This is a genomic window from Mucilaginibacter sp. OK098 (assembly GCF_900142915.1).
GTDB lineage: Bacteria > Bacteroidota > Bacteroidia > Sphingobacteriales > Sphingobacteriaceae > Mucilaginibacter.
Genome location: NZ_FRCM01000002.1, coordinates 230,687 through 288,357 on the forward strand (window position 1 = coordinate 230,687; position 57,671 = coordinate 288,357).

The 57,671-nt window shown below is 39.8% G+C and carries 56 protein-coding genes (1 of these 56 cut by a window edge); 21 read left to right on the plus strand and 35 right to left on the minus strand.

All coding sequences use genetic code 11. From position 1 onward, the window contains the following. The 3 genes from BUE31_RS08045 to BUE31_RS08055 all read right to left on the minus strand — a co-directional run. On the minus strand, window positions 1-1,235 hold the 5' portion of the coding sequence (locus tag BUE31_RS08045; RefSeq protein WP_073402177.1) for an adenylosuccinate synthase. It extends 43 nt beyond the left edge of the window; the window shows 1,235 of its 1,278 coding nt (coding positions 1-1,235); the start codon lies at window positions 1,233-1,235; its stop codon lies beyond the left edge, outside the window. Between the two features lie 109 nt (window positions 1,236-1,344). Continuing rightward, complete coding sequence (locus BUE31_RS08050; RefSeq protein ID WP_073402180.1) at window positions 1,345-1,815, minus strand: Fur family transcriptional regulator; 471 nt, start codon at window positions 1,813-1,815, stop codon at window positions 1,345-1,347. 179 nt (window positions 1,816-1,994) lie between these two features. After that, complete coding sequence (locus BUE31_RS08055) at window positions 1,995-4,217, minus strand: RelA/SpoT family protein (protein ID WP_073402183.1); 2,223 nt, start codon at window positions 4,215-4,217, stop codon at window positions 1,995-1,997. A gap of 114 nt (window positions 4,218-4,331) precedes the next feature. On the opposite strand from BUE31_RS08055, the gene BUE31_RS08060 reads away from it, so the two are divergent. The 3 genes from BUE31_RS08060 to bshB1 are packed head-to-tail and all read left to right on the plus strand — an operon-like array spanning window position 4,332 to window position 6,184. After that, complete coding sequence (locus BUE31_RS08060; protein WP_073402186.1) at window positions 4,332-4,943, plus strand: DUF4294 domain-containing protein; 612 nt, start codon at window positions 4,332-4,334, stop codon at window positions 4,941-4,943. 2 nt (window positions 4,944-4,945) lie between these two features. Beyond that, complete coding sequence (locus BUE31_RS08065) at window positions 4,946-5,446, plus strand: glutathione peroxidase (RefSeq protein ID WP_073402189.1); 501 nt, start codon at window positions 4,946-4,948, stop codon at window positions 5,444-5,446. Between the two features lie 12 nt (window positions 5,447-5,458). After that, window positions 5,459-6,184 (plus strand): bacillithiol biosynthesis deacetylase BshB1, encoded by a 726-nt coding sequence (bshB1, locus tag BUE31_RS08070; protein WP_073402192.1) that lies wholly within the window; start codon window positions 5,459-5,461, stop codon window positions 6,182-6,184. Window positions 6,185-6,276: 92 nt separating this feature from the next. Here the strand turns inward: bshB1 and BUE31_RS08075 are convergent, their stop codons facing one another. The 12 genes from BUE31_RS08075 to nuoH form a co-directional block, all read right to left on the minus strand. Continuing rightward, window positions 6,277-6,720 carry a hypothetical protein gene (locus BUE31_RS08075; RefSeq protein WP_073402195.1) on the minus strand — a complete coding sequence of 148 codons (444 nt, stop codon included), beginning with the start codon at window positions 6,718-6,720 and terminating at the stop codon, window positions 6,277-6,279. A 210-nt stretch (window positions 6,721-6,930) separates the two neighbouring features. Next, window positions 6,931-8,262 carry an L-lysine 6-transaminase gene (gene lat, locus BUE31_RS08080; protein WP_073402198.1) on the minus strand — a complete coding sequence of 444 codons (1,332 nt, stop codon included), beginning with the start codon at window positions 8,260-8,262 and terminating at the stop codon, window positions 6,931-6,933. A gap of 203 nt (window positions 8,263-8,465) precedes the next feature. Continuing rightward, the gene (locus BUE31_RS08085; RefSeq protein WP_073403067.1) at window positions 8,466-9,773 is read right to left on the minus strand and encodes an ammonium transporter; all 1,308 of its coding nucleotides are present in this window, start codon (window positions 9,771-9,773) and stop codon (window positions 8,466-8,468) included. Between the two features lie 499 nt (window positions 9,774-10,272). After that, entirely contained in the window at window positions 10,273-11,784 is a 1,512-nt protein-coding gene (locus BUE31_RS08090; RefSeq protein ID WP_073402201.1) for an NADH-quinone oxidoreductase subunit N, read from the minus strand. Between the two features lie 4 nt (window positions 11,785-11,788). Next, the gene (locus tag BUE31_RS08095; protein ID WP_073402204.1) at window positions 11,789-13,387 is read right to left on the minus strand and encodes a DUF4139 domain-containing protein; all 1,599 of its coding nucleotides are present in this window, start codon (window positions 13,385-13,387) and stop codon (window positions 11,789-11,791) included. A gap of 107 nt (window positions 13,388-13,494) precedes the next feature. Then, window positions 13,495-15,099, minus strand: coding sequence for a complex I subunit 4 family protein (locus BUE31_RS08100; protein ID WP_073402208.1), 1,605 nt, complete (start codon window positions 15,097-15,099; stop codon window positions 13,495-13,497). A gap of 121 nt (window positions 15,100-15,220) precedes the next feature. Then, the gene (gene nuoL / locus BUE31_RS08105; RefSeq protein WP_073402210.1) at window positions 15,221-17,317 is read right to left on the minus strand and encodes an NADH-quinone oxidoreductase subunit L; all 2,097 of its coding nucleotides are present in this window, start codon (window positions 17,315-17,317) and stop codon (window positions 15,221-15,223) included. Window position 17,318: 1 nt separating this feature from the next. Beyond that, complete coding sequence (locus tag BUE31_RS08110; RefSeq protein WP_073402213.1) at window positions 17,319-17,870, minus strand: TonB-dependent receptor plug domain-containing protein; 552 nt, start codon at window positions 17,868-17,870, stop codon at window positions 17,319-17,321. 2 nt (window positions 17,871-17,872) lie between these two features. Continuing rightward, complete coding sequence (gene nuoK / locus BUE31_RS08115; RefSeq protein WP_073402216.1) at window positions 17,873-18,178, minus strand: NADH-quinone oxidoreductase subunit NuoK; 306 nt, start codon at window positions 18,176-18,178, stop codon at window positions 17,873-17,875. Next, window positions 18,175-18,723, minus strand: a complete 549-nt coding sequence (locus BUE31_RS08120) for an NADH-quinone oxidoreductase subunit J family protein (RefSeq protein WP_073402218.1) — start codon at window positions 18,721-18,723, stop codon at window positions 18,175-18,177. The genes nuoK and BUE31_RS08120 overlap by 4 nt, the downstream gene beginning before the upstream one ends. Further along, complete coding sequence (locus tag BUE31_RS08125) at window positions 18,720-19,304, minus strand: NuoI/complex I 23 kDa subunit family protein (protein ID WP_073403069.1); 585 nt, start codon at window positions 19,302-19,304, stop codon at window positions 18,720-18,722. The genes BUE31_RS08120 and BUE31_RS08125 overlap by 4 nt, the downstream gene beginning before the upstream one ends. Window positions 19,305-19,406: 102 nt before the next feature. After that, entirely contained in the window at window positions 19,407-20,477 is a 1,071-nt protein-coding gene (gene nuoH / locus BUE31_RS08130; RefSeq protein WP_200801891.1) for an NADH-quinone oxidoreductase subunit NuoH, read from the minus strand. A gap of 342 nt (window positions 20,478-20,819) precedes the next feature. Between nuoH and BUE31_RS08135 the strand changes: the two genes are divergently transcribed. Continuing rightward, the gene (locus BUE31_RS08135) at window positions 20,820-21,929 is read left to right on the plus strand and encodes a hypothetical protein (RefSeq protein WP_073402221.1); all 1,110 of its coding nucleotides are present in this window, start codon (window positions 20,820-20,822) and stop codon (window positions 21,927-21,929) included. A gap of 61 nt (window positions 21,930-21,990) precedes the next feature. Here BUE31_RS08135 and murI read toward each other — a convergent pair whose 3' ends face one another. From murI to ubiE, 14 genes are all read right to left on the minus strand, one after another. Further along, entirely contained in the window at window positions 21,991-22,824 is an 834-nt protein-coding gene (murI, locus tag BUE31_RS08140; protein WP_073402223.1) for a glutamate racemase, read from the minus strand. A 65-nt stretch (window positions 22,825-22,889) separates the two neighbouring features. Then, window positions 22,890-23,402: an OmpH/Skp family outer membrane protein gene (locus BUE31_RS08145; protein WP_073402225.1), complete on the minus strand. Its 513-nt coding sequence runs from the start codon at window positions 23,400-23,402 to the stop codon at window positions 22,890-22,892. A gap of 48 nt (window positions 23,403-23,450) precedes the next feature. After that, window positions 23,451-23,981 carry an OmpH/Skp family outer membrane protein gene (locus tag BUE31_RS08150; protein WP_073402228.1) on the minus strand — a complete coding sequence of 177 codons (531 nt, stop codon included), beginning with the start codon at window positions 23,979-23,981 and terminating at the stop codon, window positions 23,451-23,453. 17 nt (window positions 23,982-23,998) lie between these two features. Then, the gene (gene bamA, locus BUE31_RS08155; RefSeq protein ID WP_073402231.1) at window positions 23,999-26,557 is read right to left on the minus strand and encodes an outer membrane protein assembly factor BamA; all 2,559 of its coding nucleotides are present in this window, start codon (window positions 26,555-26,557) and stop codon (window positions 23,999-24,001) included. A 63-nt stretch (window positions 26,558-26,620) separates the two neighbouring features. Beyond that, the gene (locus BUE31_RS08160; RefSeq protein WP_073403073.1) at window positions 26,621-27,361 is read right to left on the minus strand and encodes an isoprenyl transferase; all 741 of its coding nucleotides are present in this window, start codon (window positions 27,359-27,361) and stop codon (window positions 26,621-26,623) included. Between the two features lie 357 nt (window positions 27,362-27,718). Then, a complete protein-coding gene (locus tag BUE31_RS08165; RefSeq protein ID WP_073403075.1) occupies window positions 27,719-28,234 on the minus strand; it encodes an ExbD/TolR family protein in 516 nt (171 codons plus the stop codon). A gap of 246 nt (window positions 28,235-28,480) precedes the next feature. After that, window positions 28,481-29,266 carry a type IX secretion system protein PorG gene (locus tag BUE31_RS08170; RefSeq protein WP_073402234.1) on the minus strand — a complete coding sequence of 262 codons (786 nt, stop codon included), beginning with the start codon at window positions 29,264-29,266 and terminating at the stop codon, window positions 28,481-28,483. Between the two features lie 9 nt (window positions 29,267-29,275). After that, entirely contained in the window at window positions 29,276-30,157 is an 882-nt protein-coding gene (locus tag BUE31_RS08175; protein ID WP_073402237.1) for an NAD kinase, read from the minus strand. 122 nt (window positions 30,158-30,279) lie between these two features. After that, window positions 30,280-30,942 (minus strand): CBS domain-containing protein, encoded by a 663-nt coding sequence (locus BUE31_RS08180; RefSeq protein ID WP_073402239.1) that lies wholly within the window; start codon window positions 30,940-30,942, stop codon window positions 30,280-30,282. A 4-nt stretch (window positions 30,943-30,946) separates the two neighbouring features. After that, window positions 30,947-31,711: an alpha/beta fold hydrolase gene (locus BUE31_RS08185; protein WP_073402242.1), complete on the minus strand. Its 765-nt coding sequence runs from the start codon at window positions 31,709-31,711 to the stop codon at window positions 30,947-30,949. Between the two features lie 196 nt (window positions 31,712-31,907). Next, complete coding sequence (locus tag BUE31_RS08190; RefSeq protein ID WP_073402245.1) at window positions 31,908-32,357, minus strand: GatB/YqeY domain-containing protein; 450 nt, start codon at window positions 32,355-32,357, stop codon at window positions 31,908-31,910. Between the two features lie 217 nt (window positions 32,358-32,574). Next, complete coding sequence (locus tag BUE31_RS08195; RefSeq protein WP_073402248.1) at window positions 32,575-33,333, minus strand: SDR family NAD(P)-dependent oxidoreductase; 759 nt, start codon at window positions 33,331-33,333, stop codon at window positions 32,575-32,577. A gap of 308 nt (window positions 33,334-33,641) precedes the next feature. Further along, the gene (locus BUE31_RS08200; RefSeq protein WP_073402252.1) at window positions 33,642-34,376 is read right to left on the minus strand and encodes a type IX secretion/gliding motility protein PorT/SprT; all 735 of its coding nucleotides are present in this window, start codon (window positions 34,374-34,376) and stop codon (window positions 33,642-33,644) included. Continuing rightward, on the minus strand, window positions 34,373-35,104 hold the full coding sequence (gene ubiE / locus BUE31_RS08205; RefSeq protein ID WP_073402255.1) for a bifunctional demethylmenaquinone methyltransferase/2-methoxy-6-polyprenyl-1,4-benzoquinol methylase UbiE: 732 nt from the start codon (window positions 35,102-35,104) through the stop codon (window positions 34,373-34,375). The genes BUE31_RS08200 and ubiE overlap by 4 nt, the downstream gene beginning before the upstream one ends. 1,012 nt (window positions 35,105-36,116) lie before the next feature. Between ubiE and BUE31_RS08210 the strand changes: the two genes are divergently transcribed. After that, a complete protein-coding gene (locus tag BUE31_RS08210) occupies window positions 36,117-37,487 on the plus strand; it encodes a Gfo/Idh/MocA family protein (RefSeq protein WP_073402257.1) in 1,371 nt (456 codons plus the stop codon). Between the two features lie 58 nt (window positions 37,488-37,545). Further along, window positions 37,546-38,268 (plus strand): 3-keto-disaccharide hydrolase, encoded by a 723-nt coding sequence (locus tag BUE31_RS08215; protein ID WP_073402260.1) that lies wholly within the window; start codon window positions 37,546-37,548, stop codon window positions 38,266-38,268. Window positions 38,269-38,424: 156 nt separating this feature from the next. Here BUE31_RS08215 and BUE31_RS08220 read toward each other — a convergent pair whose 3' ends face one another. Further along, window positions 38,425-38,910, minus strand: coding sequence for a VOC family protein (locus BUE31_RS08220; RefSeq protein WP_073402263.1), 486 nt, complete (start codon window positions 38,908-38,910; stop codon window positions 38,425-38,427). Window positions 38,911-39,058: 148 nt separating this feature from the next. Between BUE31_RS08220 and yihA the strand changes: the two genes are divergently transcribed. The 5 genes from yihA (at window position 39,059) to BUE31_RS08245 (ending at window position 42,416) form a co-directional block, all read left to right on the plus strand. Further along, complete coding sequence (gene yihA, locus BUE31_RS08225) at window positions 39,059-39,676, plus strand: ribosome biogenesis GTP-binding protein YihA/YsxC (protein ID WP_073402266.1); 618 nt, start codon at window positions 39,059-39,061, stop codon at window positions 39,674-39,676. A gap of 14 nt (window positions 39,677-39,690) precedes the next feature. Beyond that, window positions 39,691-40,110 (plus strand): OsmC family protein, encoded by a 420-nt coding sequence (locus BUE31_RS08230; RefSeq protein ID WP_073402270.1) that lies wholly within the window; start codon window positions 39,691-39,693, stop codon window positions 40,108-40,110. Window positions 40,111-40,347: 237 nt separating this feature from the next. Next, window positions 40,348-40,866, plus strand: coding sequence for a hypothetical protein (locus tag BUE31_RS08235; RefSeq protein WP_073402273.1), 519 nt, complete (start codon window positions 40,348-40,350; stop codon window positions 40,864-40,866). A gap of 229 nt (window positions 40,867-41,095) precedes the next feature. Then, window positions 41,096-41,686, plus strand: coding sequence for a DUF4230 domain-containing protein (locus BUE31_RS08240; RefSeq protein ID WP_073402276.1), 591 nt, complete (start codon window positions 41,096-41,098; stop codon window positions 41,684-41,686). Between the two features lie 211 nt (window positions 41,687-41,897). Next, complete coding sequence (locus tag BUE31_RS08245) at window positions 41,898-42,416, plus strand: hypothetical protein (protein ID WP_073402279.1); 519 nt, start codon at window positions 41,898-41,900, stop codon at window positions 42,414-42,416. Between the two features lie 72 nt (window positions 42,417-42,488). Here the strand turns inward: BUE31_RS08245 and BUE31_RS08250 are convergent, their stop codons facing one another. Further along, on the minus strand, window positions 42,489-43,130 hold the full coding sequence (locus BUE31_RS08250; protein WP_073402282.1) for an START domain-containing protein: 642 nt from the start codon (window positions 43,128-43,130) through the stop codon (window positions 42,489-42,491). Between the two features lie 163 nt (window positions 43,131-43,293). Here BUE31_RS08250 and BUE31_RS08255 point away from each other — a divergent pair, with 163 nt between their 5' ends. The 6 genes from BUE31_RS08255 (at window position 43,294) to BUE31_RS08280 (ending at window position 49,870) form a co-directional block, all read left to right on the plus strand. Further along, window positions 43,294-43,866, plus strand: a complete 573-nt coding sequence (locus BUE31_RS08255) for a hypothetical protein (RefSeq protein ID WP_073402285.1) — start codon at window positions 43,294-43,296, stop codon at window positions 43,864-43,866. Window positions 43,867-43,967: 101 nt separating this feature from the next. Further along, window positions 43,968-46,373, plus strand: coding sequence for a gliding motility-associated ABC transporter substrate-binding protein GldG (gene gldG / locus BUE31_RS08260; RefSeq protein WP_073402288.1), 2,406 nt, complete (start codon window positions 43,968-43,970; stop codon window positions 46,371-46,373). Window positions 46,374-46,406: 33 nt separating this feature from the next. Then, window positions 46,407-47,531, plus strand: coding sequence for a DNA polymerase III subunit beta (gene dnaN, locus BUE31_RS08265; RefSeq protein ID WP_073402291.1), 1,125 nt, complete (start codon window positions 46,407-46,409; stop codon window positions 47,529-47,531). Window positions 47,532-47,680: 149 nt separating this feature from the next. Beyond that, entirely contained in the window at window positions 47,681-48,355 is a 675-nt protein-coding gene (locus tag BUE31_RS08270; RefSeq protein ID WP_073402294.1) for a DUF4397 domain-containing protein, read from the plus strand. Window positions 48,356-48,374: 19 nt separating this feature from the next. Then, window positions 48,375-49,094 carry a DUF4397 domain-containing protein gene (locus tag BUE31_RS08275; RefSeq protein WP_159440646.1) on the plus strand — a complete coding sequence of 240 codons (720 nt, stop codon included), beginning with the start codon at window positions 48,375-48,377 and terminating at the stop codon, window positions 49,092-49,094. A 122-nt stretch (window positions 49,095-49,216) separates the two neighbouring features. Next, on the plus strand, window positions 49,217-49,870 hold the full coding sequence (locus BUE31_RS08280) for a VTT domain-containing protein (protein WP_073402298.1): 654 nt from the start codon (window positions 49,217-49,219) through the stop codon (window positions 49,868-49,870). Here BUE31_RS08280 and BUE31_RS08285 read toward each other — a convergent pair. Further along, on the minus strand, window positions 49,851-50,591 hold the full coding sequence (locus tag BUE31_RS08285) for a TMEM175 family protein (RefSeq protein ID WP_073402301.1): 741 nt from the start codon (window positions 50,589-50,591) through the stop codon (window positions 49,851-49,853). The genes BUE31_RS08280 and BUE31_RS08285 overlap by 20 nt on opposite strands. Window positions 50,592-50,597: 6 nt before the next feature. Continuing rightward, window positions 50,598-51,557 carry a zinc dependent phospholipase C family protein gene (locus tag BUE31_RS08290; protein ID WP_073402305.1) on the minus strand — a complete coding sequence of 320 codons (960 nt, stop codon included), beginning with the start codon at window positions 51,555-51,557 and terminating at the stop codon, window positions 50,598-50,600. A gap of 270 nt (window positions 51,558-51,827) precedes the next feature. On the opposite strand from BUE31_RS08290, the gene rpsT reads away from it, so the two are divergent. Together rpsT and BUE31_RS08300 are read left to right on the plus strand one after the other, a co-directional pair. Continuing rightward, window positions 51,828-52,082 (plus strand): 30S ribosomal protein S20, encoded by a 255-nt coding sequence (gene rpsT / locus BUE31_RS08295; RefSeq protein WP_073402309.1) that lies wholly within the window; start codon window positions 51,828-51,830, stop codon window positions 52,080-52,082. 203 nt (window positions 52,083-52,285) lie between these two features. Beyond that, window positions 52,286-54,496 (plus strand): tetratricopeptide repeat-containing sensor histidine kinase, encoded by a 2,211-nt coding sequence (locus BUE31_RS08300; RefSeq protein ID WP_073402312.1) that lies wholly within the window; start codon window positions 52,286-52,288, stop codon window positions 54,494-54,496. Between the two features lie 2 nt (window positions 54,497-54,498). Here the strand turns inward: BUE31_RS08300 and BUE31_RS08305 are convergent, their stop codons facing one another. Then, window positions 54,499-55,005, minus strand: coding sequence for an outer membrane beta-barrel protein (locus tag BUE31_RS08305; protein ID WP_143167058.1), 507 nt, complete (start codon window positions 55,003-55,005; stop codon window positions 54,499-54,501). 206 nt (window positions 55,006-55,211) lie between these two features. Continuing rightward, window positions 55,212-55,919 (minus strand): ATP-binding cassette domain-containing protein, encoded by a 708-nt coding sequence (locus BUE31_RS08310; RefSeq protein WP_073402318.1) that lies wholly within the window; start codon window positions 55,917-55,919, stop codon window positions 55,212-55,214. 294 nt (window positions 55,920-56,213) lie between these two features. On the opposite strand from BUE31_RS08310, the gene trxA reads away from it, so the two are divergent. After that, complete coding sequence (trxA, locus tag BUE31_RS08320; protein ID WP_073402323.1) at window positions 56,214-56,534, plus strand: thioredoxin; 321 nt, start codon at window positions 56,214-56,216, stop codon at window positions 56,532-56,534. Between the two features lie 155 nt (window positions 56,535-56,689). Further along, window positions 56,690-57,574 (plus strand): DUF58 domain-containing protein, encoded by an 885-nt coding sequence (locus tag BUE31_RS08325; RefSeq protein WP_317042438.1) that lies wholly within the window; start codon window positions 56,690-56,692, stop codon window positions 57,572-57,574. Window positions 57,575-57,671: the final 97 nt, after the last annotated feature.

Below are 57,671 nucleotides of genomic sequence, written 5' to 3' on the forward strand. Positions count from 1 at the left end.
AAATATTTAATCGGCACGCCTAATTCTTCTTCTAAGTAATCAATGTATGATTGCAGCTTAGCCGGAATTTGAGATAATTCAGTAATCCCTGTCAGATCTTCGTTCCATCCATCAATTTCCTTCAAAACCGGCGATGCTTCCACACAGCAAATATCATACGGCATGTAATCTATCTTTTCGCCTAAATAATTATAATGGGTGCAGGCATAGATCTTATCAAAACCACTTAAAACATCAGCTTTGGTCATTACCATTTGGGTAACGCCGTTAAGCATAATAGCATATTTCAAAGCGGGCAGGTCAATCCATCCTGTACGGCGCGGCCTGCCGGTAGTAGCGCCAAATTCATGGCCTATTCTACGCAGTTCTTCGCCCATTTCATTGTCAAGTTCAGTTGGGAAGGGACCACCGCCTACACGGGTGCAGTACGCTTTAAAAATCCCTATAACCTCGCCTATTTTGTTTGGAGCAATGCCAAGCCCGGTGCAAGCGCCGGCAGTAGTAGTGTTTGATGAGGTTACAAAAGGATATGAACCAAAATCAATATCAAGCATGGTGCCTTGTGCGCCTTCTGCCAAAACCTTTTTACCTTGTTTCAAATAATCATTCACCAAATGCTCTGAATCAACCAACTGGAATTTATTGATCAGTTCAACAGCTTCAAAAAATGCTTTTTCACGTTCAGAGAAATCAGCTACTTCGCCATATAACGAGGTTAGCATAGATACGTGCTTATCAACCAGCTTCTGGTAGCGCTCTTTAAAATCAGGCAAGGCAGTATCGCCAACCCGCAAGCCGTTGCGGCCTGTTTTATCCATATAAGTTGGCCCGATACCTTTTAAGGTCGATCCTATTTTGCCATCACCCATCTTCTTTTCAGAAGCAGCATCAAGCAGCTGGTGGGTAGGTAAAATCAGGTGCGCCTTTTTGGCAATCATCAGGTTCTTTTTGGCTAAAAGATCATGACCGGCATCTTTTAATTTATCAATTTCCTTTTTCAGGGTGATAGGATCAATAACAACCCCATTACCTATCAGGTTCATGGTATTTTCAAAAAATATGCCCGAAGGTATAGTGTTCAATACAAACTTTTTACCATCAAACTCAAGCGTATGGCCTGCATTGGGGCCACCCTGGAAACGTGCGATCAGGTCATAACCTGCGCTCAGTACATCAACAATTTTTCCTTTACCTTCATCGCCCCACTGGAGGCCTAATAATACGTCAACAGCCATTAATTCTATTTCTTTTTTATAACAATCGTCAAATGCTCAGCGGAATAAACAAACCCCGCAAAGGTATCATCATAAGTATATTATCATGATAAAATCTTAAAAGTTTTTTTTACTGGGCTTTTCTATCGCAAAAACCAGCGCGTAGTTTTTCGCAGTTACCATACAGGTTTAATGAGTGATGTTTTATTTCAAACTTCAGCAAGCCGCCCATCATGCTTTGGATCTGCTGGATCCTTGGATCGCAAAATTCAACTACTTTACCGCAGTCAATGCAAATAATATGGTCATGCTGTTTATAGCCGTATGATTTTTCGAACTGGGCCATGTTTTTCCCAAACTGATGTTTAGTCACCAGGTCGCATGATACCAGCAGCTCTAAAGTATTGTAAACCGTGGCCCGGCTAACACGGTATTTTTTATTTTTCATGTGGATGTATAATGATTCCACATCAAAGTGATCGCTCCGGGAATATATTTCTTCAAGTATTGCAAAACGCTCAGGGGTTTTCCTGAGATTTTTATTTTCAAGGTAAGCCTCGAAAATCTTTTTAACCATTGCTATGGTTTCCTGTTGAGACATGTTTATTTATTAAAGGACAAAGTTATTAATAATATATAGAATCAAGAAAGCAGGAGTCAAGAAATCAAGACACAAGAGTCAAGCGGTAAGAAACTTACTAAAAATAAATATTGGCTTAACAAGTCTTGAAACTCTTTCTTCGTTCTTAAATCCTGATTCTTGATTTCTTGCTTCTTTTCTCAAGATGCTTTTTCAATTACAGAGTCAAACCGGTTTACTCCGGTTATGCCTTTTACTGTTTTTAATTTCCTTACAAGGTTTTCCAGATGGTCGGTATCATTTACATAAACCATAATTGATCCTTCAAAAATACCATTATCACTATCAACCGTAATTGAGCGGATGTTTACCTTAAAATCATTTGATATTACAGTGGTTAATTGGTTTATTAGTCCTACTTCATCAATCCCTGTTATTCTCAGGCCTGTTAAAAACGCAAGCTCCTGCTGATTTGTCCACCTTGCTTTTACAATGCGGTAACCATAATTAGCCATCAGCTTAGCCGCATTAGGGCAATTGGTGCGATGGATCTTTATACCGTCGCTAACGGTAACAAAACCAAAAACATCATCGCCGGGGATAGGGTTACAACAGTTAGCCAGCTTATAATCTATTTTTTGCATATCCTCGCCAATCAGCAGCATATCGCTGTCTTTGGCTTTTATGCTTCGCAACAGGCTTTGTACCTGTTCGGTTTCTATCCTGTCTTGCGGCTTATTTTCAATTACTTTTTCCGATGCCTGGTATTCTTTCAGGTCCTTCATATCAATAGTGCCTTTGGCAATATTGTAAAAAAGGTCCTGTGTCGACGGCAGCTTAAAGAAATAGCTCAGCTTATGTATGTTCTCTGAATTGTAAGTGATCTTTAATGATTTCATCTTACGCTCCAGGATCTCTTTGCCGTCCTCGGCTATTTTGCGCTTTTCTTCTTTTAATGCCGATTTTATCTTCGCCTTGGCTTTAGCCGTAACAACAATATTCAGCCAATCCTCTTTAGGCGTTTGCTTACTTGATGTAATGACTTCTACCTGGTCGCCATTCTGCAGTTTGTGGCTTAAGGGTACCAATTTATGGTTAACCTTTGCCCCTATACAGCTCGCACCAACATCGGTATGGATCTCAAAAGCAAAGTCGAGTGCCGTTGCGCTTAACGGAAGCTGGATAAGAGCTCCCTTGGGTGTAAAAATGAAGATCTCGTCAGAGAATAAGTTCATTTTAAAGTCATCCAAAAAGTCAAGCGCGTTCGAGTCAGGATTTTTAAGCATATCCCGCACCTTCTGCACCCAAAGATCAAGTCCGCTATCTGTTGATGATTCCTTATATTTCCAATGCGCTGCAAACCCTTTCTCGGCAATTTCGTTCATCCGTTTGGTTCTTATCTGCACCTCAACCCATTGTCCGCGCGGCCCCATTACTGTAGTGTGTAACGATTCGTAACCATTTGCTTTGGGCGATGAGATCCAGTCGCGCAACCTGTCAGGGTTTGGCCGGTAAAGGTCAGTAACTATAGAATATGCTTTCCAGCAATCAGCTTTTTCATTCTCGGGGGTACTGTCCAATATTATCCTGATGGCAAAAAGGTCATATACCTCCTCAAAAGGGATAGACTTTTTCTTCATTTTATTCCAGATAGAATGGATAGACTTTGGCCTACCAAACAGATCGGCCTCCAAACCCTGGCCTTCCAATACTTTTTTTACCGGATCAATAAAATCCCTGATAAATTTTTCTCTTTCAGCCTTCTTCTCGTTCAGCTTGTTTTTAATAAACTGGTAGGTTTCTCTTTCCATGTATTTCATGGAGAGGTCTTCCAGCTCAGATTTCACGGCATATAACCCCAGGCGATGCGCCAGCGGGGCATACAAATAAACAGTTTCAGACGAAAGTTTAAGCTGCTTATCACGCGGCATAAACTCCATCGTACGCATATTGTGCAAACGGTCGGCCAGCTTTATCAATATCACCCTTACATCGTCTGCAAGGGTAAGCAGCATTTTACGGAAGTTTTCGGCCTGTAACGAACTGTTGGTATCAAATACGCCCGAGATCTTTGTTAAGCCATCAATTATCATGGCCACCTTTTTACCAAATTCCCTTTCAATATCATCAAGGGTCATGTTGGTATCTTCTACCACATCGTGCAATAAAGCACATACTATTGATGTTGTACCCAAGCCAATTTCTTCGGCGGCTATCTGGGCAACGGCAATGGGATGATAGATATAAGGCTCGCCGGATTTACGGCGCATATCCTTATGGCTCTCAAGCGCCATTTCAAATGCCTTGCGGATCATCCGCTTATCGCCCTTTTGCAAGGTTGATTTTGAGGCACGCAATAAAGCGCGGTATCTTTTTAAGATCTCATTCTTCTCGGCTTCCAGGTCTATCACTAAGTCTTTCATTTTAGCGCTTTCTTCTTTATCACTCTAAATATCATAAACTTGCAATAAAAATTATAATTGCAGGTTATATTAATTACCCAAAAAAATTGCATTAGTTTTGTACTACGTAAAATTATGAAATTTATTGGCTTATTGATGCTGTTTTGTTGCTTAATGGGTTTTACAGAAGCCCAAACGCAACCTATTGTACCAATACTTGGCAAAAATGATACCATCAAAACTTACGCAACGCTTGATAGCGGCAAAATGATCCCCTGGATTGTAATTGCTGACATAAAGATTACCGATACCCGCATTTTTAAAAGCCAGGCAGACCTGGATAACTACAGGCGTTTACGCTACAATGTACTGAAAGTATTGCCTTATGTACGCTTTGCTGGCAAAAGATACCGCCAGCTTCAGCGTGATCTTGCCTTAACAGGCGACAGGCACAAGCAAAAGGAACTGATTAGTACGTGCGAATCTGAAATAAAAGGTTTATTTAATAAAGAGATCAAAGACCTGACAATTAGTCAGGGCGAGGTTTTAATAAAGTTGATTGACCGCGAAACCGGGAATACCAGCTATGCAATGGTAAAAGAATTAAAGGGCGGTTTTAAAGCTTTCCTTTTTCAATCTGCCGCCCGCATTTTCGGCCATGATTTGAAGGAGACCTATGACCCTGACGAACAAAAAGATATTGAAGCCATCCTTAACCAGGCAGGGTACGTTTCATCGAACAATTAATAATGGTTGATAACAGCATTTACCAGTTTAATATCCAGCAACTAAACGGTGAGGAATTAAGCTTATCTGAATATAAAGATAAAGTTCTTTTGATAGTTAATACCGCTTCGCAATGTGGTTTTACACCACAGCTAAAAGAGCTTGCTGCATTAAAAAAAGATTTCCCCGGGAGTGATTTTGAGATCCTTGCCTTTCCTTCAAATGATTTCGGAGGCCAGGAACCTCTTGAAGGCCCTGCCATTTCTGCATTTTGCGAAGTTCAGGAAGTAAACTATCCTGTATTTGATAAAATAAGGGTAAGGGGGCCATACGCACATCCTTTATATAAGTTTTTTGCTGATAAAAAGGGCAATGGCAAACTTAGTTCTGTACCCCGTTGGAACTTCCATAAGTTTTTAATAAACAAGTCGGGCCGGGTTACCGATTTCTTTTATCCGTTTACCAAACCAACCTCTTCTAAGATCAGGAAGCAGATCACCCGCCTGTTGGCAGCCGGTAAATAATCAAATTTTGTTATGCTTAAATTAGATATTTTAGTTTTATCTGTTCATCCGGACGACGCCGAACTTGGCTGTGCCGGTACTATATTAAAACACAATGCACTGGGTAAAAAAACCGGCATAGTTGATCTTACCCGCGGTGAGCTGGGCACAAGAGGCTCTGCCGAAATAAGGGATCAGGAAGCTGCAGAATCAGGCCGTATCCTGGGTTTATCAGTAAGGGAAAACATTGGGATCCCCGATGGCTTTTTTGAGAATACAAAAGAATACCAGTTAAAAATAATTGAAGTTATCCGTAAGTATCAACCCGAAATATTGATTACCAATGCCTACCACGACAGGCACCCCGATCACGGGCGTGCAAATAAGCTGGTAGAAGACTCAGCATTTTTAGCCGGGCTGCGAAAAATAGAAAGCTATTTTAATGGTGAACAACAATCAGCCTGGCGTCCAAAACAGGTATTACACTTTATACAGGACAACTACATAAGGCCTGACATTTTGATTGATGTTACTGATTTTTGGGAGAAAAAGGTAGAAAGTATCCAGGCCTTTGGTTCACAATTCTTTAATCCCGATTGGGCGGCAGATGAGCCACAAACCTACATTTCATCGCCTGATTTTATACAGGTTGTTGAAGCCCGTGCCCGTGAATTCGGAAAAAGCATTAATGTAAAGTATGCCGAAGGCTTTACCTCGCGAAAAATTTTAGGCGTGGAGAGTTTGTTTGATTTGCGGTAGTCCGTAAGTCGGAAAAGTCCGAAAGATGATATTGCATAAAACATACAGCTTTCGGACTTTTCTTTTTTTCTTTCGGACTTTCGGACTCAAAGCTATGCTTTAACATACTCAAACCGGTTATTTTCTTCGCTTCTCTCTCTTCTTAGCTTGTGTTCGTTCGCAAGTTTTAAAAGGATCCCTGATAGTTCAGAAGTTTTAAAGTCTGAGTCAAAGTTTTCTTTGCAATAATCGGCTATGGATGATATGGAATGGCGTGTGCTAAAAAAATCCGTTGATAATAATTGATTTAAAACCTTGGTTGCTCCCGGCTTTTTAACTGCCCTTAAATGAGGGTAATTTTCTCCGTTCTCTCCCCTGGGCTTATAGTTTTTTTTACTAAAGATTTCAGTTGGCTCAGCCTCCGCCTTCTCAAACTCAATCATTACGTCTAATAAACGATCAACAATCCTTACTTGCACAGCCTCTGACTGGAATGAATTAACAACTTCGGAAATTTCCACAAGTTGTTTTTTTAGTTTTTCAATGTGTTTGCTCATGATAATATTAGCCTGTTACTTATTAACCGTGCATCTAAAAATTCACCGGGCATAATACTTTAAATATTGCCAATATTGGTAAAAAAATAGTAAATGTTAACCCGTTAATATTTAACTAACGTGAGTAATACATTTTATTGCAGTAATAAGTGGAAATATGGCTAATTTCCATTGAAAATGGGTTTCTGTATCAATTGTTTTACATTAAAGTTACAATTCAGAGCATATTTTTTCAAGTATTTCCAGGCCGGTATCAATATGTTTTTCTTCAATAATAAGTGCGGGCCTAAAACGAATACTTTGTTCACCACAACCCAGGAACATTACATTTTGTTCCATTCCCTTGCTAATGAACCCATCTCTCGTGGTTTTATCCGGAAAATCAAATGCGGTTAACAATCCTTTACCGCGCACATTACTTATAATTGGATACTTTTCGGCAATGCTTATCAAACTATTTTGCAAATAGTCGCCCATTTGAGCAGCATTTTCACAAAGGTTATCTTCAGCAATAATTTCCATGATTTTTGATGATCGTACCATATCCACCAAACTACCACCCCAGGTTGAATTTATGCGCGATGAAACATTAAATACATTAGTTTCAATTTCATCAACTTTTCTGCCTGCTAATATACCGCATACCTGCATCTTTTTACCAAAAGCCAATATATCCGGACGGGCATTCTCGCCGAAATGCTCATGGCACCAAAATTTTCCGGTAAGGCCCACGCCTGTTTGTACCTCGTCATATATCAGCATTGCTTCATTTTCATCAGCCAGTTGCCTTAGCTTTTCTAAAAACTCCTTACGTACATGATTATCGCCGCCTTCTGATTGAATAGGTTCAATAATTATCGCACATACATCATCCTTATTTTCTTCAAAAGCTTTTTTTATCTGGGCTATTGATAATTCTTCACGTCTTAGCAGATCCTCATGATTAGCATCACTATAAGGAAAATTAATTTTCGGAAATGAAACCCTTGGCCAGTCAAACCTGGCGAACCATTTTGTTTTAACCGGCTGTGTATTGGTAAGGCTTAGCGTATATCCCGACCGGCCATGAAAAGCATTTTCAAAATGGATCACTTTAAAGCCTATCTCTTTTGTGTAACCTTTGGCAAAGTTTTTCTGAACTTTCCAATCCATAGCAACTTTAAGCGCGTTCTCAATAGCCAGCGAGCCGCCTGCTATAAAAAAAGCATGCGGAAGGTATTCAGGGATCCCCACCCTATCAAATGTTTCAACAAACTCGGCGTATTGAGTGGTATATATATCAGAGTTTGACGGATTGGTTAATGCGGCCAGCATCAGATTTTTTTTAAACGCTTCATCGTTCACCATTTTAGGGTGATTATACCCTAAAGGTACCGATGCAAAGCAGGTAAAAAAGTCAAGCAGGGTACGATCATACTTAGCGTCGTAAATATAAACACCCTTACTTTTTTCCATATCAAAAGTCAGGTCGAAGCCATCGGCTAATACATGCTTCTGTAACGAAGCCTGTACATTTTGGGGAGAAACTAGCAGGTTGTACATACAATTGGGTTTGTACAAATTTACTAAAAACCGCTCAAAAACAAAAATTAAGCGGTTTTTGAACCGATATGCAAAAAAGTAACTTTAAACAATTTAAAGTTACTTTTTGTACCAAAGTTGATTTTGGTTTATAGAACTTTAATGCCGGCCAGCAAAAATATCATCCAATAAACTGCTTATTTTCTTCTGAAGATCGCAAATATTTATAATCTTTCGCCATGCTGACTGATGTCAAGGCCAATTTCCTCCTCCTCGGCAGATACACGTAAAGGCGAGATCATATCTGTAATTTTCAATAAAAGCAGTGAGCCAAAAAAAGCGAAGATTGAAACACCAACTAGAGCAATCACCTGCACAAAAAATAAATGCGTATGGCCAAAAAACAAACCGTCGCCTGTTGTATTTGCAGCGTTTACTTTTTGATTGGCAAATACACCCGTAAGCAGCATACCTACCATACCACCAACACCATGGCAGGGGAATACATCAAGTGTATCATCAATTTTTGTACGGGTGCGCCATTCAACTACAAGATTACTAACCACAGCCGATATAATACCTATAGCCAGTGAATGCGGAACGCTTACATACCCTGCTGCAGGCGTAATAGCCACCAGGCCAACCACAGCGCCTATACAAGTACCCATTGCCGATGGTTTTTTTCCCCGCAGCATATCAAAAAAGATCCAGGTTAAGCCACCCGCTGCCGATGCCGTTGTACTGGTAGCTAATGCAATAACCGCTAAATGATTTGCGCCAAAAGCCGAACCTGCGTTAAAACCAAACCAGCCAAACCAAAGCAAACCCGTCCCAATCATTACATAAGTTATCCTTGCCGGCGAATGATTAGCCTCGTTCCTTCGTTTTAAATACAAGGCTGAAGCTAAGGCAGCCCATCCGGCCGACATGTGCACTACCGTGCCACCGGCAAAGTCAAGCACACCTAATTTGCTAAGAATTCCGTCAGGATGCCAGGTTATATGCGCCAGCGGCGAGAATATAAAGATGGTGAACAGCACCAGGAATATAATATATGAATTAAAGCGGATCCGTTCGGCAAACGCCCCGGTAATAAGTGCAGGAGTAATAATAGCAAACTTAAGCTGGTACATGGCAAACAGCAATAAGGGTATAGTTGGCGCAGATTTCCAGGTTGCATTACCAAGCATACCCTTCATCATAAAAAATGTGGACGGGTTACCTATAATCCCGCCTATGCTATCGCCAAATGCAAGGCTAAAACCAAATATGCCCCACATTACCGTTATAATAACCATGCATACTATGCTTTGCAGCATGGTAGAGATCACATTTTTTTTATTAACCATTCCACCGTAAAAGAAAGCTAATCCGGGTGTCATGATCAGAACCAATGCGGTCGACATCAGCATCCAGGCAATATCGCCTGTATTAAAATGCGGATCGGGTCCCTTTTTAAATTCTACAGAGGGAAAAATAAAGGTTAAAACTAAAACGAATAGAATAAGTGCGAATGGAAAATATCTTTTCATGCAATTTTTAAAAATCAATAAAAATAATAAGCCGGAGGCAGGTTTATATGGATGTAAAAATGATAAAAAAATCAAATAAGTAATGAAATACTGTAAAATTTACCAAAATTTAATATTTATTGATAAATTATTGTAAAAGTCATACATCAGCATAAAAAAAGCCTTTAATTAATAACAGATTTATAATTAAAAACAAGAAAAACGTAATAGTTTGATTTATGAAAATGGCAAACCAATCTGTTTTATAAAAACTCTCCATCGTTTTAAACAAAATTGAAAAGCTTCAAAAAGAGAAAGCCTGGTTATTGGTAAACCAGGCTTGTCATAATATAGGTCTAGAAAGGCTAGAAAAGGGTTGTATGCGATTAGTTAAAACAGTATTAAATTTCCATATTGCTTTTAGGCCTCAATGAAAAAGTTGCTGAAATTAGGATATTAATTGATTAAAAACAAATAAAAAACATACTATTTATCTGAAAACAATATGAAAAGACACTTTTTAAATAATTTTAAATAGTAAATCGGGCCATATCCCCAACAAAACAACTAAAAAAGATATGATTACGCACAGAATGACAATATTTTGAGATTTAACAAGTGTATTTTTAATAATTTCCGTCCTTTTCAGGAATAAATTAAGAGGGATCTTTATATAGTAAAACAGCGATACTACCGTTACTAAGGCCCCTGTTATCATTAAAACCAGCAGCCAAATATTATGATCATGCTGGTAAACTCCATATACTGCCGAAAACACCAATACCTTACCTGTAAACCCGGCGCTAACCGGCAACCCTGTTAATGATATAAGCACTATTATAAAACATATAGAGGCAGCCGGGTATTTATGGCCAAGCCCTTTATAGCTCTCCAGATCGTCAGCATCCAGGGCATTTGCAAAATAGGTTGCCAGGGCTAATGCGCCTATGTTTGCCAGCCCATACACCGCAAGGTAATAGGTTAAAGCAGAAATACCTGCAGAAGTATAAGTTACCACAGCCATCAGCGCGAACCCGGTGTGCCCAATGCTTGAATAGGCCAGCATTCTTTTAACATTGCGCTGGAGTACGGCCGCAAAGTTTCCGGCTATCATGGTAATAATGCCCGCAATGCTCAAGATGAGCCTGAAATCAAAAGCGTTCCACTTTGTGTAAAAGATAAATGGCCTTAAAAAGTTAATGAGCAGCGCAAAGGCGGCTATTTTTGGTAAGGTGGAGAGCCATGCCGTTACCGGGGTTGATGCCCCTTCGTATACATCCGGCACCCAAAAATGGACAGGTACAAATGATAATTTAAACCCTATCCCTATCAATACCAATACTAAGGCAAATGAAACTGCCAGCGGATTAGCCTGCACCAGCCCGGGAAGCAGGTTACCGGTAAATAAATTAAGAGAGCCGCTTAAACCATACAGCAGCGAGATGCCGTATAACATTATGGCTGATGATGCAGCCCCAAACAATACATATTTCAGTCCTGCCTCAGTGCTGAAAGCATTCTCAGAGCGGTAAGCCACCATAAGGTACGATGCGATAGATACCATCTCAATAGCCAGGTAAATAGATAGCAGGTTTACCGCCATAGCCATAAGGTGCAAACCTAATACCGAACCTATAACTATAGAGTACAGATCAGAAAGGCCTTTGCGATGGGCCTTTAAGCGATTATCCCACTCAAAATAAAGCAACAGGGTAAATGCAAGCGCATCAATAATAAATTTAAAGTTGATGGCTATGCGGTTAAGCAGCAGCATTTCATCAAACAAAAACATCCCATTTACACGCCCGCTCATAAACAATAGCTGTATTTGCTGGTAATCCTTATGGAGCACCAGCAAAATTCCGGCACAGGCAATTATCCTGCACAATTTTTCAGAGTTGCGGCCAAACAACAGGTCTGTTACCAATACCAGTATAAACAATACCGTTAAATAAATTTCGGGCAAAAAATAAGCAATGCTGTCTAAAACATTGGAAATGGAACCTGGTATAAATGGGATCAGATCGTGCATTATATTATTGAACTATTACTGACTGGCTTTTTGGATATTTAACCATGTATCTTAATTGTGTCTTTGTATCTTCCTGCGAATTTAGCAGGAAATTCCATGAAACCTTACCTGTAAGCACATCTGGCTTAACCCCGCCTGATTCCTGTACCTCAACCTCAATTGCTGAATTTTGCGATACCGGCACCTGGTCTTCAACCAGCAGGTTTACTTTTTGGTTTTTACGGTTCTTCACCTCTATCAGCCAGCTTTTGGTTTCCTTTTTATTTGAGCCGAAGGTTTGCTTTTCGGTAAGATTTTTTTGAAGGGTACGTTTTATCAATATGCCCTTATCGTTCCCTAATGATAAATTCAACGTATCACTTAATGCCCGTGTATCTATACGCGATTTACCGATATAAGTACCTTCAAAAAACAAGTTCGCATCGCCCGATAAAAAATTATACTTATTTAAATCTGTAACCTGTGCGGTTAAAAACACATCGGTGCTTATTTTAGGTGCCACATAATACTGGTAAGTAGCATTTATATTTACCTGGTTTATTTCAACCTGGCATGGTTTCCCATCATTTGTTACCGAGTATGGGTTATCAATATTAAATTCAACGCTGTTTTGCGCCTCTACCACGTTAACTGCTACCGGAACAGTAATTGCAACTTCAGCTAATTGTTTATCTCTGGCGACGCTATATCCCTCTGTTACCATTCCATCAGCACGACCTTCTAATGCCTTGTTAACATTATAAATATTAAGGTAATAAGGATTCAGTTCCGGTTTTATGCTATTGCCTGTCGGGCTCCCGGTTGATAGCGTTAGCTTTACATTTTTCCAATCCTCGCCGCTTCTCTGCAATACGTTTGCTTTGTAAACGATAGTTAGCGGGCTATTCACATTTTTTGCCCTGATATCATAGCTTGGATACCAGCTTGCATTCTCTGTAACGTAGCTTACTGCAAATATTGATTGCAATGCAGCCTTTGATGAAACGGTTACGATGATATTACTTGTAGCTGTATTTTGAGAATTATTTACCTCCGCTATCTGGCTCTCGTATTTTTGCAGATCGATGTTTAATCCGTTAACCTGGTTATTGGCGGCCTGTTCCTTTTGTTTCAAAGCGGTAAGTCGTTCGGTTTGAAAATCAAGTGCCTGCTTCAGTTTTAAAACATCAAGTGTAGTGTTCTCAGTTCTTACAAATTGATTTTTGGCGATAACATTTTCCTCTGCCTGGTAAATAGAAAGCATATTGTTTTGCATATCTATCTTGTCACGGATCAGCTTCGCCTGGGTATGTAGTTCCTGCAATTGCCTGGTTTTAACATCGCCATTACTCAAGTAGTTCATCTCGTGCTTAACAGAAAGTATGGTAAATTCTCCGTTGGCATGCACCTGGATGCTCTGCGGATCGATATTCGGAGAAATATTGTCAAATACCAGGTCTGTTGTTCCTGCGCTTACATTTACCATTGCCGTACGTGTTACCTGTGCACCTTTTAAAAACACCACAACTTTTTGAACTTTTGATGTTACCTTTTGTCCTTCATCGGCTTTTGCTGCTATCGCGATAAAAACTACAACCGCAGCTAATAATAACTTTTTAAACATGATCTGTTAGGTTAAATAAATACTTCCTGTTAATTCTCCCTTTTAATTGGGCTTTGTATTTACAGGATGCATGTGCTTGTGTTTTTCCATAAGGAAAACACAGCTATTTATTTTAACCGTAAGAATTGTATAAAGGTAACTACCGAATCGTTGATCTTATCGAACACCAGCGAAGGCATTAATCCCAAAACTAATACCAAAAGCGCCAGTGGCAACAATGTTATTTTTTCGCGAAAGTTAAGGTCGGTCAAAGCGGTTTTCCATACCGAGCCGCCTTTTAAATTTACCGGACCGAAGAACATCCGCTGTAAGGTCCATAAAAAATACGCGGCGCCTAATAGGATCCCAAACGCTCCGCAAACAGCCATCCAGTAAGGTAATACCCCATTTACCGATGCTGATTTAAATGCCCCGGTAAGCGAGAACGCTTCACCTATAAATGCCGAGAAGCCCGGTAGACCCAATGAGGCAAAAAAGGCAACCACTACAAAGGCAGTATATTTTGGCATAATAGTGGCAAGTCCGCGGAAATGGGTAATCCCCCTGTCATGCACCCTGTTATAAACAACACCCGCTAAAAAGAACAGCATGGTTGATAAAAATCCGTGACTAACCATCTGCATTACCGCACCGCTTAATCCCTCGGTTGTTAACGAAGCTATCCCCAGCAAAACAAAACCCATGTGCGATACGGACGAATAAGCGATCAGTCTTTTCAAATCCTGCTGGGCCAGTGCATTTAGTGCACCGTATATAATAGAGATTACGCCAAGCAAACCAAGCCAGTAGGCATCGGCATGAGCAATCTCAGGGAAAATACCTACACAGATCCTGATGATGCCATATCCGCCTACTTTAAGCAGGATCCCCGCCAGGATGATGGATACCGGTGTAGGCGCTTCAACATGCGCATCGGGCAGCCAGGTATGCAAAGGCACTACCGGCACTTTTATGGCAAAGGCAATAAATAATATTACAAAACCTATAGTACGGGCCGGCATACCAAAAATAGTTTGATGGCTTAAAACCGAGAATACGGAGTCAGGTTGATAATTTGCCGGGTTCATCATCTGGATGATATTGAAGGTATGATTGCCTGTTGCCGGGTCTGTAACCGACAAATAAAGCCCTATCATAACCAACAGCATAAATACCGAACCGAACAAAGTGTACAGGAAGAATTTTATAGCGGCATACTCGCGCCTGGCACCGCCCCACATCCCGATCAGGAAATATAGCGGCAACAGCATCAGTTCGTAAAAAATATAGAACAGGAAGAAATCCAGTGAGCAGAACACACCTATTACGGCCATGTCCAATATCAGGAAGAGCACAAAAAAACCTTTTAAATTACTTTTTATCTCCCACGAGGCCAAGGCGGCAATAACCAGCACAAAGGAGGTCATTACCAACAAGGTTATTGAAAGCCCATCTATCCCTACAAAATAATCTATCTGCATTTTACCCAGGGCGCCCAGGTCAAGGTTGATCCATGGTAACTTTTGTAAAAACTGGAACTGACTCTCATGGTTGATCCCTGCAAAGGATACACCTGTTTTAAAGTTGTAATAGATCCAGATACTCATCCCCAACTGTATAAGAGTAGCCAATAAGGTTACAAACTTAAAACTGCTCCGCCATGCCGAAGGCAGCAGCGCAATTATAAGCGCAAACAGGATAGGTGTAAATATGAGGAGGGTTAGGATGTTCATGAGATAGAAGAATTAAGAGCCAGGAAACAAGAATCAAGAAAAAAGACAGAAACCTTAAAACCAGCGATAATTGTACAAATCACTAACCTTTCGCCTTTCACCTTTAACCCTTCACCTATACTCATATCAATGTTTTTAAAAGGAATATAACCAAAATAACAACCAGCATGCTGTATAAATAATACTGCACCTTACCGCCCTGGAACCTGCGTGCAAAGTTACCAATGGCCTTAACTATATCTGTTACCAAATATAAAAAGCCGTCTATAATATATTGATCTGTCCAGGCTGCAAGTTTTGCCAACGCCATGCCCGCATAGGCAATTGAATGAATAAAGGTATCAATAACCCTTCTGTCAAACCGGAAAACGCCACGACACAGGGCCATTAGAGGTTTAATTATGTACTTATTGTAGAATCTGTCAAAATACCATTCGTTAAATGATAAGCGCCATAATGCCCCGGCTGGTGAAAATGGATTTAGTTTTTTCCCGGCATAAATTACATAAGCGCCATAAATAACCAGCACGCTCAAAATATTTACACCAACAGGCACAACAATATGAAATACACGCTCTGTTGCGGGGCTGCTGCCAGTCGAAAAAGCCTTAAACAGCCATGAATGCTCATAAGCAACTGGATTTAATGCAAAAAACGGGAACAAGCTGCCGGCAGCAAGTATTACCAGCGGCACACTATACTGCCACCCGCCATCGGTGATATGCAGTTTGGCAGACGGGTAAGTCTTCAGCAACCTCAGATCGCCAAAAAACACTTTTACAATTAACCGGGTTACATAAAAAGCGGTGAGCCAGGTGGTAAGCAACGCAAATACAGGGATAAGCATATAAACAAAGCTTTTACCCTCCGACCATTGAAATGCCTGGATCAGTATCCCATCTTTTGATAAATAGCCCGACGTAAACGGCAAGCCGATAAGCGCCAGTCCGCCAATTAGGGCAGTAATAAAGGTAAGCGGCATTTTTTTGCGCAAGCCGCCCATGTTTAGAATGCTTTGCGGGTCGATGTTCAGCTTATTATCATCCCTGACATGTGCCATTTGATGGATCACTATCCCGGCCACCAAAAACAACAGGCATTTAAAAAAAGCATGTGTAACCAAATGGAATAATGATGACGAGTAAGCGCCAATGCCCATAGCCATTATCATATAGCCCAGCTGCGATATGGTTGAGTATGCCAGGATCCGTTTAAGGTCGTTTTGCGTAAGCGCGATAGTTGCCGCCATAAAAGCGGTAAAGCAGCCAATAATTGCCAGTATAGTTAATTCCGTATTGTTAAACATGGGATAAACCCTGCCAAGCAAAAACACACCTGCAGCCACCATAGTAGCCGCATGGATCAATGCTGATACCGAAGTTGGGCCTTCCATAGCATCAGGTAGCCAGGTATGTAACGGAAACTGTGCCGACTTAGCTGCCACTGCCAAAAAGATCCCGCCAAAAGCAACATACTGCCATATGGCATCCAAATGGTATGATACGCCTGGAATTGTAAAATAACCTGTAAGCGGTGTAAACCATTCGCCTTTGTTAAAAAACGAGATCGATTTTATAATAGAGTTTGGCCCGAAAAGTATGTTAATATCAAACGTATGAAACGTGGCATAAATGATCAGGATAGCCGTAAGCAATCCTATATCCCCTATCCTGTTCATGATAAACGCTTTTTTATTGGCCTGCACCGCTTTATCCCTTGTAAACCAGAACCCGATAAGCAGGTATGATGAAAAGCCCACCAGTTCCCAAAAAATATAAAATAAAACCAGGTTATCGGCCACTGCCAAAGCCAGCATACTGAAACAAAACAGGCTTAAAAAAGCAAAGTAACGGTTATAACCCTTATCGTTATTCATATAAGCTGTTGAGTAAATATGAACCGGCAAGGCTATCAAATTAACCAGCAACAGCATCAACACCGAAAGGTTATTCAGTAAAACACCTGCATACACTTTAGTATCCCCAATGGTAAACCAGGTTACAAGCTGATGAACCTGGTGACTGTTCCAAACCCTTGAAAATACAAACACCGATAAAACAGTGCTTGCTAATATTGCCCCTGTAGAGATCCACCCGGTTATTTTATTGTTTTTACCGGGGATAGCAAGGTTAATTATAAAGGCAAGCAGGGGCAGCAACACCGCTGCAAGGGTGAATTTTATGGTGAGGGTATCTATGGCTTGTAAAAAGTTATCCAATTTATTGTTTTATTGCCGTTATAATTAGTGCTGATTTAACCAGTTCTGGATTTTTATTTTTGTCTAAAAAAGTCACACTTATAATATCTTCTGAAGAGACCTCATGTAATTTTTCTATAATTTCATCAGGCGTTCCTGCAAGCGGGAACCCATTCAGGATATAATTAAAGTCACCATCTTTGTTTTCGTGAGTTCTTAAATAATCCGAGTAGCTCTTTGAAAAAGCGACAAACTTTTTGTGGCATTTGTTAATAACAAACTGCCTGGTGGTTATCACAATAACACCGTTTGCTCCCCGCGAGCCATATATACTTTTTGCCTGGGGCCCTTTTAATACATCAATTTTCACAATATCAAGTGGATCAATTTCTTTAACATGATCTTTAAAAATGACTCCATCAATTACATATAATGGTTTAGATGTATTTTTTGATGGAGCATCAAGAAATATCATGTGTTTGGAAGTGTCTTTACGAGCTGTATCAGCACTTTGCGCCACAGCACTATATGACAAAAACAATAAAGCAATAAAACAATATAAGTTTCTCATCATATTTAATCTCCCAATTTATCAATCTTACCCGGATCAATTGTTTTATACTGCTTGTACACATTTAAAATAATGGCCAGCGCTACGGCAGTTGTCGCGGCTGCAAGCACTATGGCAAACAGGGCAAACATTTGTCCACCGTTATTAAAGCGGTCGTACTTGCCAAAGGCTACCAGGTTTAATATGGCAGCGTTCAACATCAGTTCAATGCCTATCAAAATCTGGATAGCGTTTTGCTTGGATACTATCATATACAGGCCTACGCAAAACAGCACCGCGCTTACTACCAAAAAATCGGTTAATGAGATCATGCCCCCCGCCCCTTTCTTGATAAATGTGCTGCGCCTATTAAGGCTATCATCAGTAAAACAGAGATGGCTTCAAAGGGCAGCAAATATTTTGTCATCAGGTTTATGCCGATGTTTTCTGTCATTGATGAATCGGGAAGGATCATATTTTTGGTAATCACCGATTTCTTCACCCAATCCAAATTATTAGCATCAATTTTAAAGATCATATTCAGCAAAACGATCAAAAACAAACCGGCCAGCAACATTGCCGGTAATTTATTTATGCTGATGAATTTATTGCTTTGCGTGCCTATTACATTCAAAGTTTCTTTGCCAGAGAGCATAAAAGCAAACAGGATAAGTACCAGGATGCCGCCTACATAAATCACTATCTGTGTTATGGCTACAAAATCTGCCAGTGCCAGCACATACAAGCCTGCCAATGCAAATAGTGTTATAAAAAACATAAAAATAGATCGTACCAGGTTTTTAGTAGCTGCCACAAACAAGGTCGAGGCAACTGCAATAAACGCCATCATATAAAATAATACCTGTGCTAAGCTCATGCGCCGCCCTCCTTTTTCTGCATAGCGGCTAATTTTGCCGCCTGCCTTTCGGCCTGCTGTACGTCAAATTCCTTTCTCTTTTCCGCAGCCATTTCCGGCGACATATCCGAAAACTGGTAAGTGAGATCGCTTAGCTGAAAAACCGTTTTATCATATTGGTTGGTCATTACAATACATTCGGTAGGGCAAACAATGGTACAAAGGCCGCAGTACATGCACTTGGCCATATCAATATCAAATTTGGCGGCATACAACCGTTTTGTTGTACCGTCAGACGTTTGGCCGATAGCCTCAGTTGCTTTGATTGATTCTATATCAATACAATTAACCGGGCAAACCTTGGCACAAAGGTCGCATACAATACAATCATCCATTTCCACATCAAGCTGGTAACGCCCAACCTCCGGAATAGGCAGCTTTTGATGCGGGTATTGTATGGTATTGGTACCCTCCAGCTGCTTAAAATAATTATTATCACTCGCAGGCAGCAGCTCCCTCTTTTTATGAGAAGCAAAAAGGTGCCTGAAGGTGATGGATAATCCCTTTAGTGTTGTTGAAATACCTTTTATTATGTTAGTCATTATGTCATTGGTCATTGGTCATTAGTGGTTGGTCTTTAATGATTGGTAAAGTATGCATTCATTTCTGCGATCTTCCAATGACTAATGACCAATGCCTAATGACTACATTAAAAAAAGCCTCCACACGCCCGATATCAGCATACAGGCAAAAGCAAGTGGTGTTAATACCTTCCAGCACAGGGCCATCAGCTGATCAACCCTGAAACGGGGCAGCGTCCACCTGATCCACATTTGTATGCCTACTAAAGTTAACGTTTTAATAATTATCCATAATATCCCCCATCCAGCGTTGGTAGTCCAGGTAGCCAGGTGTACAGGGCCGATGTTTGGCAGCGGTGTGTTCCAGGCGCCTAAAAATAATATTACGCCAACCATCGAAACCAAAAACATCATGGAGTATTCAGCCAAAAAAACCAGGGCAAACCTTAAACCGGTGTACTCGGTATGGAAGCCTGCAACCAGCTCAGATTCTGCTTCGGGGATATCAAACGGCGCCCGGTTGCTTTCGGCAAGCGAGGCTATAAAATAAATTACAAAAGCGATGATCAGATGGGGCGCGCGGAAAATGTTCCAGGCAAAAAAGCCGCCTGTTGAAGTAACATCCCAAAAGCCAGAGAATTTTATGGTTTCGGTTGAGAGGATGCCTTGTTGTGATGAAATGGTTTGTAAGTTCAGCGTTTGCGCTATCATCACCACAGATATAATAGCAAAGCCGGCAGGGATCTCGTATGAAATGATCTGCGCAGCCGAACGCATTGCGCCCAATATGGAATATTTATTATTTGATCCCCACCCGGCCATTAAAATGCCAAGGGTTTCAATAGATATAATTGCGAAAACATAATACAAGCCTAAATTCAGCTTAGCCGGAACCAAACCCGGTCCCCATGGCAATGCCGCAAAACCCAGGTAAACGGCAATAAAAATAATGGCAGGCGCTAAAATAAAAAGCAGTTTATCAGCCGCAGCCGGGGTTATCAGCTCTTTTTGAAGCATTTTCAGGATATCTGCAAAGGTTTGCAACGAGCCGTATTTGCCTGTTTCTGTCGGACCAAGCCTGTCCTGGATAAAGGCCGAGACCTTGCGTTCGGCATAAACACCAAACAACGCAAACAAAGCCGAAAAACCAAACAGTCCTATCGCAATAATAAAATATGTGATATAAAAATTCAACCTTTTTGCTTTAGCTGCAAACTTAGTAAATTTTAGTTGATTGAGTTGGATTCAGTTGAATAGTTGATTAAGTTGGTAGAGTTAGTTGATAATTAATGAAAAGGCTTGTATCAAAGGCTTAAATCTAAAGCACACTCAAAATAATATTATATAGTCTCTGTGGCCTTCGCGCCTCCTCTGCGAACTCTGCGGTTCATTTTCTACTACGGAGTGCGCAAAGAAAGCACAGAGAAACCCGGAGTTCCTCTATTCAATATTAAATTTTGTTTAGCAGTTATTATTTTACTTTTTATCCTGATAGTGCGAATTACACAAAACAGGTTAATTTTATCTCTTTATAAAATGACCAGGATAAAACCACACTTTCAAAATGAAGCAATAAATGCCCTGCTATTTAAAATAGTCTGTATATTTTGGCTGATTGTTAAATTAATGGGCTGGAGAATGTGGACGGCCTACAGGCTGTTCCCAACTGCCCCGGTTTTTGAAGGCCTTGATCAGATCCCTGCCGTAATACATACCATTTTATTGGTGCTCTCACTTTTATGTATCACGATGCTTTTGTTTTTCGATAAAAATAAATTTCTTATAGTTGGTTTATTGATGATCGAGATCTTTTCATGCCTGCTTGATCAAAACAGGTGGCAGCCGTATGAGTATCAATGCCTGTTTATCATTTTCATTTTCATGATAAATACAAATAAACCAAAGCTTGTTATTACTTCTTTCATATTTATTTTAATATCAACTTACTTATACAGCGGTTTAGGAAAGTTAAACAACGGTTTCTTGCACACCGTATGGGTGCAGATCATCCTTAAATCGTTTCTAAAGGTTCCGTCAAACATTACCGGGCAGCATTATATATATTATGCCGGCTATTTGTTAGGCTTGTTTGAATTAATTGCCGGTACAGGCTTACTGTTTTCAAAAACTAAAAAAATAGCCGCGATAGCTTTAATTATAATGCACCTGTTTATCCTTTTACTATTAGGTCCGTTAGGCTTAAACTACAATAATATTGTGTGGCCATGGAATATGGTTATGATATTGTATCTATATCTCATCTTTATAAAGAAACAAGAAAGGGTAATTACCTTTAAGGATGTTTTTCAAGGCTGGAATAAACTGGTGTTGGTTGTTTGGGGCATTTTACCCGCTCTTCACTTTATTGGCTACTGGGATGGTTTTTTATCATCAAGCATGTATTCGGGCAAAGCGCCTAAAATGATAATTTGTATTACTGACACCAACAAGTGCAAACAGCTGGGTACATTTTACGGAAAGAGGAGCTACAAAATTTGCAATGGGCAGGCATACATTGAATTGCAGAATTGGGCCATAACTGAAACAGATGCCATACCAAATCCTGAAATAAGGATTTATAAAATAATTCAGAAAAAACTGGAGAAAAAATATCCTGCTGCCGGTTTAAATTATTTTTACTACTAAAGTTTCCGATTATTCTCCAAAACAGCTCAATCAACTTAATCTAACCTAATCAACCCAGCAATTAACACTTTATCTCCGCATATCCCGACTTTACGGGTGAGGAAAAGAAAAGTTCTGCATAATGATCAAAGTCTTCGGTATCATCCGTAGTGGTAAAAAATCGCTGTGTTTTATTTCTGCTGATACTTTGCTCCATTTCAGGGTGGCGCTGCAGGTAATCTACCAGGCTGTGGGCAACAATATCTCCCTGTGAAACTATCTGTATGTTTCCAGGTAAGTATTCTTTTATTTTTTTCTCAATTAACGGATAGTGAGTGCAACCCAGCAAAAGGGTATCAATATTTGCCGACTGTGCCAAAATTTGGTCAAGGTATTGTTTTACAAAATAATCGGCTCCGGGCTTATCATATTCGCCATTCTCAATTAACGGCACCCAAAGCGGGCAAGCCTGCTGGTGTACTTTTATATCCGGGAAAAAATTCCCTATCTCCATCCGGTACGACCCCGACTGTACTGTTCCTTTTGTGCCCAGTACGCCTATTTCTTTTGTTTGAGTGTAATTACCTATTACTTCGGCAGTAGGCCTTATAACGCCTAATACCCGCCTCGCAGGGTCTTCGTTTTTAAGGTCTATTTGTTGTATGTTTCGCAGCGCCTTAGCCGATGCCGTATTACAAGCCAGTATAACCAGCGGGCAGCCTTGTTTAAAAAGCCATTGCACACACTCCCAGGTATACTGGTGGATGGTTTGAAAAGAGCGGTTACCATAAGGCGCCCGTGCAGTATCGCCTATATAAATATAATCATACTCCGGCAGTTGCTTAAATATGGAACGGAAAACGGTAAGGCCGCCATAGCCTGAGTCAAAGATCCCTATCGGTTTATTATTTACCATTCGCACAAAAATAAAAAAAGCGCCCCGTATATTGGAGCGCTTTGTAAATGTTTACTAATTACTTACTATTTTAAACCTAATTTAAGCTTTACAGCAGCCATAAGGTCATCTCCCGGAGGGGAAACTATTAGTTGTGTTTGAGCTGTATTAATTACATAATTATAGCCTTTTTCTTTAGCAACAGCTTCAATCGCACCAGTTGCTTTGTCGCTTAATGGTTTGTAAAGTTCGCTGCCTTTGTTTTCAACCTGCTGTTGTGCGCTGGTTTGTAAATCCTGCATGCGTTTTTGAATATCCTGCAATTCAGCTTGTTTTGTTGTTCTAACAGCGTCAGTCATGGTTGCTTGTGTGGCCTGGAATTCTTTGCCTTTATTTTGAAGCTCTGTATTCATAGCGGATAATTGGTCCACAAACTGTTTTTGATAAGTATCAAGCTGTACTTTAACAGTTTTAAATTCAGGCATTTGCTGTACAAGTCCGTCGAAATTAATGTAGCCAATTTTTGCTTGTGCTTTGGCAAAGTTGCCTACCGTTAAAAAGCATACCGCCACTAAAGCAACTTTAAGTAGTTTTTTCATTTTTTTTTGTTCTGTGTTTAAATTTAATGGGATTAATATATTGAGAATTTATTTTGCGGGTGATCCGGACTTTAAGCCAAGTTTTGTTAAAACGTCTGCGCTTTTATCATAACGCGGATTGGCATATAACATAATTACTTCGCTGTTTTTGTCGAATATCATATCAAGATTATCATTTTCGGCAACTGCCTGTATGGCTTTAGCCATTTTATCCTGCACTGGTTTTATTATTGAATTACTTTTTTGCGCAAGGTCGCCATCCGGTCCAAATTTTTGACGCTGAAAATCTTTTGCTGTTTTTTCTTTATCTGCTATCTCCGCCTCACGTCTCTTTTTCATATCAGCAGTCATCAAAATCTGGTCTGCCTGGTAGGCTTTATATAAGCGGTCAATTTCCTGGAAACGCGCATCTACTTCCTTTTGCCATTGCACTGACAACGCCTCTATCTGTTTTTGAGCAGATGCATACTCAGGCATATGCTTTAATATATATTCCGAATCTACATAAGCAAACCGCTGCGCAAACGCACCGGTGAGTGTTATGAACGTAAAAAATAGTATTAAAATTGCCCTCTTCATTACAATTGCTTTGCAAATTAATTAAATCCGCCGTTTAAGCTCTGAGAAATTGAGAAATGGAACTGGCCTCTGTTAGCATCCGGAATCCCCGGTATCTTATCAAATCCATATCCATAATCCAAACCAAGCAACCCAAAAATAGGTAAAAATATCCTGGCTCCAACTCCTACTGAACGTTTTACGTTGAAAGGGTCAAATTTATTAAAAGAATTCCAAACATTTCCACCTTCTGCAAATGCTAATAAAAATATAGTTGCCGATTGCCCCTGTATAACAGGATGACGAACTTCCATCGTGTATTTATTATAAATTGCACTACCCGGGTTGGTATCGGCAGTATAATGTGTTCCTTCAGGAATTATTGAGAAGTTTTGATAACCTCTTAAACCTATGATCTCACTACCCTGTAAAAACTGGTAGCTCTGCATACCATCACCACCCAATTTAAACCTTTCGAAAGGGGATGGACCAACTTCTGTGTTGTACTGCCCCAAAAAGCCAAATCTTACCTGCGACATCAATACCAGCTTGCCTGTTAGCCTTGTAAACCATTGTGCATCATATTTAAATTTATAATACTCAACAAAATGGTACCGCTGCTCCGGAGTGGCTATTTTATAATTGATATTGTTAAACAATGAATATGGCGGCGTAGCCTGTACAGTAAATTTAATGTTTGATCCTGATGTAGGATAAATTGGCTGATCAACTGAGTTTCGGCTTAACTCCTGGGTTAGCTTAATATTAAACGATGTTCCGTTTGAAAATAAATAACCCGTATAGTTATCCAAATTATAGTGGTCAAAGTTTAGCGAGTAGTTTAACTGGAAATAGTTATCAGGCCAGTTTAATTTTTTACCCAGGGTAACGCCAATACCATTTATACGCAATTTATTGTACAGCGGGTTAGTTGTTGCATAATACTGACCAGTTGAACTTAACTGGGTATAAGCCGATAATGCAAAATAGATTGGTTTTTTACCCCCAAGCCATGGCTCAGAAAACGTAAACGAAAAGTTTTGATAAGTACGCCCGCTTGATTGGCCTCTTAAGCTCAATTTCTGCCCGTCACCTTTTGGCAATGGCTTATAAGCTTTAAGGTGAAACAGGTTACGGAGCGAAAAGTTATTAAAGGTAAGCCCAAGCGTACCCACTAACTGGCCGCCACCAAAACCACCCGATAATTCAATCTGATCCGATGGTTTTTCAACCACATTGTACACAATATCAACTGTACCATCCTGGGGGTTAATATTGGTTGGCTTAGGTTCGGTCTTCTGCTCGTCAAAGTTACCTAACTGTCCAATTTCGCGCGTGCTTCGTATTAACAGCTCCTTATTAAACTTCTGTCCGGGTTTTGTTCTTATCTCACGCATAACCACTTTATCATTGGTTACATCGTTACCTTTTAAAATAACCCTGTTAATGGTGTACTGCGGTCCTTCATAAACACGCAGATCCATATCTACCGTATCGTTATATATTTTTGTTTGTACCGGGTCGGCAGAGTAAGTAAGGTAACCATCGTTCAGGTAAAATGAGGAGATATCATCATTATCCGGTGTGGGGCCGGTTAACCTTTTATTTAATTCCTCTTCGCTAAATATATCGCCCTTCTTTATTTTCAGGATCTTATTTAGTATATCGGCAGGATATTTTGCGTTACCAGACCATTTGATGTTACCAAAGTAATACTTGTGGCCTTCAAACACTTTTAATTTAACACCTACTGTATTAGGGCCTGTTTTAAAAATTGAATCACTTACAATTTCAGCATCTCTGTATCCCCTGCCCTGCATTTTTGTTACCAGGTTCAGTTTATCCTCATCATATTTATCTTGCTTGAATTTTTTCGAGCCAAAAATGTTATAGAACTTTCTTTTACGCGTTTTGCTCAGGTATTTTCTTAATTTCTTTTGCGAGAAATCTTTATTCCCTTCAAAGGTAACATCAGATATCATTACCTTTTTATGCTTATCAATTGCTACATCAAGGATCACGCTATTTGCATCACCCGGATCTTTCCGCTGCTTAATAGTTACCGTGGTATTTAAAAAACCTTTTTCATTAAAGTGTTTTTTAATGATAGCTGTAGATGTACTTATAAGGTTTGCGTTAACAATTTTATAGGTTTTGTCTGACAGCTTTTTCTGAACGTCGTCAATCTCGCCCTTGCGGATCCCGGTTAAGTGTAGGCGCGATAAACGCGGAAGCTCGGTAACAGCAATTTCAAGGTAAATAGTATCCAGTACTATTTTTGTGATATTTAACTGCACATCCTCAAACAAACCCTGCGAATACATGTTTTTAATTACGTTGGCATTCGCTTCGCCCGGCAGGTTTATATGGTCGCCCTTATTTAACTTTGATATGGTTAGCAATACATCTTTATCAAGCGATTTTGTACCGGTGATGGTAATACCCCCAATAATAAAATCTTTTGGTTCAAGATAACTTAAACTATCAGCAGGTAAAGTTGATTTTGGCAGCGAATATTTGGGCTGGCTCCCTGGGATTTGAGCCAGGGCAGCAGTACTTATCACAGTGAAAAGAATAGCAAAAAAGTATTTATTCATTCGAATATTTTAGTGGGCTAAAAATAATTTATACAGTTGTTAAAAAGTGTTAAAGTTAAAAATTTAGTTGACCTGCTCGCTTGTCATCCCAAAACGGCGTTCCCGTTTTTGATAATCAAGTATAGCTTCATACAGGTCTTCCTTGCGGAAATCAGGCCATAACTTTGTTGTAAAATACAATTCGGCATATGCAATTTGCCACAGCAGGTAGTTACTTATGCGATGTTCGCCGCTTGTTCTTATCAGCAGTTCGGGGTTGGGCATGCCATTGGTATATAAGTTATTTTCAAAAGTCTCCTCATCAATGTCCTCAATATTTAACTCACCACTTTGCACTTTAATAGCAATGCTTTTAGCTGCGCTTACAATTTCGCGGCGCGAACTGTAACTTAAAGCAAGCGTAAGCACAAGCCCGGTGTTAGCACTGGTTTGGTTAATTGCATTATTTAGTTCCCTGCGGGCCTTATCAGGCAGCATTTCTAAATCGCCAATTGCCTTTAAACGCACATTTTTTTCCATAAAGTTTCTTATTTCTTTATGAATGGTACTTACCATCAGTTCCATAATGGCCATAACTTCAAGCTTTGGCCGGTTCCAGTTTTCTGACGAAAAGGTATAAAGCGTTAGATATTTTAAATTAAGCAGCGTAGCTCCTTCAACCACATCCCTAACCGAAAGCACTCCATTATGATGGCCGAATATTCTCAATTTGCCTTTTTCTTTTGCCCAACGCCCGTTACCATCCATAATAATAGCTATGTGCTGCGGCAATTTTAACAAATCAATCTGATCCTTATATCCCATTATAACGTTTATTAAATGCCGTAACGTGGCTTTATAAAGCATCATTTATTAAAAAATGCCCTATAATATACGTTCCCGGTTAATAAATTATTAAAATCTAACCGGGTTTTGGCCCCATTCTCAACAACTTGTGCTGTTTTTTTCAGGGGACAAAGGTAAAAACTTAATTGTAGTTTTTTTATTATGAGGAAGGAAAAGAATTTTTGAGGAAGTTGATTGAGTGAGTGGTTGAATGAGTGAGTGGTTTTTCAGGCGTAAAATCATGAAAAATGTTGATTGAGCCGGTGATTGAATGAGCTGGTAATTATTTTTTCAACTCAATCAACCTAATCTAACTCAATCAACTTAATCAACCAATTAATAGATCCCCTTTTCCTTTAACATATTGATATCTTTTGCTGAGATGGTAGCAATAGCATAGGATGGTACTTTGGTAATATTTACTTCATCAAGCGCATCTACCAGGTTTTCATATACCGAATGTTCGGCTGGTTTAATTAATACCATCATTGTTTTACCTGTTGAAGCATACACCTGTTTGGTCATTTCAAGTATTGCGGTGCGGATCTGTGTGCCATAGCCGGTAAGTTTTGGTACTGTTAAAGGCTTATCGGCCATACCTAAATAATACACTGCCTGGTTTTTTGTGCCAAGACAAATGGTCATAGTGGTTTTGTCAGAAACAGCACCCGGGGGGCCACCAGCCGGCATAGCCACATCCATTTTACGCGGTTTCTGAAACGATGTGGTGAGCATAAAAAATGTGATCAGTAAAAATGCAAGATCAACCATTGCAGTCAGATCTACACGAACAGGCATTCTTTTCACGCGTTTGCCGCCTGATTTTCCGGAGGATTGTGCTAACTCAGCCATGATGTTAAAGATTAAGGTTAAATAATTGGTTACCAACGGCAAACAGATGCAGCTGATTTACAATACAACGCAGCTGATGAAAGTTTATTGCAACAATGATGCATTTAAATTAAGATTTATAAGATGTGCGGATTTTTCGGATAGCTGGCGATCTAAAATTTGAACCCCAGAAAAAATCAATACATTTTGAACTCAGGATCAATTTCAAAAGTCCTTCGGTAATCTTTTAAATCCAAGGAATCCTGGTTATTGAAAATAACACTTCTGCGTTACAAAAGTATAGGAAATGGTGATTTGAGAAAAGAAATAGGTATCGTGCGGCCGCAAGTCGCCCCTCTGTGTGCCCGCACTGCCAATATAAACGCCTGTTTTTTCGCCAGACCGATCACCCAGCGCCCTTGCTATTTTACCTTGTTTACTTTTAACGGCATAATTGCCGCTTACATCGTCCAGGTAATCAGTGTTCGTGTTGCGGTAACCTAATTCGGCGCCAAGGGTAAATTTACCCATAATATTATACTTAACGCCAGCACCGTATAAAGGGGAGATAGCATTCGAAGAATACCCGGTATGTTCCCCTTCGGTTCTGTATAATCTTAATGCATAGGTCTGCCCCTTGTATATTGTACTGGGGTAATACCTGGCTAAAGCAACGCCAAGAAAAATATAAGGTGTAAATTTATTTTTGCCGGCTTCTGGAATATAATGCATAAAATTAAACTCCCCTATAATACTTGCTTCATATATAGGAGTTGTGAAGCTTAAATTCCTTTTTCTGAATTGCTGATTGCTTGAATTACTATCTGCAGCGCTTATTTGTCCGAAAGCGCCATTTAACCTGGCCGATAAATAACCGTTAAAGTTTCTCTTTACAAATCCGCCAATGGAATAACCGCTAATTTTAATAGGATTATTGGGATTCAGATCGCCAATATAGCCTGCACCGCCTAAAGCACCGCCAATTTCCCAGGTTTGCGCCTTTAAATTAAATGATATAAAAACTAAAAATATAAATAGTACAAATTTAGGCATCCGGTAAATTTAGTAGTTTCGAACATCTAGTCCCCATAACAGTTTGTTTCTTAACGTTGATAAATAACTTTCATTATTTAAACGGATAAGGTTTAATCTGAAACCAGCCTTACTTACCTGGAAACGCATGGTTTTATCAATTATTGCCGTTCGCGAATCGCACGAGACAAGGTAATTGTTGCTGCGGCATTCAACATCAAAGGCCAGTATGCTGGTATCAGGTAATACTATGGGCCTTACATTTAAATTATGGGGGGCATTTGGCGTTAAAACAATACTGTTTGATTCAGGGAAAATAATAGGGCCACCACAGCTTAACGAGTACGCGGTTGACCCTGTTGAGGTAGATATAATGATCCCATCGCCCCAATAAGAATTTAAAAATTCCTGGTCTAAAAAAACGTGCGTGGTTATCATTGCCGCATCATCACGTTTATGGATGGTAATATCATTAAGGGCAAAGTTATCCCTTCCAAATATTTCCTGCTCCGAATCAATGCACAGCAATTCCCGGCTGTCTATCGAAAATTGTTTATTTACAACTGCATAAATAGCCGCATCAATGTCGTTTTTATTAATACTTGCCAAAAAGCCGAGCCGGCCAAAATTTATCCCGATAACAGGTATGCCCGAATCGCGGATCACGGTAACCATATCCAACAGGGTACCATCACCGCCAAGCGTTAAAAACAGGTCGACAAAATTTTTCAGCTGAGCAGTGTTATCCAGTACGCTATATTTTACAGTCTTAATATTTTCCTGCACAAAATCGTGAAGCTGCGGATGAACATAAATTTCAACACCATGTTGCACCAGGTTATCAAATACCTGCTGGATATAAGGCACCACCACCGGGTCATTAAATTGCCTGCCGTAAACTGCTATTCTCATTGGTTATTTGTCATTAGTCATTTGTCATTGGGTCATTTGGGCAGGTCAGCGGTATGGTCAAATGTGCTTATAAATTATCTAACATTTCAAAAATGACTAATGACCAATGCCTAATGACCAACCTACAAATTAAGGTAATTCATCAACGAATTATACCTGTCCCTTGAGTTGTCATTATCATCGGTATGATTAAACGTAGCTTTTATATCATACTCGTAACGCAAAAAGGTGGCTATTATAGTTGATATATCCTGCTTGTTTACCTTAAGGGTAACCTCCATTCGTGTTGAATCAGGAAAGGTGCGCACGTATGAGCTTAGGATCTGAGCGTTATCAGATTCTACAATTTGCGCCATGTGCGCCAGCGAATTGTTTTTATTGTTGATCTCCAGTACAATTATGCCGCCCGGCTGTTCAACAGATGTAAGCGCGGCAAAGTACTTGGTAAGTGAATTTATGGTAATAAGGCCCGAATAGTTCTTATTGGCATCAAGCACGGGCACTACAGTTAGTTGTCTTTCATTAAACAGGCGGATAACATCATAAATATGTTGTTCTTCCAGTACATAAGGGTTAACCAGCGAAAGCGCCAAAGCGCCTACAGGGGTTTGAAAATCACTTTCGCCCGCCAGGTCATTTTCTGATAGCAGGCCCAAAAACTGGTCTTCGTTTACAATTGGCAAATGGCGGATGCGAAATTCAACCATACGGTCAACTGCCTTCTGGATACTATCAGAAGTGTGTACCGGTGGTATTGCATCAGCTATCAGTTCAATTGCAAACATATATTTATTTTGATTTTATCTTATCTAAAAATACCTTTAAATACTTGTTAAACTCTTCAGGCTGCTCCATCATAGGCGCATGCCCGCATTTATCTATCCAGTGTAATTCCGAATCGGGCAATAGCTCATTAAACTCTATTGCAACCTCCGGAGGTGTAATTTTATCATCCCTGCCCCATATCAACGACACCGGGATCTTAATTTTGTACAGATCCTTATTCATGTTATGGCGGATAGCCGATTTAGCCATAGCCAGGATCCGGATTACGCTGTGCCTGTCGTTTATAATTCTATATACGTCATCAACCAGCTCTTTGGTTGCCGTTGCCGGGTCATAAAATGTATATTCAACCTTTTCCTTTACAAAATCATAACTTTCCCTTCTTGGGAACGATCCGCCAAAGGCATTTTCATACAAGCCTGAGCTACCGGTTAACACCAATGCCTTAACAAGTGTGGGATGCGCCAATACGTATATTAAACCAACATGACCACCCAGTGAATTGCCAAGCAAGGTTATATCTGTTAGCTTTTTATACTTTATAAACTTGTGTACGTACTTGGCCATACTTTTTACCCCGGTAGTTAACAGCGGCAAATCATATATAGGCAATATAGGTATAATTACCCGGTACTGCCCTCTAAACCCTTCTATTACCTTATCCCAGTTGCTTAATGCACCCATTAAACCATGTAACAGTAACAAAACCTCGCCTTCGCCCTCATCGATATAACTAAAACCATGTTCCTCTTTAAGCACGAAATCCATATAAATTTATAAAGTTTAAATTCCTAAAACGGCCATTAAATAAGGCCAATAAGTAACATTAAATATTTCCGCTATAAAAATAGCTTATTGATTGTTAGATGCAAGTTTTAATGTTTATTTAGTTGATTAAGTTTGATTAAGTTGATTGAGTTATTTAATATTAAAACTTAATCAACCACTCACTTAATCAACTTAATCAACCCAAAAGTTGTTTCACCACTTCCGATATAGTTCTTCCATCTGCCTGGCCGGCAAGCTCTTTGTTGGCAATGCCCATCACTTTTCCCATATCGCTTACTGAGGTTGCACCAACACGGCTTATTACTTCCTCCAGGTAACCTTCAATTTCAAAACGGGTCATTTGCGTTGGCAGGTACGGCTCAATCACTTTCATTTCTTCAATTTCTATCTGGTACAGATCATCGCGGTTTTGCGTTTTATAGATCTCGGCCGATTCCTTGCGCTGTTTAACCAATTTTTGCAGCACTTTAATTTCGGCTTCCTGGGTTAATTCTTCAGCGGCGCCTTTTTCGGTACGGGCCAAAAGCAAAGCAGATTTTATTGCCCGCAAACCCCTTAAACGGTCTGCCTGTTTAGCCAGCATAGCTTGTTTTATATCCTGGTCTATTTGATTTATTAGTGACATGTTTTTTCTATTTCGGATTTCGAATGTTCGATTTCGGATTTTTAATTACTGAATTATTTATTTGTTAGCCGAAAATCGGAAAAGTCCGAAAGTCCGGAAGATATTTATATTGATGTTTAGCTTTATGTTAACTCTTTGTACTATTTGCCTTTCTGACTTTTCTATCTTTCTGACTCTCCTGTCTTTCGGACTTTCGGTCTTTACTGACTTTCCCGACTCACGATCTAAAGATCGTGGTAGCATTTGCCTGCGCTGTTGCCATTACAATCATATCGTTAATATTAACATGTTTAGGGCGCGAAACCACAAACCATATTGTTTCGGCTATATCATCTGCAACAAGGGGTTCAAAGCCATCATAAACTTTCTTCGCCCGTTCTTTATCACCCTTAAACCGCACTTCCGAAAACTCTGTTTCAACTGCTCCCGGATGTATTGCCGTAACCTTTATGCCGTATGGCAGCAGGTCAATCCGCATCCCTTTATTTAAGGCATCAACAGCATATTTGCTTGCGCAATATACATTACCGTTAGCATAAACTTCTTTTCCAGCTATTGATCCTATATTAATAATGTGTCCCTGCTTGTTATCAATCATCCAGTTAGCTACTATTTTGCTTACATACAGCAAGCCTTTAACATTGGTATCAATCATGGTGTCCCAATCATCAAGGCTGCCATTTTGAATAGGATCAAGCCCCTGACTTAAGCCGGCACTATTAATAAGCACATCCACCTTTTTCCATTTGGCAGGCAGGGCTTCAAGGTTGTCTTTAACTTCATCCCTGTTCCTAACGTCAAACTGCGATACGGCAACTTCAACGTTATACTTGGTATTTAATTTTTTCGCCAAATTTTCCAACCTGTCAAGTCTTCTTCCTGTTAGTACCAGGTTATACTTTTCACGTGCGAATAAATGAGCACAGGCCTCTCCTATTCCCGAGGTTGCTCCTGTTATTAATGCAATTTTAGCCATATATAGGTAACTATTGCAGCGAAATTATGTTTTTGATTGGAATAAGTTGTCATTTATTGGCAATGAATTGGTAATTAAACCACATATGCAGCACATTGATGGCATTGCATTGGCGTTAATATCGCGCGCAGAATTTACTCACCCGGTCATTGCTTCGCTCGACCTGCCCTCTCTTCGCTACGCGTATAGAGGGCCGAAGAATTCTATTTTTTATTTTCCTCACCTCTTTCCACCGCAGGTGAAGAGAGGTCGACCAGCGAAGCGTCGTCGGGTGAGTAAACTATAAGCTATGCAATTCAGGAATGCCCTTACTCAAAATACAAACTAAACATAATAGTATGCAGCCCCAGCTTGCTGATAGGACTTGAATAGGGCTGATTTTCAGGCACCAGCACATTGCCCAATGAGTTGGAGATCTTTATTTCGGGCGAGAGCTTAAAAAATTCAAAATAAATGTCGCAGCCCAACCCGGCTTCGTACGATCCGAAGCCGCCTACGTTTTTAACCAGCTTATCAAGCGGATCAAGCCCGGCATCGGCATTCTTTTTTGATCCTATGGCCAGGGTATACTTTGCCCCGCCTAAAATGTATGCCCGCATGTTACCTATCCGGTCTGATTTCAATTTAAATTCTAACGGAAAATCTACTGAGGTGCTCTGGATCAGCTTGGTAACATTATTAGCAGGATTTGGGTAAGTATAACTAATAGATCGATCGGCAAACACCAGCGAAGGCGTTGCGCGCACTTCCAAATGATCGGTAAGGCTGTACCGCGTTATAAAACCAACCGCAAAGCCCGATGAGTTTTTTGAACCGATACTTTTTAATGAATCGGTTATGTACCTATTTACGCCCTGGTCAAAAAACGGAGCGCGCCAGTTGGGCTTTTTGTCAATTTTATAATAATTGCTAACGTATGAGAATGTGAAACCGAAGCTAAGGTCGGTTAAATCAGCCCCGCCACCCCACGCAGGTACCTGCGCTAATAAAGTATTACCGCTAAATAATAATAAAATTACAATGAGGTAACGATTTTTAATCATTTAATACCCGTATAAATTGAACAAATACCAAACGCTAAGGGCCTGTGTTTGGTATGTTTAAAGCCTACTTTATCCATAAGTGCAGTAAAAGTTTTTCCATCCGGAAATGCAGCTACTGATTCGGGCAAATAAGTGTAGGCCCTTGCATCTTTTGAAAATAATTTACCAATTCCGGGTGTAATATAGTTAAAATAGAAATTATACAGCTGTTTTATGGGGAATGCTTTAGGCTTTGAAAACTCAAGCACTACTGCTTTTCCGCCCGGCTTTAGTACGCGGTGAATATCGGCAAGCCCTGTTTCAAGGTTCTCGAAATTACGCACGCCATAGGCCACAGTAACGGCATCAAAGCCATCGGCATCAAAAGGCAGCTTTTCCGAATCGCCCAGTTTAATCTCAAACTTGTCGCCTAAATTGCGTTTATCTATTTTTTGCTGCGCGATGTCAAGCATCCCCTGCGAAATATCAACCCCGATAATTTTCTCAGGCTTTAATATGGTAAGGGCCTCAAAAGCAAAATCGCCGGTGCCGGTAGCAACATCAAGTATTAATTTAGGCTGATCTTTCTTCAATTCATTAATAGCCTTTTTACGCCAGATAATATCAATGCCCAACGACATAAAATGATTCAGAAAATCGTAGGTTTTTGAGATATTATTAAACATATCAGCAACCTGCTCTTTTTTTGTGCCCTGCTGATCGGCATACGGAGTTATAATTTTGCTCATTGGGTGGCAAAGATAATTATTATTGGCTGATTGGATTCACAGACTTGATTAAGTTAGATTGGCTTGACTATCCGGGGTAGAATGCATTAAATTAATTTAGCAACACTAACAACATTTAGCAACATTGGTAACACTTGTTGCTAGTGTTGCTATTTGTTGCTAATGCTACCATAAATAAATTAACCCTTTGTCATCCTGGAACGCAGTGAAGGATCTTATTCAATTGATAGGTAGCCAGCCTACCTGTCCTGCGTTGATGTCCCACGTAAAAGATCGCTCTACTCGGAATTAAAAAATACTTTTAAATACATTAATAAGCCAATATAAAAGGTATATATAAATACCTTATATATAGCTAATATTATACTACTGAACCTTAATTACCCCCTATACCCCTACCGTGTACCCACAAGTTTTTCATGATGTTGGTGCATTGTTGTAGGGAATAATATAGTATTTACAAAGGCTTGACCCATAGGGTCTACCCCTTTGTAGGAAAATAGAATAACAAATATATTGCCTCGTAGAGGCTACCCTTAGTCCGCGTTTACTTGTGCTGATTAATTTTATGGCGTAGAAGGGTAACCTCTACGAGGTAAAAATCGTGTTCGTGCATATTCTACAAAGGGGTAGACCCCATGGGTCAGTCAAATGGCTCCCTATCCTATTTATTAAGATGTGGGTACACGGTAGCCTATACCCGGGGAACAGTCAGCGTATAACCTTTGCCAACTAATAACATTTAGTAACACTAACAACAAGTGTTACCACTTGTTACCATTTGTTACCAATCCCCATTCAAATCCTGATTCAGACAACTAGCAACAATTAGCAACACTAACAACAAGTGTTGCTAATGTTGTTATTTGTTGCTAACGTTATCACTATACTTTTTACAATTATTTTCAATTATCCCATTAAAATTATACCTTTCACTTGTTGATGCAATCCCCTTCAATAAGCATCAGAACCGATTACCTTTTACTGACTAACAAACCCTGTTACTTGTACCATGAAAGAAAAAAATGAACCATCGCGCAGAAATTTCCTCAGAAAATTAGGCACTGCCACAGCTGCGGTAGCCATCGGCCAAAATGTATTTGCTGCTGATAAAAAGAACGAAGTTTTCGCCTATTTAAAACGGCAGGCCGGCATCAGCGCTAACGACCAGGTAAATATTGCCCTGATTGGCGCAGGCGGGCAAGGATCGGAAGATACCAACGTGGCCCTGAAGATTCCGGGAGTTAAGCTGGTTGCCGTATGCGATCTGTACGATGGTCGCCTGGCTGATGCTAAAAGCCGCTGGGGCAATGATATTTATACTACCAAAATTTATAAAGAGATTTTAAATCGCAAGGATATTGATGCCGTAATTATTGGTACGCCCGATCATTGGCACCAGCAGATCTCTATTGATGCCATGCATGCCGGCAAGCATGTGTATTGCGAAAAGCCAATGATCCATTCAATTACCGAAGGCCCGGCAATTATAAAAGCCCAGCAGGAAACAGGCAAGGTGTTCCAGGTGGGCAGCCAGGGCGTATCATCACTGGGTAACGAAAAGGCAAAAGAACTGCTGGCAAGCGGAGCAATTGGTCAGCTTAATTATGCCGAAGGTTTTTGGGCAAGGCGCGGCCCTGTTGAGGTATGGCAGTATCCTATTCCTGCTGATGCCTCGCCGCAAACTGTGGATTGGGATACCTATGTAAGCAATGTGCATAAACGCCCGTTTGATGAAAAGCGCTTTTTTAGATGGCGTAATTATACCGATTACGGTACAGGTATGGCAGGCGATCTGTTTGTTCACCTGTTCAGCAGCCTGCACTTTGTTACAGGTTCGCACGGGCCCGAAAAAATTTATGCATCAGGCGGTTTACGGTTCTGGAATGATGGCCGCGAAGTACCTGATGTTTTGCTGGGTACTTTTGACTATGGCAAAAACGCCGTTCATCCGGCATTTAACCTGTCGCTGCGCTGTAACTTTGTTGACGGCACCAGTGGCACTACTTACCTACGCCTGGTAGGCAGCGAAGGCGCGATGGATATTACCTGGGATAAGGTAGTGCTAAAACGGAACAAGGTAGTTGCTTCTGACGATCCCTTCTATCTTGAAAAACTAAGGCAGAGCGGCGACAGAAACCCCGAAAGAAAAAAAATGCTGCCACCCGAAGAAATTGTATTTGATGCCGATAAAGGTTACCTGGGTGGCCCTTACGACCATATGAATAACTTTATTACAGCCATCCGCAACAACGGCAAAGTAACCGAGGATGCCACATTTGGCTATCGTGCTGCTGCTCCTGCTTTGCTATGTAACGACAGCTATTTCCAAAACATCCCCATGCATTGGGATCCGGAAAAAATGTTAAAAAAGAACGTGTAGGGGCGTATCGCATACGCCCTCACCAGATAGTTAAAGTTATAACATCACAATAAACAACATGAAAAAACTAAGTATATTAATAATAGCCGCGGGCTTTATCGGTTCGCAGGCATTGGCAACGCCACCGCATAAACCGGCTAAATCAAATTCATCAGCCAAAATAAAAAAATGGACCAGCCTGTTTGATGGCAAAACCCTTAATGGCTGGCATGGTTTTAATAAAAAAGGAGAGGTAAAAAACTGGACGATTGTTGATGGTTCATTAGTTTGCCTCGGCGCTGCCCAGGGCGATACCGGCGGTGATATTATTACCGATAAGCAATACGCCAACTTTGAGCTCTCATGGGACTGGAAGATTGATAAGGGCAGTAACAGCGGTGTTATGTACCATGTGGTTGAGGCCCCCAAATACCATGCAACTTATGAAACCGGTCCCGAATACCAAATTATTGACGATTTGGGCTGGCCGGATAAGCTGGAAGAATGGCAAAAAACAGGTTGCGATTATGCCATGCACTTACCAAACAACTTAAAAAAAGTAATGCCTGTTGGCGAATGGAACACCAGCAAAATCATCTTTAAAAACGGCCATGTAGAGCACTGGCTAAATGGTAAAAAGATCCTGTCATTCCAGGCATGGGATGCCGACTGGACAAAGAAAAAAACCGAAGGAAAATGGAAAGACTATCCTGATTACGGCCTCGCCAAAACCGGCTTCATCGCCCTGCAAGATCACGGGCATAAAGCGTATTTTAAGAATATTTTTATAAAGCAGCTATAAACTAAGATTTATAGGATTAAAAGATTGCAGGATTTTTTTCAACGCGATAGGAATCCTGCAATCCTTTAATCATTTCCGCCTTTGTTGGTGTTGTCACCATAGGCGTAAACGCTTTTTTATTTCATAAATCCGAAATCGAACATTCGAAATCCGAAATCACTTCTCTCCCAGCAACCCTTCAATATCCAACCGCTTTGTAAACATAGTAAGCTCACCATTTTCATCAAGCGGCCAAAGCTCATGGGGCCTGTCCCAGTATAGTTCAACGCCGTTACCGTCCGGATCATCCAAATAAATAGCTTCTGATACACCGTGATCTGATGCACCGGTTATTGGGTATTTGGCATCTATAAGCCGTTGTAATATAGTTGCAAGGTCTTTCCGTTCAGGATACAAAATAGCAGTATGATATAGGCCTGGCGCATATTCAGGTGCTGGTGGAGCGCCTTTGCTGTGCCAGGTATTTAAGCCAATATGGTGATGATACCCGCCGGCCGATATAAATGCAGCCTGATCGCCGTACAGCATCATTTTTTCAAAACCAAGCAGGCCGCTATAAAAATCGAGTGATTTTTGAAGATCGCTTACCTTTAAATGCACATGGCCAATGCGGGTTTGTGCAGGTATTTTATATTCTTCCATTTCAATTACATGTTTAAACATCAAATTTACAGAATGTTCTGCTATTCTTTTGTTTGACGATTGTAAAATCAATATTTCTAAAGATAATTTATTCTTGTCTCAAATCTCAAATCTCGCTTCTCAAATCTAAAAAAGCTACCTTTGCCGTATGATCGTAAAATCAGCCGAATTTATTTGCAGTAACACCCAGATCTCTAAGCTGCCGCCGCCGGTAAAGGCGGAGTATGCTTTTATTGGGCGCTCGAACGTAGGTAAATCATCATTAATAAATATGCTGGCCGGCAAAAAAGGGTTGGCAAAAACCTCGCAAACACCAGGCAAAACACAGCTCATCAATCATTTTTTGATAAATGATAACTGGTATATAGTTGATTTACCCGGCTATGGCTATGCAAGAGCATCAAAAAGCAAAAAAGCCGACTGGAGTAAATTTATCCATACCTACCTGGATAAGCGTGAAAGCCTGCAATGTGTAATGGTATTGATTGACAGCCGCCTTGAGCCGCAGAAAATAGACATTGAATTTTGTAACTGGCTTGGTGAAAAGGGACTATCGTTTGTATTGGTATTTACCAAGGCCGATAAGCAATCATCCATAAAAACAGATCAGAATATTGCTAAGTTCCGCAAGGCTCTTTTAGCTACTTTTGAAGAAGTGCCGCAGCATTTTTTAACATCTGCCGAAACGCAGCTCGGCCATGATGAAGTTTTAGCCTTTATAAGCAAGATAAACCAGCAATTTACAATACCTGAAATAAACTTTTAACAAAAACCAAAACTATGAAACGTACAGCACATGCCCATTGGAACGGTACTTTAACCGAAGGTAAAGGAGAAATCACCACCCAAAGCACCACACTCAACAACACTCAGTATTCATTTAAAACCCGTTTCCAGGACGGGATTGGCACCAACCCCGAAGAACTGATTGCAGCTGCACATGCAGGCTGTTTCACCATGGCGGTAGGTGCGGCCTTAAGCCAGGCTGGTTTTACCCCAAACGATTTAAACACTGATGCAATTTTAGATCTTGACATGCAGGCCCTAAGTATTACCGGCATCCATCTTGAATTAAAAGGAACAGCAATTGATGGCGTAAGCGAAGAAAAATTTAAAGAAATTGCCGAAGGCGCAAAAGCAAACTGCATTATTTCAAAAGCATTAAACGTGCCTATTACTTTGAATATAATTTATGGATAGAGACTAGAGATCAGAGGTTAGAGATTAGTTGAGGATTTTTTTTCCTTTAATTCCTAACTAATCTCTAACCTCCAGTCTATGATCACTATAATCAACTTATTAAAAGAGCAGATATTATCTGCTCTTTTTTTGCATATATCACTGATATTAATGTTAAATAATTGTTATCAAATAATATTATTTTTATTAACTTTATATATTTGATAATATTATTAACCAATTTAAAACCTTAATTTCATGAAAAAAGTTCTATTAGCATTATTCATGCTGGGAGTAACAGCATGCAGTAGTTTTGCACAAACAGGCAAATCAGAGAGTGGTAAATTTAGTATTGGTGTTGATGCGGGCATACCTGTAGGTAATGGCAGCAATGTTTACAATTTTGCCATAGGTGGCTCTCTTAAGTATGATTTACCTATTGCTACCGCTACCTATTTCACCATATCCGCCGGTTATGAGTCCTTTATGGTAAAAAGCGCACTTAAAAATTCGGGGTTGGGATTTCCATCATCATCAGGCTTTATACCATTAAAAGCAGGCCTTAAATACTATTTTAACGGCGAAGGTTTTTTTGGTGAAGCCCAGTTAGGTGCGGCATTTTCAACCCAAAGCGGTGGAGGTACGGCTTTTGCTTATGCACCGGGCATTGGCTACACGTTTGATGGCGGCTTTGAAGCGGGCGTTCGTTATGAGGCATGGTCGCATAATGGCACTCTTAGCCAGGTTGCATTGCGCATAGCCTACTGCTTCCAGTAGTTTAAACAGTTGTAAGGGTTTAAGAAAACCTCATTTTCAACCTTTATAACACTACCGCGTAATTTTAATTATAAAAAGAGCAGCCTAACAACTGCTCTTTTTATTTGTATATATTAGGGGTAGAGATTAGTGGTAAGAGATTAGTTAAAGATTAATTTTTCTTTCAGACATACTTACCTTCGGTCTTAAACAACCAATCTCTGATCACTAACCTCTAATCTCTTCCACAATGGCAAATCGCTTTGGCAACCGGATCCTGTTTATCCTTATAAGCTCAATAGTTATAACCGGCTTTTTAGTTTTTTTATTCTTTTACATAAAGCACGAGTTTACGGCATCGCGTACCGAAATTACAGAAACCGGCATGGTGCAAAAAATAAGCAGCATGGGCAAGCTGGAACTGGTTAAGTACACCATGAAAGATATTGTTGAGCAAAAAGAGATCCACCCTATCTTGCCTGATAGCAAGGTCTTATTTTTAGCTGTTGGCGAGGTTACCGCCTGCATTGATCTCACAAAAGTTAAAAGATCGGATATTATTCAATCAGATAATTCGGTAACGGTTTTTCTGCCACAACCTGAGATCTGCTACTCAGCCATTGATCATCAAAGATCAAAGGTGTACGATATAAGCGGCACCTGGTTTCAGGACGATACCAAAAATATGGTTGAATCTGTTTATAAAATTGCAGAAAAAAAGATCCTGGATAACGCGAAAGAAATGGACGTAATAGGCACAGCAAGGCAAAACGCGCTGTTAATTTTCAAACCATTGCTGGAGAGCATTTCGGGCAAAGCAGTTGTTTTGAGTTTCAGATAGCTTATTAACAGCTTTTATTTTTGCCGTTCTAAAACCTTATCGTTACAACCCAACCACTTTTCATTGATGTTAAAGGATTTGAAAAAATAAACATTTCGACATTATTTGTCTATATGTTCTTATTTTTTTGTAACAACCTCCCGTGTTAATCCGTTCAAATGCAATTCAAACTTACTAGCTTGCACAGCTTAAACATTATCAACTTTAAAAAATGAAAAAAATCTTATTCTCATTGGCCATTTTAGGCTTAACTGTTATCTCAGCTTTAGCACAAACAACACCAACCAGCGGCAAATTTAGTGCAGGTTTTGAAGCAGGAGTTCTTTTTGGTTCAGTAACAGATATTTCTTCTACAGCATTGGGTGCGTCCTTAAAATATGATTACCCTATAGCTGCCGGAGTTTTCATTACAGGTTCGGCAGGGTATACAAATTTTATCTACAAAAGTGATTATAGGGATATACTAATGGCATTTGGCACAACAAGCTCAGGCGAGGGCTTTGTCCCGGTAAAATTAGGCCTTAAGTATTATGTTAGTGGTGGTTTTTATGGTGAGGGCCAGGGTGGTGTTGTATTTTCAACGGTAAGTGGCGGCGGCAGAGCTATTGCTTATGCGCCCGGCATTGGCTACACCTGGGATGACCATGTTGAAGCGGGCGTTCGTTATGAAGCATGGTCGAACAGCGGAACTATAAGCCAGGTTGCATTGCGCCTTGCATACAGATTGTAATTTAGCATTGAATCGTTCTGAAATATGTAAAAAGGGCCGGGGTAATTCCCGGCTTTTTTTGCAAACAAGTACCTAATCCTTAATAAACCCTAATTCTGCATTCTGATATGCGGGCTTTTTGAGCTGTAATAATAAACCCTGGAAGCTTTTCATAGGGCCTTCGGCGGCAAAAAGGTTAACAAGCCAGGCAGGGAGATTGCCGCCCGGATCAAGCTGTAATGTGTATACTACCTTTATCCGGTTATTTGCTATTGGTGTAATAATCCATAATCCTTTTGATGATTGTACCCGCACAATACCACCTTTTACCGGCACAAAACCGGGCACAGCCGGGCCATCAACGGTTACCACTTTAGTTTCAGGGTTTTGGTAAACCTTCAGGTGTGCTACAAAATCACGATTTTGGGCTGGCCACGGAATATTTATTTCGGAGTAATAATATAGTTCGGATGGGGAAACCTGTTTAATAAGCACGCATGATTTTGTATGGTAAAGCCATTCAGGGCAGCCTTTTACATCAAGCAATACCTTAACTATTTGCGATAAGGTTGCCTTTAGCTCACAATCAACTTTTATCGCCTTAAATTTTGAGTTGGCCACTGTACTGGTGTAAACTTTTATTCCGTTCTTCTCATTTTTAAGTTCCCAATCAGCTTGGGCAGCAACCTCTGTAATTTTAAAAAGAAGAAGCAATACGATGATAATTCTGTACATTAACAAATAGTTATATAAAAATCAAATTTAAATAACCATCTTGTTTGTATCGCAACAAAGATGCTTTATGACAATAAACAGGTAATTACCCGTGTAAAACATGTTTAAGTAAATAAATAGTCATTAATTTTTTTATGTTTATACCTTTACAAGCTGTTTAAATATGAAAAAAGCTTTACTTTCATTTATAGTCGTTATAATTTGTTCCTTAGGGGCATTTGCGCAGGTAACCATGAGCCCTCACATTAGTATAGGTGGCGAGTATGGTTTAACAACGGGCAATCTTTCCAATTACTATGGTTCTGTTGTTGGGGGTTCTGTTAAAGTTGAGGTGCCGGTAAGCTCTCCTAAATTTAACATTACAGGTACATTAGGTTTTACCAGCTACTTAGTTCGCCTGGATTATAACGGCCCGCTGAATTTAAAGCCCGATCAATTTTTACCGTTGGAATTGGGGGTCAAATACTATTTCTCAAAAATAGCCTATGTTGAAGGCGATGCGGGTGTATCATTCAACCTGCAGGACAATTTTACCGGATCATCAAACGCATTCATATACTCCCCTGTTATAGGGTTTTCTGCACCTACAAATAATCACAAAGGCACCATTGACCTGGGCTTAAGATATGAAAGCCGTGTGCAAAGCAACGCTAATATTAACCAGGTAGCCCTGCGCCTGGCGTATCGTTTCGGGCCAACATTTCCGGCCGAAAAAAAGAAAAAAGAGGCGAAATAAATCCGGGTATTTGATTCTGTTAGCAAACAATAAAACTACATTTAACCGTTTTGCTTTAACACATTATTGTGTAATTTCGGCATTCATCACTGAACATAAAAGTGCTTAGCATCCTCAAAAAAGAAATAACTTCTTACCTCAGTTCCCTGGTAGCTTATGTTACTATTGGTGTGTTTTTATTAGTATTAGGTTTGTTTTTATGGGTATTCCCTGAGTCGAGTATTTTAGACTATGGCTACGCCACGCTTGATAGCCTTTTTGGCACCGCCCCTTACCTGTTTATGTTCCTTATCCCCGCAATAACCATGCGGTCGCTGGCCGAAGAACGTAAGGAAGGAACTTTTGAGCTGCTCCTTACCCGCCCATTGGCCGACTGGCAAATTGTTTTAGGCAAATACTTTGCCTGCCTGTTGCTGGTATTGTTTGCCTTAATACCTACCCTGGTTTACTACTACTCGGTTTACCAACTGGGCACCCCGCAAGGCAATATTGATATCGGCGGAGTAATTGGTTCATATATCGGTTTGTTTTTATTAGGGGCAAGCTTTGCTGCCATTGGTTTATTCGCATCGTCAGTAAGTAAAAACCAGATCATTGCTTTTACCATAGCCGTATTTCTTTGTTTCTTTTTTTATAGTGGATTTGATTCCCTTAGCCAGCTGCTATCCTTGCAAAGCCTCAGCCTGCAGGATTTAGGCATAACCGAGCATTACCAATCTGTAAGCCGGGGCGTTTTGGATACCCGCGATTTGGCATATTTCATTATCCTAACTGGTTTGTTTATATCATTAACCCTTTTTGTATTAAACAGGCAAAGGCAAAAACCACTGAAAGACAAGATCCTGATCGCCTCATTGGTTTCACTGATAGCTTTAGGCATCTTATCAAACCTAACATTTACCCGTTTTGATTTTACAAAAGAAAAACGCTTCACCATATCGCCGGTAACCCGGGATATTATGAAGAAATTAAAAGGTCCGGTTAAGGTTAAAGTTTATTTACAAGGCAATAATTTCCCTTCAGATTTGAAAAGACTACAACGGGCAACGCGCGATATGCTTATTGATCTGCGGGCGTATAGTAATGACCGTGTGCAATTTGAGTTTATTGATCCGATAGCATCAATAAAGGGCCTGGCAGACGATGAACAGAAAAAAGCTTATGACTCATTGGAAGCCAAAGGTATAGTTGGCGAAAACCGTGCTACTAAAACAGATAACGGGGTAGCACAATTACTAATATTTCCCGAAGCCCTTGTACAATTCGGGGGCAGGGAAATTGCTGTTAATTTATTGCAGACCCGCATAATGCTTTCTGATGAGGAAGTGGCAAACAACTCCATCCAAAACCTTGAATATGCTTTTTCATCGGCCATAAAAAAAGTTACCAGCGGCGGCAAACCTATAATCGGCTTTACCGAAGGCCATAATGAGCTTTCAGATGTGCAGTTGAATGATGCCATGAAATCATTATCTGACGGGTATAATGTTGGCAGGATTAATCTTCAAACCATTCCGCTCAGTATTTTACTAAAAATGAGGTTGCTGGTGATCCCAAAGCCTGACACAAAATTTAGCGAGGTTGAAAAATTTAAGATAGACCAGTATGTAATGCGCGGCGGAAGGGTGCTGTGGGCTATTGACCAGGTAAGCGCCGATCTTGATAGCCTTAAAGGGCATGGCGGCGAACAGATGTCGTTCCCAAAACAGCTTGACCTTGACGATCAACTGTTTACTTACGGCGTGCGTATAAATTATGACCTGATTGCCGATATGAGCTGTGCGCAGATCCCGGTTACCACAGGCAATGTAGGTGGCCAGGCCCAGATCCAGTTGCTGCCGTGGCTGTACTACCCGTTGTTTATTACCGATTCACAAAACCCGATAGTAAGAAACCTTGATGCAATCAGGAGCGAGTTTGCAAGCACCATTGATACCATAGCCATAAAAAACGTTAAAAAAACTATCCTGCTTACTTCATCCCCCTATAATAAACAATTAAACGCTCCACACATATTATCCCTGCAGGCCCTTGAGCAGGAACCCACCCCTAAAGATTTTCAGAGCACCCCAAAAAACGTAGCTGTATTGCTTGAAGGCGAATTTAAATCTGATTTTCAAAACCGGCCGCTACCCGAAGGTTTGAATGAAAATGTACCGATACTGCCTAAAAGCGTGCCTACAAAAATGATAGTAATAAGCGATGGCGATGTATTTAAAAGCCAGCTGGGTGCTGATGGCTCGCCTTACCCGTTGGGATACGATCATTATATGCAACGAAATTTTGGCAATAAAAATCTTTTGCTGAATATTGCTGATTATATGACCGATGACTCAGGGTTGATAGCCTTGCGTACTAAAGAAATCCAGATCCGCCTGCTTAGCCGCGCCCGTATAAGGAGCGAAAAGCTATACTGGCAAGTTATTAATAATGCTTTGCCCTTGGGTTTGTTGGTAATATTTGCTATTTTTCAACATTATGTGCGCAAAAGAAAGTATGCACATTAAATTTTTTACTTTTGATAGATTAATTCCAATCATATGAGATTTATTGTTTCTACATCAACATTACTCAAGCAACTACAGGCGGTAAGCGGGGCCTTGAGCAATAGCACTGTATTGCCCATACTTGAAAACTTTTTGTTCGAGATAAAAGATGGAAACTTAACTATTTCGGCTACCGATCTGCAAACCAGCATGACCACTTCATTAACGGTTGAAGCTAAAGAGAACGGACGGATTGCTATACCATCGCGCATTTTGCTGGAAACCTTAAAGTCACTGCCGGAGCAACCTGTAAATTTCTCAGTTGATGATAATACTTTTGCTATTGAAATAAACGCCGGCGACGGGAAATATAAACTAAACGGCGAAAATGGCGAAGACTTCCCTAAAATTCCGGTTGTTGAAAACGCATCATCAGTAAACCTGCCTGCATCTGTTTTAGCCGAAGCAATAAACAAAACAATTTTTGCGGTAAGTAATGATGAGTTGCGCCCCGCTATGACGGGTGTTTACTGCCAGCTATCAACCCAGCACTTAACTTTTGTAGCTACAGATGCACACAAGCTGGTACGTTACCGCCGCAAGGATGCAAAAGCAGCAAGCACTACCTCTTTTATATTACCTAAAAAAGCATTAACGCTTTTAAAATCGTCATTACCATCTGATGATGTAAATGTTGCGGTTGAATATAACAGCACCAGCGCCTTCTTTAAGTTTGGTAATATTAACCTGGTTTGCCGTTTAATTGATGAGCGCTATCCTGATTACGAAGCGGTTATTCCTTTAAACAATCCTAATAAATTAAGCATCGACCGCCAGTCGTTTTTAGGTTCATTGAGCCGTGTTGCCATTTATGCAAATAAAACCACCCACCAGGTAAGGCTTAAAATAAACGGCAGCGAGCTTAATATCTCATCAGAAGATATTGATTTTGCAAATGAGGCTCATGAGCGTTTAAGCTGTCAGTATGAGGGCGAGGATATGGAAATTGGTTTTAACGCCCGTTTTTTAATTGAAATGCTTAAAAACTTAAGCTGTGAAGAAGTTACCCTCGAAATGTCGACCCCTAACCGTGCTGGTATTTTACTACCACAGGGCGGCGATGAGAACGAGGATGTACTAATGCTGGTTATGCCGGTAATGCTTAACAGCTATGCATAATGCTTTTAAGCATTATTTTAACGTGAATTTATTTTATTCTTGAATATTTTAAATTATAAATCCAAATTGGAGTCCGGTGTAAAAACCGGACTTTTTTATTCGCCCTTATAACAAAACTTATTATAAGCAGTTATAATAGCATTTACACTATGAATACCAGGTTTACCATTTTACTTTTTATTGCTGCTTTAGCCGGATTAGTATCCTGCAAAAACAACGATAACGTTTTCCCTAAAACGGTATCTACAGGTTTGAATATTATCAACGCTTCCAGCGATGCATTAAATTTTTATATCAACGGAACCCGGCAAAATAATTTCACACTAACCAGCGGCGGGCAGTCTTTTTATTTACCAGTACCTGCCGGGGCACAAAACTACCAGTTTAAAAAAAACGGGAGCGTTGATGTTTTGTTTAGTGTGCCATTAACGTTAAAAGATAGCGTAAACAATTCTCTTTATATTACAGAAGCAACTACAACCCGTTCATTTAACACGGTTGATATTTTAGATACAACAGGCATCTCCTCAAAGCCTAAGGCAAAAATCAGGTTTGTAAATGCCTCGCCTGATGCCGGTGACTTAAATGTTACTGTTGGCAATAATGTTAGCTTTGCTGCAATTGCTTTTACACAAACAGCTGCATTTACATTAATTGATACCGGCCTTATGGTAATGAAGATTAAAAGAGTGGGCTCGGACGTTGTTAGCGTTGATACAAGCATGACACTGGCAGCAGGACACATGTATACCCTATTTTCAAAAGGATTGTTAACTGGTAAAGGAAATGCAAGGTTCAATTTGGGACTTGCGCTTAATTTTTAATACAACAGGTTATTTACATATGATTGTTAAAAACAAATGGAAAATATCAGGCTTGCTGCTTTTATGCGCTGCCGGGCTGTGGTTTTCATCACTCCTGTCTTCGTGCGGCAAAGCATCAATCTCTAACCCTAAAGGGCTAAACATTAAATACGAGGTACTAAATTTAAGCCCGGATGTTTTTCCTGTTAATCTGTATATAAAGTTCCTTGTAGTAAACAACAGCCCGTTTACCTTTTCTGTTAACCCGGGATATTTTTTTGTAACCGCGCTTGATACACCATACCTTATCAGGACTGCAGTAACATCAGGTGGACCTGTATTAATTTCAAGGCATGATATTTTAAAATCGGGGGCAGCTTACAGCCTGTTTATTACCGGTAATGTTGCAAACAATTCACTTACCTCAATTTTCACAGTTGATACTGCCAGCTTGCCGGCATTGGGGCGCGGTAAAATACGCTTTGTTAACGCGTCGCCAACAGGGGTAAGTGGTATTGATGTTTACGCAAACGGAACAAAGGCTTTTGGCAACATTGTGTACCCTAAATTTTCAGACTATATGGAGTTACCTAACGGGTATTATGATTTTCAGCTAAACACTTCTGGTTCAGGGGCCATATTACAAACACTTAAAAATGTACAGATCCAGGATGGCAGGTTATACACCTTATATTCTTATGGTTATACCAACCGTACCGATTCTGCAGCATTTAACGCCGCACTTATAACGAACAGATAAAAAGTTGATTAAGTAAGTGGTTGATTAGGTTAGATTAAGTTGTTACTTTTTAAATTAACTTAATCAACTCAATCCAACTAAATTAACTAAATTTTCCTAAATTCGCCCCAAATTACAAAGCATTGGAAATAGTTAAAGGCCTGATTGATTTTATATTACATATTGATAAGCACCTGGCTGATATAATAAGCCAGTACCATGCTTTAACCTACCTGATATTATTTGCCATAATTTTTGCCGAAACAGGCTTTGTGGTTACCCCTTTTTTACCCGGCGACTCATTACTATTTGCCGCTGGTGCGCTAATTGCCGGTGGTGCCACAGGTTTAAATGTTTTTTTATTAGGCCTTATATTGATAGTTGCCGCCTTTACCGGCAATACCATTAATTACTTGCTGGGCAATTACTTAGGCCCCAGGGTATTTAAAGAAAAAAATAAGATATTAAAACTCGAATATTATCTGCAAACCAAAGCTTTTTTTGATAAGCATGGCGGTAAGGCAGTAATATTTAGTCGTTTTATGCCCATTATCCGTACCATTGCTCCCTTTGTGGCTGGTGTTGGCAAAATGCCATTTTTACGCTACAGTCTATATAACATTATAGGTGGTGCGGCATGGATCATTGTTTTTCTTTTTGCAGGATATGAGCTTGGAACTATTCCGTTTTTTAAGGCACACTTCGCAATGATAGGCGTTGCAATTATTTTAATTTCAATTATCCCGCCAATTTATGCAGCCATAAAAAGCAGCAGAACTAAGAAGGTTCCTCAATAATTTCCCCAAATCGCTTACGTGCCCTTTTCCCCCGGATAGCAAACAATATGCTGTAAAGGAACGGTATTAGCATATAAATAAAGCCCGACGAGCCTTTATATTCTACAGGCGAAAGCAACACAACCACAATCCCGGCAATGCCGAGGGCAGCATTAAATACATTCGCCATGATAAAGGTATCGGTTTCAAAAAGCTCCACCGCTGATAATTTTATTTCTTTGGCGTTTTTCTTGGCGTGCAGGTACATCAGCAAAAATAAAATATAAATGACTGCATAGCCTGAATGGTATACATACATTAAAGTGGATTGCTGCTGTTGAGTTATCATGTTTACCAGGCGCCCATGATCATTATAAATGCCATTTGAAAATAAGGCCATAAATAAAAACTTGAGCGGATACACATACATCAGCACAACAAAAAGCAACATGGCGTTTAAAAAGGTAACGTATGCATTATTTAAGCCATATCTTCTAAAGTAAATATTCTGGCTGTTCCATATTATGAAAAGGATGCCAAAGCAGCATGCAAAGCTAAAAAAGCCCTTAAACACTTCAAAAAGCTCGTCAAACGTGCGCGGCACCTCAAGTGATACCATTATGAGCGTTATAGCGAAAGCAAAAACAGCATCACTAAAAGTTTCAAGCCTTGAAGGCTCATGGCTGCGCCATTGAAAAACCGATGCCTTTCTTTTACTTAGCGCTGCTATTTTTTTCCTCATTATGCTTTATTTAGCTAAAACTAATACTTTTCCGCTTCTGTACAAAACCTCTTCTTTTTGAATCTTGCTCTTTTCAGCGTTATCCATGGGCTGTTTGATGAGGTTATTCAAATCAGGCTGACCGGCGTCAACCCAAGCTGAATACCAGTAACTGCCAACCTCCAGTATCGCCGACCGCATCCGGCGCTCAACCATTCCTTTTAACATTTTATGATAAGCACCAGCGTATGCAGCAGAATAGTCCTTGATCTCTTTTTTTCCATGCGCAACCATTGCATACTTCTTATCAGGTGGAAAGGTTTTATTAAGGATCCGTTCAAAGCGTAACACTGTATCAACACTTTTAAATGAGCTGCGGCATATTTTAAAAGCCTCGGTTAACGGGTTTTCAATATACCGGGCCTTACCCACATAATAGTTATACTGGTTGCTAAACAGCTCTGGGATCCGGCTTTCCCATAAGGCATGAATCCCGGTTTGATTGGTTAGCTGCCCGTTATAGTTTTGGGTTAAATGCAGGGGCACATGCGCATCAGCAATGTAATGCCCCAAATTGGCCGATGTATTTAATATTGCAGTAGTATCATGTGCTTTAAAAGCTTTTACCAGCCTGTAATAGTTATATTGAATAGTCCATGGAACAGTGCCATATTTATCAAGCGTATCGACCGTATATTTTGCCGCCGCATCATACCAGTTATGCGGGATCCGTTTAAACGGATCTTTACCATAATGATCAGCATTTAAAAAATGATGGGGAGCCTCAGTAGAATCTACATATCGTCGTTTATCAGCACTAATAGCATGCTCAGTTAAATATTCAATATTACTTTTATAAAAGCCAGACATAGCCTTAGGCAGGGTAAATACTGCAAGCCTGCCTATGCGGTAATGTGCGAAAAAACCCCAGGATGTGAATGTAAGGAGAAGAATTAATCCAATAGCCAGCCTGTAGAATTGTTTCATGTTCAAATATAAAAGTATTGTTGTTGTGTGGTTGTATTGTTTTGTCTGAATCAGAATTTGCAGAATTTTTGAATTAACAGAATCTTGAATCAGAAAGTTAGATGGCCGTTTTCCGTTGAGTTCAACCATAAAACATCTTCCTAACAACTACAACATTTACAACCCTTACAACCTAAATCCAAAAAATAAAAAAAGGTATTTGATTTTATAAATAATCATCCTATATTTGCAGTCCTTAAAATAAAAGAAAAAGAATAACAAAGCTATACAATGGCAAATCATAAATCATCATTAAAAAGGATCCGTTCAAACGCTGCGAAGCGCTTACGCAACAGGTATCAGGCTAAAACCACCAGGAACGCCATAAAAAAATTAAGAGGCACAACTACTAAAGCTGATGCAAGTCCGCTTTTAGTTAAAGTGATATCAATGCTTGATCGTTTGGCTAAAAAGAATGTTATTCATAAAAATAAAGCTTCAAACAACAAGTCAAAGCTTACAAAATTTGTTAATACCTTAAAATAGGTATCAGATATATTTAGTAAAAAGCCTGTTTCCTTACCTGGAGACGGGCTTTTTTATTGGCAAAAATTCCAGATTCTTTCTCTTGAAAAATAATTTAACTTATTTGAAATAAAAACAGAACAAAACAACACTCCTCTTTCGTATAAATGGTTGTATAACAGCCATTCGTAATAAAACACTACTGTAACTAAAACACATAGGCATTGAGGATTTACTTAACCTTATCTTTATTATCCATTACACTTTCAGGGTTTGCCGCCATTGACAGAGGCAGGGTGGATAGTTTAAAAACATTAATTGCCTCGTCAACAAACAAACAGGCGCTACCCGATACCGTAAACATAAACAGGCTAAATATCCTTGCTGCAAACTATTTTGACGCTTACCCGGATAGTACCCTTTTTTATGGGCACAAAAGCATTGAACAATCCCGCAGAATTAACTATAAAGCCGGCATAGCAAACGGACTGGTGCAAACAGGCCATGCAAATTTCTTTAAGGGAAAGTTTCAGCAGGGCCAGCAGGATTTTGATGAAGCCATTGAAATTTATAAAAACATAAATGATTTAAAAGGGCTTAGCAATTGTTATAAACTTTACGGCCGCATGGATAATTTGCTGGCTAAATATCAAACAGCCTTATTTTATTTAAACTTAGCGTTCGACATAAACAAACAACTAAAAAACGATACCGAAATTGCCGATACTTATAAAAATATAGGCATTGTTTATTTTAGCGAAGGCCAAAACTCTACCGCTCTTGATTATTATTACAAAGCATTATACATAACAATTAAAAATAACGACAATAAGGCTTCTGCCGCTATCTATAATGACATTGGCGTTGTTTTACAAGGCATGGAAGTTTACCCCAAGGCGCTTGAATATTATAAAAAGGCACTTAATCTGTTTAAAGGCACAAACGACCTTAATGGCGTTGGAACAGTTAATGAAAATATAGGTGAGGTACTTATTGCGCACAAGGAATATGACCGTGCTATTATTCACCTGTCAAAAGCAATTAAAATTGCCAAAAAACAGGATGATAAGGATGGCATGAGCTCTGTATACACCGATCTCGGTTTGTGTTACGCACATAAAAATCAGTTCATCCTGGCAAAAAGATATCTCGACACCTCTTTACAAATTGCAAGTAAATACAAAATTGTTTATAACAAGGCATACGCTTTAATTGGCTTTGCTACCATGTATAACCTGCAAAAAGATTTTAAAAATGCTTATAAATATGCTACCCAGGGCCAGAAATTGGCAGCGACATTACGCAATTTAGCCGTACGTTCAAGTGCTGCTTTGCAATTGAACAAAACTTTGGCCGGCTTAGGCAAGTTTGATGACGCTTATGAAATGCTAAAACGGTATAATGAATTAAAAGACAGCCTGAATAATAACGAAAGCATTCAAAAGCTAACTTCATATAACCTTGAACTTAGCTTTGCATCAAAAGAGCGGCAGCTTGCACAACAGCATAAAGAAAAAGATGAATCATACAATCAAAGGATAAAACAGCAGCGGTTAATAAATACAGTTTTCTTAACCATAATTGTCGCTATGCTTGCTATTTCAATTGTATACTACAGGCAAAAACGCAAACAACAGAAGATAAACGCAATGCTTGAGGATAAGAACCGGGAAGTGTTGCAGCAAAAAGCCGATCTTGACGACCAGGCCCAAAAGTTAAATAACCTGAACATTTTAAAGGACAGATTAATATCTGTACTGGCGCATGACCTTAGGGCACCTTTAAGCACCCTCAGAGGCCTGTTTAGTTTATTACAGGATGAAACCATAACGCACGAGCAATTGCTTGATATGATACCCAGTGTGTTAAAAAAGCTTGAATACACCTCCGACTTTTTGGATACACTCCTGTTTTGGATAAATAGCCAGATGGATAATTTTGAGAACTCGGCAAAGAGCTTTTATATTAAAGACATTGTTGCGTATGAAACGGAAAACTACTGCGAGCAGGCCAAACTAAAAGGCATTAACCTTATTGATAGCGTTCCGCAGAATGTTATCGCCTCCGCCGATCCTAACTCCATCCGTATAGTTATCCGTAATTTAATTACCAATGCTATAAAATTTTCAAAGCAAAACGATACCATCGAAATTACCGCTATGTTACAGGACGATCATAATTACATCATCTCTGTAAAAGATACCGGCATGGGTATGAGCGATGATCAGCTTGGCAAACTATTTAAGAGCAAGGTTAACAGCAATACCGGCACTAACAACGAATCGGGAACAGGAATGGGGATGCTGTTTTGTAAGGACCTGGTTGAAAAATGCAGCGGAAAAATCTGGGTTACCAGCAAACAGGGCCAGGGCACCAAGTTTTCGTTTACAGTTCCAACAGGCTCATTTACCGAAACCCGCCTTGAAGTAGCCTAATTTTACCAGCCAAACCTGTAGGCAAACCTTATGGCTGTTTGTTGTACCTGGTGTTGCGACCATTTTTCGTACCGCAAGCCAAAATCAACACTGTGTTTTTCATTTATCGGAATTAAAAAACCAGGCCCTATTGAAAACGCAAAAAGATCCTGCTTTAAATAATTGGTTTCTATAGCTGTTCCCAACTCTCCCTCAAAATAGATCCCCTGATTCACATAATATTTCACCCCGGCTTTTAATGGTATAAACCTTGCGGCAGTAAGCGTTTTTGAGTTGGTAAACAAATTACCTTTATAAAAAAAGGTTGAGTAAGCTGCAGTAGCGGTTATAGCTAACTTATCAGAAACAGGAAACTCGCCTTTACCCGATACAGTAAGTCCAATATTATAAACGCTCACATTAGGAATTCCCAATTCAGCACCAATGCTGAAAGCTTTTTTTAGCGGCTCATCCTGGGCCATGATTTGTAAAGAAGAGAACAGAAATATTAAAAATAAAAATCGTTTCATTAATCGGGGGTAATTAAATTTTCATTCTTTTTCATCATCACAAATTGTGATCATGAGGTATGTAATCACAAATTGTGATTACATTGATGCACTTTAAGAGTATGCGGTCACAAATTGTGACCGCATACTCTCATATAATTATTTAAGTAAAGCCATACAACCTTTACAACCACTCAAACCACTACAACATTTACAACTTTACCTCACTACACATTCGTCAACCCGATAAATATATTCTCAAGCGTTTTGCCTTTATTTTTACTTCTTAAGCCTTCAAGGGTATCATCTGCTACTATTTTACCTCTGTTAATGATGATAACCTGGCTGCAAACGGCTTCAACCTCCTGCATAATATGTGTTGAAAGAATAACAGTTTTTGTTTTACCAAGATCCACTATCAGCTGCCGGATACCTATCAATTGGTTAGGGTCAAGGCCAGATGTTGGCTCGTCCAATATCAACACCTCCGGATCATGCAGAATGGCCTGTGCAAGGCCCACACGCTGCCGGTAGCCTTTTGATAGCTGCCCAACCTTTTTATGCTGTTCAGGGCCAAGCCCGGTTTGCTCAATAATATCAGCGATCCGTTTTTGGGGCGATTTCATTTTGTGAATGCCTGCAATAAATTCCATCGATTCCCTTACATACATATCCAGGTAAAGCGGATTACTCTCGGGCAGGTAACCTATATTGCGTTTTACATCTATTGCCTGTGTTTCAACATCAAAACCACATACTGATGCCTTACCTGCCGTTTGCGGAATAAATCCGGTAAGTATTTTCATGGTAGTTGATTTACCAGCACCATTAGGCCCCAAAAAGCCTAACACGCCGGGTTTAGCGCTAAAGCTGATTCCATCCAGCGCTTTTTGCGCCCCATAAACTTTTGTTAGTGATTCAACAACAATGCTCATAGTTCAAAAGTATGTTTTAGATATGAGATGTGAGATATGAGATGTGAGAAATTCAACGTTTTTCAAATCGGGAAATCTTTTAATCCTTTAATCATGGTTCAAACCATCAGACAAAAAATCAGTCCAATCATCATGCAATTGCAACCAAAAAATCATACTATTGTCAACCGAAAATCAAACAATACATTTAGGCAGGCCGGCGATAATTTAATTGTCATATTGTCAGGTATACATTTGCGGCAAGCTATTTGAATAGTATATATTTGTAACACAAAAAATTAAATTTTAGAAATCATGGCTTTAGAAATAACTGATGCAAACTTTGACGAACTCGTCCTTAAATCTGACAAACCAGTATTAATTGATTTTTGGGCAGAATGGTGCGGACCTTGTCGTATGGTAGGCCCAGTAGTTGAAGAAATTGCAAAAGAATATGAAGGCAAGGCGGTTGTAGGAAAAGTTAATGTTGACCATAATCCCGGGATCTCTGTAAAATTCGGGATCCGCAATATACCAGCTCTATTATTCTTTAAAAACGGCGAGATCGTTGATAAACAAATAGGCGCTGTTCCAAAATCTGTTTTAACAGAAAAATTAGCTAAGCAATTAGTTTAATTTTTATTATATTGATTTTAAAATGATTGCACCGGTTAGTATAAGCTGATCGGTGCAATTGTTTTATAAATCAATCTTTTTATAATCGGTGAAATCATTCTATCAATCGGTGTAATCGTACAATAATGTTAAGTGATGACCAACATATAAGACAATTGGCAAACCTCGAGCTGCTGGCCCGACAGGTTGTTGAAGGTTTTATTACCGGTTTACATCAAAGCCCTTTTCATGGTTTTTCGGTTGAGTTTGCCGAACACCGTCTCTATAACAATGGCGAATCGGTAAAAAACATCGACTGGAAACTTCTTGCACGTACCGACAAGCTGTTTGTAAAACAGTTTGAAGAAGAAACCAACCTGCGCTGTTATCTCCTGCTTGATACGTCATCATCTATGAACTTCCCCGACAAAGGGATAAACAAGCTGCAATTCTCCATTTATGCAATAGCTTCGCTTATGCACCTGTTTAAAAAACAACGGGACGCATTTGGCTTGTGCCTGTTTAGTGACAAGGCCGATATAATAACCCAGGTAAAATCAACCACATCGCACTTATTTTACTTGTACGCTGAGCTCGAAAAAGCGTACAACAATCCTAAAATAAATACTGCCACAAACATTACACAGGTGCTGCACCAGGTTGCCGGGCAAATCCATCAGCGCTCAATGATCATCCTGTTTAGCGATATGTTTGAAAATAGCCTGAACCCTGAAAAAATGCAATCGCTGTTTGCTGCTATTCAGCATTTAAAATACAACAAGCACGAAGTGGTTATTTTTAATGTTAGCGATAAACACAAGGAAATTGATTTCAATTTTGATAACCGTCCGCATCAATTTATTGATATTGAAAGCGGCGAACAGGTGCGGGTACATCCAAATAAGATCCGTGAGTCTTATATTTCGTCATTATCACAATACCGCCATCAGCTCGAGTTAAAATGTGCACAATACCATATCGATATTGTTGATGCCTATATTGAAGACGGGTATAACAATGTGCTAAAATCATATCTTATTAAACGGAATAAGATGATATAAAAAAAGCTGTTCTTTTTTCAAAAACAGCTTTATAGGGGTAACAAGGAACTAAAACTTCACACCTCAAAATAACAGAGCAATTATGAAGATTTAGTGA

Coding starts and splice junctions, on each gene's coding strand:
- BUE31_RS08050 (WP_073402180.1), bottom strand. CDS start 1,815: ATGTCTCAACAGGAAACCATAGCAATGGTTAAAAAGATTTTCGAGGCT.
- BUE31_RS08055 (WP_073402183.1), bottom strand. CDS start 4,217: ATGAAAGACTTAGTGATAGACCTGGAAGCCGAGAAGAATGAGATCTTA.
- BUE31_RS08060 (WP_073402186.1), top strand. CDS start 4,332: ATGAAATTTATTGGCTTATTGATGCTGTTTTGTTGCTTAATGGGTTTT.
- BUE31_RS08065 (WP_073402189.1), top strand. CDS start 4,946: ATGGTTGATAACAGCATTTACCAGTTTAATATCCAGCAACTAAACGGT.
- bshB1 (WP_073402192.1), top strand. CDS start 5,459: ATGCTTAAATTAGATATTTTAGTTTTATCTGTTCATCCGGACGACGCC.
- BUE31_RS08075 (WP_073402195.1), bottom strand. CDS start 6,720: ATGAGCAAACACATTGAAAAACTAAAAAAACAACTTGTGGAAATTTCC.
- lat (WP_073402198.1), bottom strand. CDS start 8,262: ATGTACAACCTGCTAGTTTCTCCCCAAAATGTACAGGCTTCGTTACAG.
- BUE31_RS08085 (WP_073403067.1), bottom strand. CDS start 9,773: ATGAAAAGATATTTTCCATTCGCACTTATTCTATTCGTTTTAGTTTTA.
- BUE31_RS08090 (WP_073402201.1), bottom strand. CDS start 11,784: ATGCACGATCTGATCCCATTTATACCAGGTTCCATTTCCAATGTTTTA.
- BUE31_RS08095 (WP_073402204.1), bottom strand. CDS start 13,387: ATGTTTAAAAAGTTATTATTAGCTGCGGTTGTAGTTTTTATCGCGATA.
- BUE31_RS08100 (WP_073402208.1), bottom strand. CDS start 15,099: ATGAACATCCTAACCCTCCTCATATTTACACCTATCCTGTTTGCGCTT.
- BUE31_RS08110 (WP_073402213.1), bottom strand. CDS start 17,870: ATGATGAGAAACTTATATTGTTTTATTGCTTTATTGTTTTTGTCATAT.
- nuoK (WP_073402216.1), bottom strand. CDS start 18,178: ATGATCTCATTAACCGATTTTTTGGTAGTAAGCGCGGTGCTGTTTTGC.
- BUE31_RS08120 (WP_073402218.1), bottom strand. CDS start 18,723: ATGAGCTTAGCACAGGTATTATTTTATATGATGGCGTTTATTGCAGTT.
- BUE31_RS08125 (WP_073403069.1), bottom strand. CDS start 19,304: ATGACTAACATAATAAAAGGTATTTCAACAACACTAAAGGGATTATCC.
- BUE31_RS08135 (WP_073402221.1), top strand. CDS start 20,820: ATGACCAGGATAAAACCACACTTTCAAAATGAAGCAATAAATGCCCTG.
- murI (WP_073402223.1), bottom strand. CDS start 22,824: ATGGTAAATAATAAACCGATAGGGATCTTTGACTCAGGCTATGGCGGC.
- BUE31_RS08145 (WP_073402225.1), bottom strand. CDS start 23,402: ATGAAAAAACTACTTAAAGTTGCTTTAGTGGCGGTATGCTTTTTAACG.
- BUE31_RS08150 (WP_073402228.1), bottom strand. CDS start 23,981: ATGAAGAGGGCAATTTTAATACTATTTTTTACGTTCATAACACTCACC.
- bamA (WP_073402231.1), bottom strand. CDS start 26,557: ATGAATAAATACTTTTTTGCTATTCTTTTCACTGTGATAAGTACTGCT.
- BUE31_RS08160 (WP_073403073.1), bottom strand. CDS start 27,361: ATGGGATATAAGGATCAGATTGATTTGTTAAAATTGCCGCAGCACATA.
- BUE31_RS08165 (WP_073403075.1), bottom strand. CDS start 28,234: ATGGCTGAGTTAGCACAATCCTCCGGAAAATCAGGCGGCAAACGCGTG.
- BUE31_RS08170 (WP_073402234.1), bottom strand. CDS start 29,266: ATGCCTAAATTTGTACTATTTATATTTTTAGTTTTTATATCATTTAAT.
- BUE31_RS08175 (WP_073402237.1), bottom strand. CDS start 30,157: ATGAGAATAGCAGTTTACGGCAGGCAATTTAATGACCCGGTGGTGGTG.
- BUE31_RS08180 (WP_073402239.1), bottom strand. CDS start 30,942: ATGTTTGCAATTGAACTGATAGCTGATGCAATACCACCGGTACACACT.
- BUE31_RS08185 (WP_073402242.1), bottom strand. CDS start 31,711: ATGGATTTCGTGCTTAAAGAGGAACATGGTTTTAGTTATATCGATGAG.
- BUE31_RS08190 (WP_073402245.1), bottom strand. CDS start 32,357: ATGTCACTAATAAATCAAATAGACCAGGATATAAAACAAGCTATGCTG.
- BUE31_RS08195 (WP_073402248.1), bottom strand. CDS start 33,333: ATGGCTAAAATTGCATTAATAACAGGAGCAACCTCGGGAATAGGAGAG.
- BUE31_RS08200 (WP_073402252.1), bottom strand. CDS start 34,376: ATGATTAAAAATCGTTACCTCATTGTAATTTTATTATTATTTAGCGGT.
- ubiE (WP_073402255.1), bottom strand. CDS start 35,104: ATGAGCAAAATTATAACTCCGTATGCCGATCAGCAGGGCACAAAAAAA.
- BUE31_RS08210 (WP_073402257.1), top strand. CDS start 36,117: ATGAAAGAAAAAAATGAACCATCGCGCAGAAATTTCCTCAGAAAATTA.
- BUE31_RS08215 (WP_073402260.1), top strand. CDS start 37,546: ATGAAAAAACTAAGTATATTAATAATAGCCGCGGGCTTTATCGGTTCG.
- BUE31_RS08220 (WP_073402263.1), bottom strand. CDS start 38,910: ATGGAAGAATATAAAATACCTGCACAAACCCGCATTGGCCATGTGCAT.
- yihA (WP_073402266.1), top strand. CDS start 39,059: ATGATCGTAAAATCAGCCGAATTTATTTGCAGTAACACCCAGATCTCT.
- BUE31_RS08230 (WP_073402270.1), top strand. CDS start 39,691: ATGAAACGTACAGCACATGCCCATTGGAACGGTACTTTAACCGAAGGT.
- BUE31_RS08235 (WP_073402273.1), top strand. CDS start 40,348: ATGAAAAAAGTTCTATTAGCATTATTCATGCTGGGAGTAACAGCATGC.
- BUE31_RS08240 (WP_073402276.1), top strand. CDS start 41,096: ATGGCAAATCGCTTTGGCAACCGGATCCTGTTTATCCTTATAAGCTCA.
- BUE31_RS08245 (WP_073402279.1), top strand. CDS start 41,898: ATGAAAAAAATCTTATTCTCATTGGCCATTTTAGGCTTAACTGTTATC.
- BUE31_RS08250 (WP_073402282.1), bottom strand. CDS start 43,130: ATGTACAGAATTATCATCGTATTGCTTCTTCTTTTTAAAATTACAGAG.
- BUE31_RS08255 (WP_073402285.1), top strand. CDS start 43,294: ATGAAAAAAGCTTTACTTTCATTTATAGTCGTTATAATTTGTTCCTTA.
- dnaN (WP_073402291.1), top strand. CDS start 46,407: ATGAGATTTATTGTTTCTACATCAACATTACTCAAGCAACTACAGGCG.
- BUE31_RS08270 (WP_073402294.1), top strand. CDS start 47,681: ATGAATACCAGGTTTACCATTTTACTTTTTATTGCTGCTTTAGCCGGA.
- BUE31_RS08275 (WP_159440646.1), top strand. CDS start 48,375: ATGATTGTTAAAAACAAATGGAAAATATCAGGCTTGCTGCTTTTATGC.
- BUE31_RS08285 (WP_073402301.1), bottom strand. CDS start 50,591: ATGAGGAAAAAAATAGCAGCGCTAAGTAAAAGAAAGGCATCGGTTTTT.
- BUE31_RS08290 (WP_073402305.1), bottom strand. CDS start 51,557: ATGAAACAATTCTACAGGCTGGCTATTGGATTAATTCTTCTCCTTACA.
- rpsT (WP_073402309.1), top strand. CDS start 51,828: ATGGCAAATCATAAATCATCATTAAAAAGGATCCGTTCAAACGCTGCG.
- BUE31_RS08305 (WP_143167058.1), bottom strand. CDS start 55,005: ATGAAACGATTTTTATTTTTAATATTTCTGTTCTCTTCTTTACAAATC.
- BUE31_RS08310 (WP_073402318.1), bottom strand. CDS start 55,919: ATGAGCATTGTTGTTGAATCACTAACAAAAGTTTATGGGGCGCAAAAA.
- trxA (WP_073402323.1), top strand. CDS start 56,214: ATGGCTTTAGAAATAACTGATGCAAACTTTGACGAACTCGTCCTTAAA.